This window comes from uncultured Candidatus Pelagibacter sp. (assembly GCF_943788075.1).
Taxonomy (GTDB): domain Bacteria; phylum Pseudomonadota; class Alphaproteobacteria; order Pelagibacterales; family Pelagibacteraceae; genus Pelagibacter.
On the sequence record NZ_CALSOW010000002.1, the window covers coordinates 1 to 57671 of the forward strand.

Annotated in this window: 51 protein-coding genes, 3 tRNA genes, 1 other RNA gene and 5 pseudogenes (1 of these 60 running past the window's edge); 39 read left to right on the plus strand and 21 right to left on the minus strand. The window is 27.8% G+C overall.

Going from position 1 to position 57671, the window contains the following annotated elements; all coding sequences use genetic code 11:
• Positions 1 to 48: 48 nt before the first annotated feature.
• The 3 genes and pseudogenes from Q0X98_RS02445 to uvrB all read right to left on the minus strand — a co-directional run bounded on the left by Q0X98_RS02445 (position 49) and on the right by uvrB (position 2915).
• The gene (locus Q0X98_RS02445) at positions 49 to 354 is read right to left on the minus strand and encodes an SDR family oxidoreductase (RefSeq protein ID WP_297681119.1); all 306 of its coding nucleotides are present in this window, start codon (positions 352 to 354) and stop codon (positions 49 to 51) included.
• 218 nt (positions 355 to 572) lie between these two features.
• Positions 573 to 764 carry an SDR family NAD(P)-dependent oxidoreductase gene (locus tag Q0X98_RS02450; RefSeq protein WP_297681121.1) on the minus strand — a complete coding sequence of 64 codons (192 nt, stop codon included), beginning with the start codon at positions 762 to 764 and terminating at the stop codon, positions 573 to 575.
• Positions 746 to 2915 (minus strand): annotated as a pseudogene (gene uvrB, locus Q0X98_RS07470) (excinuclease ABC subunit UvrB). The gene Q0X98_RS02450 and the pseudogene uvrB overlap by 19 nt, the downstream one beginning before the upstream one ends.
• Before the next feature lie 35 nt (positions 2916 to 2950).
• On the opposite strand from uvrB, the gene Q0X98_RS02470 reads away from it, so the two are divergent.
• Together Q0X98_RS02470 and Q0X98_RS02475 are read left to right on the plus strand one after the other, a co-directional pair.
• A complete protein-coding gene (locus tag Q0X98_RS02470; protein ID WP_297681129.1) occupies positions 2951 to 4150 on the plus strand; it encodes a pyridoxal phosphate-dependent aminotransferase in 1200 nt (399 codons plus the stop codon).
• 431 nt (positions 4151 to 4581) lie between these two features.
• Positions 4582 to 4737, plus strand: a complete 156-nt coding sequence (locus Q0X98_RS02475; RefSeq protein ID WP_297681131.1) for a hypothetical protein — start codon at positions 4582 to 4584, stop codon at positions 4735 to 4737.
• A gap of 60 nt (positions 4738 to 4797) precedes the next feature.
• On the opposite strand, the gene Q0X98_RS02480 is transcribed toward Q0X98_RS02475, so the two are convergent.
• Complete coding sequence (locus Q0X98_RS02480) at positions 4798 to 5820, minus strand: NAD-dependent epimerase/dehydratase family protein (RefSeq protein ID WP_297681133.1); 1023 nt, start codon at positions 5818 to 5820, stop codon at positions 4798 to 4800.
• Positions 5821 to 6000: 180 nt separating this feature from the next.
• On the opposite strand from Q0X98_RS02480, the gene Q0X98_RS02485 reads away from it, so the two are divergent.
• On the plus strand, positions 6001 to 6270 hold the full coding sequence (locus Q0X98_RS02485; RefSeq protein WP_271512342.1) for a hypothetical protein: 270 nt from the start codon (positions 6001 to 6003) through the stop codon (positions 6268 to 6270).
• Between the two features lie 13 nt (positions 6271 to 6283).
• Positions 6284 to 6628 (plus strand): helix-turn-helix domain-containing protein, encoded by a 345-nt coding sequence (locus tag Q0X98_RS02490; protein ID WP_297681138.1) that lies wholly within the window; start codon positions 6284 to 6286, stop codon positions 6626 to 6628.
• On the opposite strand, the gene Q0X98_RS02495 is transcribed toward Q0X98_RS02490, so the two are convergent.
• Both Q0X98_RS02495 and trxB read right to left on the minus strand, forming a co-directional pair.
• Positions 6621 to 7577 carry an ADP-ribosylglycohydrolase family protein gene (locus Q0X98_RS02495; protein WP_297681140.1) on the minus strand — a complete coding sequence of 319 codons (957 nt, stop codon included), beginning with the start codon at positions 7575 to 7577 and terminating at the stop codon, positions 6621 to 6623. The two genes, Q0X98_RS02490 and Q0X98_RS02495, sit on opposite strands and share 8 nt — an antisense overlap.
• A 3-nt stretch (positions 7578 to 7580) precedes the next feature.
• Positions 7581 to 8526: pseudogene (trxB, locus tag Q0X98_RS02500) on the minus strand (thioredoxin-disulfide reductase).
• Between the two features lie 21 nt (positions 8527 to 8547).
• On the opposite strand from trxB, the gene Q0X98_RS02505 reads away from it, so the two are divergent.
• Positions 8548 to 9492 carry a mitochondrial fission ELM1 family protein gene (locus Q0X98_RS02505; protein WP_297681142.1) on the plus strand — a complete coding sequence of 315 codons (945 nt, stop codon included), beginning with the start codon at positions 8548 to 8550 and terminating at the stop codon, positions 9490 to 9492.
• The gene (locus Q0X98_RS02510) at positions 9492 to 10154 is read left to right on the plus strand and encodes a hypothetical protein (RefSeq protein WP_297681145.1); all 663 of its coding nucleotides are present in this window, start codon (positions 9492 to 9494) and stop codon (positions 10152 to 10154) included. Before Q0X98_RS02505 ends, Q0X98_RS02510 begins: the two co-directional genes overlap by 1 nt.
• A 2-nt stretch (positions 10155 to 10156) precedes the next feature.
• Here Q0X98_RS02510 and Q0X98_RS02515 read toward each other — a convergent pair whose 3' ends face one another.
• The 4 genes from Q0X98_RS02515 to carA form a co-directional block, all read right to left on the minus strand.
• Complete coding sequence (locus Q0X98_RS02515) at positions 10157 to 10378, minus strand: DUF6552 family protein (RefSeq protein ID WP_297681147.1); 222 nt, start codon at positions 10376 to 10378, stop codon at positions 10157 to 10159.
• 2 nt (positions 10379 to 10380) lie between these two features.
• Positions 10381 to 10524 (minus strand): hypothetical protein, encoded by a 144-nt coding sequence (locus Q0X98_RS02520; RefSeq protein ID WP_297681149.1) that lies wholly within the window; start codon positions 10522 to 10524, stop codon positions 10381 to 10383.
• 228 nt (positions 10525 to 10752) lie between these two features.
• Entirely contained in the window at positions 10753 to 13605 is a 2853-nt protein-coding gene (carB, locus tag Q0X98_RS02525) for a carbamoyl-phosphate synthase large subunit (protein WP_297681150.1), read from the minus strand.
• Positions 13583 to 14776, minus strand: a complete 1194-nt coding sequence (gene carA, locus Q0X98_RS02530; protein WP_297681152.1) for a glutamine-hydrolyzing carbamoyl-phosphate synthase small subunit — start codon at positions 14774 to 14776, stop codon at positions 13583 to 13585. Before carA ends, carB begins: the two co-directional genes overlap by 23 nt.
• A gap of 127 nt (positions 14777 to 14903) precedes the next feature.
• On the opposite strand from carA, the gene Q0X98_RS02535 reads away from it, so the two are divergent.
• The 6 genes from Q0X98_RS02535 to Q0X98_RS02560 all read left to right on the plus strand — a co-directional run bounded on the left by Q0X98_RS02535 (position 14904) and on the right by Q0X98_RS02560 (position 19796).
• The gene (locus Q0X98_RS02535) at positions 14904 to 15365 is read left to right on the plus strand and encodes a GatB/YqeY domain-containing protein (protein ID WP_297681154.1); all 462 of its coding nucleotides are present in this window, start codon (positions 14904 to 14906) and stop codon (positions 15363 to 15365) included.
• Positions 15365 to 17140 carry a DNA primase gene (gene dnaG, locus Q0X98_RS02540; protein WP_297681156.1) on the plus strand — a complete coding sequence of 592 codons (1776 nt, stop codon included), beginning with the start codon at positions 15365 to 15367 and terminating at the stop codon, positions 17138 to 17140. The genes Q0X98_RS02535 and dnaG overlap by 1 nt, the downstream gene beginning before the upstream one ends.
• Positions 17141 to 17207: 67 nt before the next feature.
• A complete protein-coding gene (gene rpoD, locus Q0X98_RS02545) occupies positions 17208 to 19034 on the plus strand; it encodes an RNA polymerase sigma factor RpoD (protein WP_297681158.1) in 1827 nt (608 codons plus the stop codon).
• A gap of 7 nt (positions 19035 to 19041) precedes the next feature.
• Positions 19042 to 19116 (plus strand) — tRNA-Val (locus tag Q0X98_RS02550).
• Positions 19117 to 19175: 59 nt separating this feature from the next.
• Positions 19176 to 19252: transfer RNA gene (locus Q0X98_RS02555), tRNA-Ile, on the plus strand.
• A gap of 88 nt (positions 19253 to 19340) precedes the next feature.
• Positions 19341 to 19796 (plus strand): hypothetical protein, encoded by a 456-nt coding sequence (locus Q0X98_RS02560; protein ID WP_297681160.1) that lies wholly within the window; start codon positions 19341 to 19343, stop codon positions 19794 to 19796.
• Here the strand turns inward: Q0X98_RS02560 and Q0X98_RS02565 are convergent, their stop codons facing one another.
• Positions 19797 to 20387: an ABC transporter substrate-binding protein gene (locus tag Q0X98_RS02565; protein ID WP_297681162.1), complete on the minus strand. Its 591-nt coding sequence runs from the start codon at positions 20385 to 20387 to the stop codon at positions 19797 to 19799.
• 14 nt (positions 20388 to 20401) lie between these two features.
• Positions 20402 to 21199, minus strand: a complete 798-nt coding sequence (locus Q0X98_RS02570; RefSeq protein WP_297681164.1) for a VacJ family lipoprotein — start codon at positions 21197 to 21199, stop codon at positions 20402 to 20404.
• Between the two features lie 102 nt (positions 21200 to 21301).
• On the opposite strand from Q0X98_RS02570, the gene Q0X98_RS02575 reads away from it, so the two are divergent.
• From Q0X98_RS02575 to ligA, 22 genes and pseudogenes are all read left to right on the plus strand, one after another.
• Positions 21302 to 21445, plus strand: coding sequence for a hypothetical protein (locus Q0X98_RS02575; RefSeq protein ID WP_297681166.1), 144 nt, complete (start codon positions 21302 to 21304; stop codon positions 21443 to 21445).
• Positions 21446 to 21486: 41 nt separating this feature from the next.
• A complete protein-coding gene (locus Q0X98_RS02580; RefSeq protein ID WP_297681168.1) occupies positions 21487 to 22032 on the plus strand; it encodes an N-acetylmuramoyl-L-alanine amidase in 546 nt (181 codons plus the stop codon).
• Between the two features lie 41 nt (positions 22033 to 22073).
• An RNA gene (gene rnpB, locus Q0X98_RS02585) (RNase P RNA component class A) lies at positions 22074 to 22428 on the plus strand.
• Between the two features lie 253 nt (positions 22429 to 22681).
• Positions 22682 to 23149, plus strand: coding sequence for a division/cell wall cluster transcriptional repressor MraZ (gene mraZ, locus Q0X98_RS02590; RefSeq protein ID WP_297681170.1), 468 nt, complete (start codon positions 22682 to 22684; stop codon positions 23147 to 23149).
• A 3-nt stretch (positions 23150 to 23152) separates the two neighbouring features.
• Positions 23153 to 24631 (plus strand): cell division protein FtsZ, encoded by a 1479-nt coding sequence (ftsZ, locus tag Q0X98_RS02595; RefSeq protein WP_297681172.1) that lies wholly within the window; start codon positions 23153 to 23155, stop codon positions 24629 to 24631.
• A gap of 18 nt (positions 24632 to 24649) precedes the next feature.
• Positions 24650 to 25660 carry a 16S rRNA (cytosine(1402)-N(4))-methyltransferase RsmH gene (rsmH, locus tag Q0X98_RS02600; RefSeq protein WP_297681174.1) on the plus strand — a complete coding sequence of 337 codons (1011 nt, stop codon included), beginning with the start codon at positions 24650 to 24652 and terminating at the stop codon, positions 25658 to 25660.
• Positions 25657 to 25962: a cell division protein FtsL gene (locus Q0X98_RS02605; protein ID WP_297681176.1), complete on the plus strand. Its 306-nt coding sequence runs from the start codon at positions 25657 to 25659 to the stop codon at positions 25960 to 25962. The genes rsmH and Q0X98_RS02605 overlap by 4 nt, the downstream gene beginning before the upstream one ends.
• The gene (locus tag Q0X98_RS02610) at positions 25962 to 27650 is read left to right on the plus strand and encodes a penicillin-binding protein 2 (protein ID WP_297681178.1); all 1689 of its coding nucleotides are present in this window, start codon (positions 25962 to 25964) and stop codon (positions 27648 to 27650) included. Before Q0X98_RS02605 ends, Q0X98_RS02610 begins: the two co-directional genes overlap by 1 nt.
• 2 nt (positions 27651 to 27652) lie before the next feature.
• Positions 27653 to 28018 carry a Mur ligase domain-containing protein gene (locus Q0X98_RS02615; RefSeq protein WP_297681180.1) on the plus strand — a complete coding sequence of 122 codons (366 nt, stop codon included), beginning with the start codon at positions 27653 to 27655 and terminating at the stop codon, positions 28016 to 28018.
• On the plus strand, positions 27985 to 30495 hold the full coding sequence (murE, locus tag Q0X98_RS02620) for a UDP-N-acetylmuramyl-tripeptide synthetase (RefSeq protein ID WP_297681524.1): 2511 nt from the start codon (positions 27985 to 27987) through the stop codon (positions 30493 to 30495). Before Q0X98_RS02615 ends, murE begins: the two co-directional genes overlap by 34 nt.
• Positions 30495 to 31580 (plus strand): phospho-N-acetylmuramoyl-pentapeptide-transferase, encoded by a 1086-nt coding sequence (gene mraY, locus Q0X98_RS02625; protein WP_297681182.1) that lies wholly within the window; start codon positions 30495 to 30497, stop codon positions 31578 to 31580. Before murE ends, mraY begins: the two co-directional genes overlap by 1 nt.
• On the plus strand, positions 31580 to 32881 hold the full coding sequence (gene murD / locus Q0X98_RS02630) for a UDP-N-acetylmuramoyl-L-alanine--D-glutamate ligase (RefSeq protein ID WP_297681184.1): 1302 nt from the start codon (positions 31580 to 31582) through the stop codon (positions 32879 to 32881). Before mraY ends, murD begins: the two co-directional genes overlap by 1 nt.
• A complete protein-coding gene (locus tag Q0X98_RS02635) occupies positions 32871 to 33998 on the plus strand; it encodes an FtsW/RodA/SpoVE family cell cycle protein (RefSeq protein WP_297681186.1) in 1128 nt (375 codons plus the stop codon). Before murD ends, Q0X98_RS02635 begins: the two co-directional genes overlap by 11 nt.
• A gap of 1 nt (position 33999) precedes the next feature.
• Positions 34000 to 35067: a UDP-N-acetylglucosamine--N-acetylmuramyl-(pentapeptide) pyrophosphoryl-undecaprenol N-acetylglucosamine transferase gene (locus Q0X98_RS02640; RefSeq protein ID WP_297681188.1), complete on the plus strand. Its 1068-nt coding sequence runs from the start codon at positions 34000 to 34002 to the stop codon at positions 35065 to 35067.
• Positions 35068 to 35137: 70 nt separating this feature from the next.
• Positions 35138 to 36450 (plus strand): annotated as a pseudogene (murC, locus tag Q0X98_RS02650) (UDP-N-acetylmuramate--L-alanine ligase).
• Positions 36450 to 37355 carry a UDP-N-acetylmuramate dehydrogenase gene (gene murB, locus Q0X98_RS02655; protein WP_297681191.1) on the plus strand — a complete coding sequence of 302 codons (906 nt, stop codon included), beginning with the start codon at positions 36450 to 36452 and terminating at the stop codon, positions 37353 to 37355. The pseudogene murC and the gene murB overlap by 1 nt, the downstream one beginning before the upstream one ends.
• Before the next feature lies 1 nt (position 37356).
• Positions 37357 to 38271: a D-alanine--D-alanine ligase gene (locus tag Q0X98_RS02660; RefSeq protein WP_297681193.1), complete on the plus strand. Its 915-nt coding sequence runs from the start codon at positions 37357 to 37359 to the stop codon at positions 38269 to 38271.
• Complete coding sequence (locus Q0X98_RS02665) at positions 38252 to 38920, plus strand: cell division protein FtsQ/DivIB (protein WP_297681195.1); 669 nt, start codon at positions 38252 to 38254, stop codon at positions 38918 to 38920. Before Q0X98_RS02660 ends, Q0X98_RS02665 begins: the two co-directional genes overlap by 20 nt.
• Complete coding sequence (locus Q0X98_RS02670) at positions 38913 to 39602, plus strand: hypothetical protein (RefSeq protein WP_297681196.1); 690 nt, start codon at positions 38913 to 38915, stop codon at positions 39600 to 39602. Before Q0X98_RS02665 ends, Q0X98_RS02670 begins: the two co-directional genes overlap by 8 nt.
• Before the next feature lie 64 nt (positions 39603 to 39666).
• Positions 39667 to 40587, plus strand: a complete 921-nt coding sequence (lpxC, locus tag Q0X98_RS02675; protein ID WP_297681197.1) for a UDP-3-O-acyl-N-acetylglucosamine deacetylase — start codon at positions 39667 to 39669, stop codon at positions 40585 to 40587.
• A gap of 46 nt (positions 40588 to 40633) precedes the next feature.
• Positions 40634 to 41473 carry an outer membrane protein assembly factor BamD gene (locus tag Q0X98_RS02680; protein WP_297681199.1) on the plus strand — a complete coding sequence of 280 codons (840 nt, stop codon included), beginning with the start codon at positions 40634 to 40636 and terminating at the stop codon, positions 41471 to 41473.
• 1 nt (position 41474) lies between these two features.
• Positions 41475 to 43505 (plus strand): NAD-dependent DNA ligase LigA, encoded by a 2031-nt coding sequence (gene ligA / locus Q0X98_RS02685; protein ID WP_297681201.1) that lies wholly within the window; start codon positions 41475 to 41477, stop codon positions 43503 to 43505.
• Here ligA and Q0X98_RS02690 read toward each other — a convergent pair.
• Both Q0X98_RS02690 and Q0X98_RS02695 read right to left on the minus strand, forming a co-directional pair.
• A complete protein-coding gene (locus Q0X98_RS02690) occupies positions 43488 to 45182 on the minus strand; it encodes an aminopeptidase P family protein (protein WP_297681203.1) in 1695 nt (564 codons plus the stop codon). The genes ligA and Q0X98_RS02690 overlap by 18 nt on opposite strands.
• Positions 45179 to 47215 (minus strand): UvrD-helicase domain-containing protein, encoded by a 2037-nt coding sequence (locus Q0X98_RS02695; protein WP_297681205.1) that lies wholly within the window; start codon positions 47213 to 47215, stop codon positions 45179 to 45181. The genes Q0X98_RS02690 and Q0X98_RS02695 overlap by 4 nt, the downstream gene beginning before the upstream one ends.
• Before the next feature lie 32 nt (positions 47216 to 47247).
• On the opposite strand from Q0X98_RS02695, the gene Q0X98_RS02700 reads away from it, so the two are divergent.
• Positions 47248 to 48786 (plus strand): hypothetical protein, encoded by a 1539-nt coding sequence (locus tag Q0X98_RS02700; RefSeq protein WP_297681207.1) that lies wholly within the window; start codon positions 47248 to 47250, stop codon positions 48784 to 48786.
• On the opposite strand, the pseudogene fumC reads toward Q0X98_RS02700, so the two are convergent.
• Positions 48774 to 50163, minus strand: a pseudogene (fumC, locus tag Q0X98_RS07435) (class II fumarate hydratase). The gene Q0X98_RS02700 and the pseudogene fumC overlap by 13 nt on opposite strands.
• 66 nt (positions 50164 to 50229) lie before the next feature.
• On the opposite strand from fumC, the gene Q0X98_RS02715 reads away from it, so the two are divergent.
• A complete protein-coding gene (locus tag Q0X98_RS02715) occupies positions 50230 to 50601 on the plus strand; it encodes a nucleoside triphosphate pyrophosphohydrolase family protein (protein WP_297681213.1) in 372 nt (123 codons plus the stop codon).
• Here Q0X98_RS02715 and nadC read toward each other — a convergent pair.
• Together nadC and nadA are read right to left on the minus strand one after the other, a co-directional pair.
• Positions 50598 to 51431: a carboxylating nicotinate-nucleotide diphosphorylase gene (gene nadC / locus Q0X98_RS02720; protein ID WP_297681215.1), complete on the minus strand. Its 834-nt coding sequence runs from the start codon at positions 51429 to 51431 to the stop codon at positions 50598 to 50600. The two genes, Q0X98_RS02715 and nadC, sit on opposite strands and share 4 nt — an antisense overlap.
• Positions 51432 to 51435: 4 nt before the next feature.
• Positions 51436 to 52425: a quinolinate synthase NadA gene (nadA, locus tag Q0X98_RS02725; RefSeq protein ID WP_297681216.1), complete on the minus strand. Its 990-nt coding sequence runs from the start codon at positions 52423 to 52425 to the stop codon at positions 51436 to 51438.
• Positions 52426 to 52480: 55 nt separating this feature from the next.
• Between nadA and Q0X98_RS02730 the strand changes: the two genes are divergently transcribed.
• Positions 52481 to 52566 (plus strand) — tRNA-Leu (locus Q0X98_RS02730).
• Positions 52567 to 52758: 192 nt separating this feature from the next.
• On the opposite strand, the gene Q0X98_RS02735 is transcribed toward Q0X98_RS02730, so the two are convergent.
• Positions 52759 to 53151 carry a folate-binding protein YgfZ gene (locus tag Q0X98_RS02735; protein WP_297681218.1) on the minus strand — a complete coding sequence of 131 codons (393 nt, stop codon included), beginning with the start codon at positions 53149 to 53151 and terminating at the stop codon, positions 52759 to 52761.
• Positions 53132 to 53650, minus strand: a complete 519-nt coding sequence (locus Q0X98_RS02740) for a hypothetical protein (RefSeq protein WP_297681219.1) — start codon at positions 53648 to 53650, stop codon at positions 53132 to 53134. Before Q0X98_RS02740 ends, Q0X98_RS02735 begins: the two co-directional genes overlap by 20 nt.
• A 43-nt stretch (positions 53651 to 53693) precedes the next feature.
• Here Q0X98_RS02740 and Q0X98_RS02745 point away from each other — a divergent pair, with 43 nt between their 5' ends.
• Positions 53694 to 55001 (plus strand): dihydroorotase, encoded by a 1308-nt coding sequence (locus tag Q0X98_RS02745; protein WP_297681221.1) that lies wholly within the window; start codon positions 53694 to 53696, stop codon positions 54999 to 55001.
• On the opposite strand, the gene Q0X98_RS02750 is transcribed toward Q0X98_RS02745, so the two are convergent.
• The gene (locus Q0X98_RS02750; protein WP_297681223.1) at positions 54994 to 55326 is read right to left on the minus strand and encodes a multidrug efflux SMR transporter; all 333 of its coding nucleotides are present in this window, start codon (positions 55324 to 55326) and stop codon (positions 54994 to 54996) included. The two genes, Q0X98_RS02745 and Q0X98_RS02750, sit on opposite strands and share 8 nt — an antisense overlap.
• Positions 55319 to 57221, minus strand: a pseudogene (locus tag Q0X98_RS07440) (propionyl-CoA synthetase). Before Q0X98_RS07440 ends, Q0X98_RS02750 begins: the two are co-directional and overlap by 8 nt.
• A 216-nt stretch (positions 57222 to 57437) precedes the next feature.
• On the opposite strand from Q0X98_RS07440, the gene Q0X98_RS02765 reads away from it, so the two are divergent.
• Positions 57438 to 57671 carry the start of a bacteriorhodopsin gene (locus tag Q0X98_RS02765; RefSeq protein ID WP_023648072.1) on the plus strand. Its footprint extends 534 nt past the window's final position, so 234 of the gene's 768 nt are visible here — the first part of the coding sequence; its start codon is at positions 57438 to 57440; the stop codon falls past the right edge of the window.

The window sequence follows — 57671 nt, forward strand, 5'->3', positions numbered from 1 at the left end:
AAATTATTTTTTTTCATTCTTTTCCTATTACATCTGGTGTTTGCCAATTTAAATTTTGACCACTATCAATGCTAAAACTTGTCCTGTAATAGAGCTGTTTTTAATAAAAAAGTCAACAGCATTACAAATTTCATTTACATCTACTTGTTTTTTTAAAGGTGTTGCTAAATATTGTTTTTTAAAGTGTTTATCAGTTTGTCTTTTATTTTTAATTGTTGGACCTGGAGCAATTCCATTAACTCTTATATTTGGAGCAAAGCTCATAGCACTTGTTTTGGTTAAAGTATAAAGACCAGTTTTACTTATTGTATAAGAAAAGAAATAAGGAGTTAAGTTTAAATACTCTTTGATCAATAATATTTATAATATTGTTATTTTTACCTTTAATATTTTTAGCAAATTCTTTAGATAATAAGCAGGTGTTCTTAAATTTGTTCTTAAATGTTTCCCCAACTATCAGTGTAAAATTTTCTAATTTATCATTTTCAAATAAGAGAGCATTGTTAATTAAGCAATCAAAATATTTTAATTTTGATTTTGCAAATTTAACTATTTTATTTACATCCGTTTCTTTACTTAAGATCTCCTTTAACCAAATAAATTTTAGTACCATTTTTCTCTAATTCTTTTTTTAAGCTTTCAGCTTTTGATTTTGATTTATTATAATGGATTAATATTTCTTTTTTTGGACCAGATAATTTTCTTGCAATAGCAGCACCAATTCTGGTTGCTCCACCAGTAATAATTATTTTGTTTGCTTCCATTTTTTCTTACCTTTTTGTGCTCTTGTACCTGGAAGACCCATTGTTGATCTACCTTTTGGATACATTTTATTTTTGAACTATATTTTTTTACCTTAGGATTTAAAGTAATTTCTAGTTCAGATGCTTCAAGTTTTCTAATTTCATCTCTAATTTTAGCAGCTTCTTCAAATTCAAGGTTAGTTGCAGATTCTTTCATTCTTTTATTAAGGCTTTTAGATGTTTTTTAAGATTGCCACCAATATTCTCATCTGTTCCAACTTTTACATAATCTTTTTCATAAACACTCTCAAGAACATCCCCAATTTCTTTTTTATACTTGTTGCAGCTGATGTTATGTTTTTTATTATAAGCTACTTGAATAGTTCTTCTTCTATCTGTTTCTTTAATTGCATTTTTGATACTTTTTGTTTCTTTATCAGCATAAAGAATAACTTTACCTTCAAGATTTCTTGCAGCTCTTCCAATAGTTTGAACTAAAGAAGTTTCAGATCTTAAAAAACCTTCTTTATCTGCATCTAAAATTCCAACCAAAGCACATTCTGGAATATCAAGTCCTTCTCTAAGAAGTTAATTCCAACTAAAACATCAAACACTCCAAGTCTTAGATCTCTCATGATTTCAATTCGTTCTAAAGTATCAATATCAGAGTGCATATATCTAACTTTGATACCATTTTCATGAAGATATTCAGTTAGATCTTCAGCCATTTTTTTTGTTAAAGTAGTAACTAATACTCTAAAGTTATTGTTAATTACTTTTACACATTCATGCATTAAATCATCTACTTGGTTTTTAGCAGGTCTAATTTCAACTGGTGGATCAATTAATCCTGTAGGTCTAATGATTTGTTCTACAAATTTATTTTTTGTTTGTTTTAATTCCCAAGGCCCAGGTGTTGCTGATACAAAAACTGTTTGAGTTCTCATTGCATCCCATTCTTCAAATTTAAGAGGTCGGTTATCCATACAAGAAGGCAATCTAAAACCATATTCTGCAAGATTACTTTTTCTAGATCTATCACCTTTGTACATTCCATTTAATTGAGGAACTGTTACATGACATTCATCAACAAAAATTAAAGTATTATCTGGAAAATATTCAAATAAGGTAGGAGGTGGTTCTCCTGGTTTTCTGCCTGATAAAAATCTAGAGTAGTTTTCAATACCAGCACAAGATCCAGTTGCTTCAATCATTTCTAAATCAAATTTAGTTCTTTCTTCTAATCTTTGTGCTTCAAGTAATTTATTTTGTTCTTTAAATTTTTTTAATGTTGCTTCTAACTCTCTTTTAATTTTAATTATTGCTTGCTCAATTGTTGGCTTTGGAGTGATGTAGTGACTATTTGCATAAACTTTAATTACATCAAGTTCATTAACTAAATCTCCTGTTAATGGATCAAACTCTTCTATTTTTTCTAATTTATCTCCAAATAAACTTAATCTCCAAGCACGGTCTTCTAAGTGAGATGGAAAAATTTCAAGATATTCACCTCTAGCTCTAAAAGTTCCTCGATAAAAATTTTGATCATTTCTTTTGTACTGAAGTGCAACTAAAGATTTTATTAATTCTTCTCTGTTATAATCATAATTAGTCTTTAAGCTTAAAGTCATCTTACTGTAAGCTTCAACAGAACCTAATCCATAGATACAAGAAACACTTGATACAATAATAACATCATCTCGTTCTAAGAAGTGATCTTGTTGCTGAGTGACGCATTCGATCTATTTGTTCATTAATTGATGCTTCTTTTTCAATATAAGTGTCTGATCGTGGAACGTATGCTTCAGGAGTATAATAGTCATAGTAGGATACAAAATATTCAACAGCATTATCAGGAAAGAAAGATTTCATTTCTCCATAAAGTTGAGCTGCTAATGTTTTGTTGGGTGCAAGAATTAAGGCTGGTCTATTTGTTTTTTCAATAACTTTAGCCATTGTAAAAGTTTTTCCAGATCCAGTTACACCAAGTAAAACTTGGCTAAGTTGATCTTTATTAGCACCATTTACCAATTGTTTTATAGCCTCAGGTTGATCACCTGCAGGCTTAAAATCAGTTTTCATCTGAAACTTTTTTCCACCCTCTAGTTTAGGGCTTATTGCAGGATTTTTATTCTGCACAGCTGTAATTAGATCTTGATAAGTGTTCTGCATTATTTATAAAACTATTAGATTAAAATTATATTTCAATGAGCATAATATCAGACAGTTTAAAAAAAATTAAACCATCACCAACGATTGCTGTAACTCAAAAAGCAAGAGAATTAAAGGCTGCTGGTAAAGATGTAATAGGTCTTGGTGCAGGAGAGCCTGATTTTGATACACCAGATAATATCAAACAAGCTGCAATTAAAGCCATTAATGATGGAGACACTAAATATACAGCAGTTGATGGAACACCAGCTTTAAAACAAGCAATCGTAGAAAAATTTAAAAAAGAAAATAATTTAGATTACACAACTGATCAAGTTACAGTTGGAGCAGGAGGAAAGCATGTAATCTATAATGCAATGATGGCAACTCTTAATGAAGGAGATGAGGTTATTGTTCCAGCTCCTTATTGGGTTTCTTATCCTGATATGGTTTTGTTAGCAGGTGGAACTCCAATTATTTTAGAGTGTAATGAAAAACAAGGATTTAAAATTAATCCAGCTGAATTAGAAAAATCTATAACTCCAAAAACTAAATGGATTATATTAAACTCACCTTCAAATCCAACTGGTGCTTGTTATACAGAAGAAGATATTAGAGAGATTGCAAAAATTTTAGAAAAACATCCACATGTTTATATTTTAAGTGATGATATTTATGAGCACGTAACTTATGAAGGTTTTAAATTTTTCACCATCGCTCAAATTGATAGTTTAAAAGATAGAGTGCTTACTATGAATGGTGTAAGTAAAGCTTATTCAATGACTGGTTGGAGAATAGGATATGCAGCTGGTCCAAAAGATATCATTAAAGCAATTGCAAAAATTCAATCACAATCAACAACTAACCCATCTTCAATTAGCCAAGCAGCTGCAGTTGAAGCATTGAGTGGAACACAAGATTTTATAAAAGAAAGAGCAACTTCTTTTCAAGAAAGAAGAGACTTTGTTGTTAAAGCATTAAATGAAATTGATGGAATTGAATGTTTAAATCCAGATGGTGCATTTTATGTTTTTCCAAGCTGCAAAGGTTTAATGGGTAAAAAAGATTCAAATGGAAATGAATTAAAAACAGATACTGATTTTGTTCAATCTTTATTAGAGAACAGTGGTATAGCAGTTGTTCAAGGTTCTGCGTTTGGCTTAGAAGGTTTTTTTAGAATTTCTTATGCAACTTCAATGGAAAACCTTAAAAAAGCTTTAGAAAAAATATCTACTTTTTGTAAAAGTTTAAGTTAATGAAAACAGCCTTAGTTTTTGGTTCATCCGGTTTGATTGGTGGACATCTTCTTAATCAATTAATTAAAATATGATTATTACATAAAATAAAGATTATTTGTTCGTCAGAGCCTGAAATTAATGATCCAAAAGTTGAAATTATTAAAACTGATTTTAATAATTTAGAAAATCACAAAGAAGATATCAAAGGAGATGATTGCTTCTTTTGTATTGGTACAACAAAGCAAAATTCACCTGATAAAAATGAATATCGAAGAGTAGAACTTGATGTTCCAAAAGAAATTGCTCAAATTGCAAAATCAAACTCAGTAAATTCATTTGTTTTTGTCTCATCTGGTTATGCAGATCCAAAAAGCTCAGGAGATTATTTAAAGTTTAAAGGAGAAGTCGAAGAGGAATTAAAAAGACTTAATTTTCCAAAGCTTGGAATTATGAGACCTTCTTTCTTATTGGGTGATAGAAAAGAAAAGAGAGTAGGCGAGAAAATAGGAATTTTTGTATTTAAATTATTATCTCCTTTATTTTTAGGGCCTTTAAAGAAAATGAAACCTATTCATTCAGCAACTGTTGCTAAAGCAATGATCTAGTACTGCAAATGAAAGACTTCGACAAAAATTTTTGAGTCGAATGAAATAGCTGAATTAGTTTTAAACTAACCCTAATCTCACAACAGATTTAGCAGTTTCAGATATACATCCTTTTGCAGGATTAAATTTTAATCCCAATAATTCTTCAGCATAACTTGTGTCAGTTTGCATTGTGATCTCAAGGTCTGGAATCATTGTTTTTGCACTTGAGTCCAAGTAGCTAAATAATTTAACCATAAAATTTGGAAGATGTTTTTTTGGAAGTTTTTTTGCATATTCAGGCATTGCTTCAGCCATTATTTGAGAGAGTTCAATAAGTGTTTTTACTTCTTTACCAACAATTAATCTTCTTCCACCGACATTATTATTACCAATACAAGCAACGTGAGCTTTTGCTACATCTTTGACATCAGAAATTAAAACTCCCCATTTAGGTGCTGCTGGAAATTTGCCTTTAAGAAACTGTCTAACATATTCAATTGAAGTTCCTCCTTTTTTATCGAGTGCATCACCAAATACTCCACCAGGACAAATAGTAGTAAGTTTATTTTTTAATCCTTTGCTTTCCATTAATTCCCAAGCAAGTCTTTCAGCTTTTGTTTTTGATAAAAAGTAGTCAGTTACTCCCTTAGTCCAATTTTCATCTGTCCAATCATTTTCTCCAAACGTGTAAGGGTTGCTTCTGTTTGGTTTTCTAAACATTGCAACAATCGAAGAAGTTTTAATTATCTGTTCTACATTTGCATTAATACCAGCATTTAAAACTCTCAAAGTTCCATCAACAGCAGGTGCTAATAAACTATCTCTATTATTTGAAACTTTGTAAGGGAAAGGGGAAGCGATGTGCATTACATATTTGCACCCTTGAGCTGCTTCATTCCATCCATCATCTTTTAAAAGATCTAATTCAACAAATGATAAATTATCGATTGGAGCGTGTTTACTTATCGTTTCTTTAGTTTGTTCAATTAAACTATCATTTCTAACAGTTCCTAAAACTTCATAGCCTGAATTTAATAATTCTATTGCAGTATGTTTTGCTATCCATCCACTTATTCCAGTTAATAATACTTTATTTGTCATTTTGTTGTTCCTTTTTAATTAAATTTTTATTTTGATACATATGGACATAAATAATCTTTTATCAACTAATTTTAAGCTTACTAGTCACTTCAAAGTTACTTAAATCATGACTGGTCATTTTTTGTTATTACCTTACTAAAGTGATAAAAAAAATATATATTTGATTAAAAAAGGAGAAATATGAAACTTATATTAAATATGGAAGTAGAAAATTGGGATACATTTAATAAAGTATATATCTTAGGTGATAACTCAAACAGAGAAAACGCTGGTATAAAAAAAATCTTTATCGGACATGAGGAAGATAAACCAACAAAAGTTCATGCTATTTTTGATATACCCCACACAAATGCTATGCGTGAATACATGGATAATCCAGAGGCTAAAAAAATGGCACAAGAATCTGGAATTAAATTTGAAACTTTATTCGGAGTAACTTGTAAAGATTAACAATAACAAAAAAATGGAAAAATTTAATCAAAAACAATCCTGTCCTTATTCAAATGCTATGGAATTGATTGGGGGAAAGTGGAAGATACTTATTATTGGAAGAATCTATGAAAATAAAAAAATAAGATTTAATGAGCTTAAAAAAACAGTAACTAATATCAGCTCCCAGGTTTTGGTAAGAAAACTTGATGAAATGAGAAAAGATGGTTTGGTTGTAAAAATTATTAATAAATCTCAAAACGTAGAATATAAATTAAGTGAATTTGGAAACTCAGCAATACCAATAATATCTGCTTTAAAAAAATGGAGCTTAGGTAGAAAAAAAGAAATTTCAAAAATAGTTCAATTAACTAAGTAATATTATTTCGATTTAAAATTTTTTTAGCTGGATCCGTTTGTTTTATCCAAGATTTTGGAATTGAATTAATACCTTTTAAAGCAGCAAAATAAGCACCAATAAAATTAACTCTAGAACAGTTACAGCCACCAGCTTTAATAGTTCTCAAAATAGCTCCTTTATAATTTGTTGAATTAATAATTGAGTGAATTGAACTATTAAATGTTCCAGGATAACTACATGCCATTCCTAATTTTTTAACCACTATTGGGTGAGGTTTTGATTTTAATCTTTTTACTTTTTTAATGCCTTCAACAACAATTTTAAAATATGAATTTTTTTTAAATTTTTTAGTGAATTCATTTATGGGATCTTTGGCACCTTTTAGAGCTAAATCTATTAGATGAAACTTAGCTAAAGCATACTTGAGGCTTATTTTTGAAACTGTAACTGTGGAGATAATTTTTTTTAAGCTATTAAAATCATAACCATATAAAAAATAGGGTAGGGCAGCACAATATCCATCAGACTCATTTACTTTAGCGCCACCTGTTAATTTCTTTTTAGCTTTAATATTTTTAACTGTTTCAATGATATTTTGATGTATCCAAGGTCCTTTAATTATACCTCGCCAATCTTTGACTTTTCTATATTTGGCTCTTAGATTAAGGTTCTCCCAATACTTACTCCCTGGACCAAAGTTTTTAGTAATATTTTTTTTAAACCTTTCTTCTATATTTTCATGTCCTTCAACTAATGTTTTGAACATGACTTGCCCAACATCATTGTAGCCTGAAACTTTTCCAGTTTTAATATTATAAAAAGGGCTTTTATTTTTTTTTAAGAAAGTGAAATCTTTCTTTCCTTTGATATAAGTTGTTAGTTTTTTTTGATTATAAACCCAGTGTAATGGTCTAGCCGCAGCATCAGCTACAGTTGCTCCCAAGAAAACATGTAGATTATTTTTCAATGATTAATGTGATAAATGTTTTTCAGCTTCTAATGCTGCCATACAACCCATTCCTGCAGCTGTAACGGCTTGTCTAAAAGTTTTGTCTTTAACATCACCTGCAGCATAAACTCCAGGGATATTAGTTTCAGTAGAATCTGGTTTAGTTAATAAATAACCTTCTTTATCCATATCTAATTGTTCTTTAAATAATGCTGTTGCTGGATCATGACCAATTGCAATAAATAAACCATCAATTTTCATTTCTTCTACATTATTAGTCTTTAGATTTTTAACTTTGATACCTGTAACATTTTTAGGTTCACCGTCCCCAATTACTTCATCTACAGCACTATCCCAAATAATTTCAATTTTTTTATTTTCCATTAATTTCTTTTGAAGCATCTTTTCAGCTCTTAATTCATCTCTTCTATGGATAAGTTTTACCTTTGATGCAAATTTTGTAAGAAACATTGCCTCTTCAACTGCAGCATTACCACCACCCACAACTGCCACAACTTTTCTCTTTAAAGAAAAAACCATCACATGTTGCACAAGCAGAAACACCAAAACCTCTAAATTTTTGCTCAGATTCTAAATTCAACCATCTTGCTTGAGCACCAGTTGAAATAATTATACTATCTGCAGTATATTTTTGGCCACTATCACCTATAGCTTCAAAGGGTGTAGATTTTAAATTTACTGATGAGATGTGATCCTCAATCATTTCTGTTCCAACAGCTTTTGCCTGATCTCTCATTTGATCCATTAACCATGGACCCTGAATTACATCTGAAAAGCCTGGATAATTTTCAACATCAGTAGTTGTAGTTAATTGTCCACCAGGTGCAGACCCATAAACTAAAACAGGATTTAACATTGCTCGAGCTGCATAAACAGCTGCAGTGTATCCGGCTGGACCGGATCCAATTATTAACACTTTTGTGTGTTTTGTTGGATTATCACTCATACAAAAGTTATATAAGGATAAATGGCAAAATTAAAAGGGATATTATTGACCGAAGGTATGCATGGCATGATTAGCCAAGTGGAAGGTTTGGCTAAAGCCTTAGATATAGATTTTACACACCACAAGGTTGAACTAAACCATTTATGGAAATTCATTCCACCAAATCTTAGTCCAGTTTCACAAAATGTATTTAAAAAAATTGATCATGATGATTTTGATGTGATTATCTCATGTGGGCGTAAAAGTGTTATTCCTTCTATTCATTTAAAAAATACAGCTAATAAAAAAGTATTTAATATTCACATTCAAGATCCAAAAGTAGATTTAAATCATTTTGATTTTATTGTTGCCCCAGAACATGATGCAATACAAGGTCAAAATGTTATTAGCACAAAGGGCGCTATTCATTATCTTACTGAAAACGAGATTAGTGAAAATAAAGATTATTTGAATTCATTTATAATAAAGGATGAAAGAAAGATCTGGACTTTAATATTAGGTGGTCCAACAAAGTACTATGATTACTCAACAAAAAATATGAAACATATTTTTACATCTCTATACAAATTATTAAAAAAACATGATTTTCAGCTTGTGGTAATTCCATCGATGAGAACACCAATAAATACTATTCATTATGCTAGAGAATTCTTTGGAGATAATCACACAATTATAATGGATGTTGATAAAAAAGCCTATCTATCAGCTTTAGCAATATCTGAAAATATTATCGTTACATGCGACTCTAGTTCAATGATTTCTGAAGCGGCCTTAACTGGTAAACCAATTTATATAGCAAGTATTTTGCCTAGAAAAAATGACAAAAGATTTCAAAGGTTTAGAAATTTATTTAGAGAATTAAATATAATTAGAAATTTAGGTGAAGAAATAGAAAAATGGAACTATCAAAAATTAGATGAAACAAATAGAGTAGCAAATATTATCAAACAAAAAATTAATTCTTAATGTCATTTTTAAATACAATTCAAAATCAATCTAAAAAACATGAATTTCCTTTTGACCATTGGGAGTATAACAATGCTTTGAGTGATGGCTCTATAGAAGAAATTATTAAAGCAGATATTCCTGATGTTAGTAAACATAATCTTAATTATGATGGAACGAGAGCAATCGATGGGGGTGCAGCTGAATTTAGAGAGGGGATAGCCTCAGGTGGTGAAGCAATTAAATTTAGATGTTTTGTAACTAAAGAAAATGAAAAACAATTTCCAAATTTGGTAAAATTTATTAACGAACTTCAATCTAGAGAAGTTCATGAAACTATTTCAAAAATGATCAATAGAGATTTATCAAACTCTTATGTTAGAGTTGAAGTTATCTGTGATCGAGAGGGTTTTTGGCTAAAACCTCATTGTGATATTAAAGAAAAGTTAATGTCAGGATTAATATTCGTTAATAATGCTAATGAATCTGAGGACCTAGGTACAGATTTTTATAATGAAAAATTAGAAAAAGTTAAAACAGTTCCTTACAAAAATAACTATGGATATATGTTTACCAGTGGTCCAAATACTTGGCATGGAATGGAAAAGAAGACGATTGTTAAAGAAAGAAGATGTATTCAAATAAACTATGTAACTTTTAAAACTGACTGGAAAGTTGATTAATTTCAATTACTAGAAAAAAATAATCCACTTAATATTGAAATTAAAGCTCCAACATGCACAACCATGATAGCTTTATCTCTCCAAAGGTATCCTGTTACAAACCATAAAAAAATTCCAACAATAAAAAAATAAATATTTAATGGCGTTATTCCCATCCCAGTTAGACCATACCCAAACAACTGAATTACCGTTGCAACCCATTTTATAATGTTTACAGTTTTCAAATTTAAATATCCTGTAGAGAAGTAACTTCTAATTTTTTAGTTTTAAGTGATTTGATTGCTTCTAAACAAGCTTGAGCAGTAGACATGTTTGTACAATAAGGGACTTTGTTTTTTAAGTGTTGCTCTTCTAAGTGCGATTGCATCATTTAATCTGTGTTCAGAGTTTCCACCCCCGTATTAATTACTAAAGCAATTTTTTTAGAGTCTAAGACATCTACTATATGAGGAGAGCCACTACTTACTTTATTAATAATTCTGCATCTTGATTTTATGTTTTCTAAAATATTCTGCAGTTCCTTTAGTTGCACATAATGTGAAATTAAGTTTTATAAGTTCTTTTGCCAAATCTATTCCTTCATCTTTATGAGAATCTTTTAAGGATACAAAGCTAATCCTTGTTTTGGTAATGAGTTTGCGGCACCAATTTGACTTTTAGCAAATGCCATACCAAAATCTTTGTCAAATCCCATGACTTCACCAGTTGATTTCATTTCAGGCCCTAAAAGTAAATCACTGTTTGGAAATTTGTTAAAAGGAAACACAGCTTCTTTTACAGCATACATTCCTTTAGATTTATCTTTTAAATTAAACTTAGATAATTTTTCACCAGCCATTACACGTGATGCAATTTTAGCTAGAGGAAGACCTTTTGCTTTTGATACAAATGGCACTGTTCTACTAGCTCTAGGATTTACCTCAATTACATAAATTTCATCTTTTTTAATTGCAAATTGAATATTCATGAAACCTTTAACTTTTAGAGCTAAAGCTAATTTCTTAGTTTGATTTTCAATTTCTTTAATCAAATATGGTTTAATTGATATTGGAGGCAAGCTACAAGCTGAGTCTCCAGAGTGAATTCCAGCTTCTTCAATGTGTTGCATGATACCTGCCACATGAACTTGTTTTCCATCTGATATTGCATCAACATCAACTTCCATTGCATGATCAATAAATTTATCAATTAAAATTGGATTTTCTTCAGCAGCTTTAAATGCTTCTTCAACAAAGTTTTTAAGCTGACTTTTTTCATGAACAATCTCCATTGCTCTTCCACCTAATACATAAGAAGGTCTAACCATTAATGGTAAACCAATTCTCTCAGCTATTTGGATAGCTTGCTTAAACGTTTTAGCAATTCCACTTTCAGCTTGTTTTAATTTTAGCTTGTTAATAAGGTTTCTAAATAAATCTCTGTCTTCTGCTAAATCAATAGATGTGTACTGTGTTCCTAAAATTGGAAGATTGTTATCATGTAAAAATTTAGCAAGCTTAATTGGAGTTTGGCCACCAAATTGAGCAATAATCCCAATTAGGCTTCCTTTTTCTTTTTCCTTTTTAATTATATTAAAGACATATTCTTCTTTTAACGGCTCAAAATATAACCGGTCACTGGTATCGTAGTCAGTTGATACAGTTTCAGGGTTACAGTTGATCATGATGGTCTCAAAACCAGCGTCTTTCAATGCAAAACTAGCCTGACAACAGCAATAATCAAACTCTATTCCTTGTCCTATTCTATTAGGTCCGCCACCTAATATTATAATTTTTTTCTTAGCTGATGGATCAGCTTCACACTCAGAATTAATTGAAAAATTTCTTTGATACGTTGAATACATATAAGGAGTGAAAGACTTAAATTCAGCTGCACAAGTATCAACTTTCTTAAATACAGGTAATATTTTAAGTGCTGTTCTCTTTCGTCTAACAGCATCTTCAGAAGTTTTCGTTAACTCTGATAGTTTTTTATCAGAAAAACCAATTGATTTAATTCGGTTAAACTCATTAAAATCTTTAGGTAATCCTTTATTCTTAATCTTAGTTTCATTGTCTACAATTTCTTTAATTTGTTCTAAGAACCATGGATCAATCTTAGATAAAGTAAATATTCTTTTTAAATCAATCTTTTTTCTAATCGCTTCTGCAACAAGTAAAATTTTATTTGGAATACTTTCTTTAAGTTTCTTTTCAATTTGTTTTTTATTTAGATCAAATATTCTATCTAATCCTGAAAAACCTGTTTCAAGTGACACCAAAGCTTTTTGAAGCGACTCTTTAAAATTTCTACCAATTGCCATAGCTTCACCAACTGACTTCATGGAAGTACCCAATGTCGCAGGAGAAGTTGAAAATTTTTCAAATGTAAATCTTGGAATCTTAGTTACAACGTAATCAATACTAGGTTCAAATGATGCAGGGGTTACTTTTGTAATTTCATTCTTTAATTCATCTAAAGTGTAGCCAACAGCAAGTTTTGCAGCAACTTTTGCAATTGGAAAACCAGTTGCTTTTGATGCAAGTGCAGATGAACGAGATACTCTTGGGTTCATTTCAATTACAACCATTCGACCATTTTTTGGATTAATTGCAAATTGAACATTTGATCCACCTGTTTCAACTCCAATTTTTCTAAGACATGCAATCGATGCATTTCTCATTACTTGGTATTCTTTATCAGTTAAGGTGAGAGCAGGAGCGACAGTCACGGAGTCTCCTGTATGTATTCCCATTGGATCAATATTTTCTATTGAACAGATAATGATACAGTTATCTTTTTTATCTCTTACAACCTCCATCTCAAATTCTTTCCAACCTTCTAAGCACTCTTCAACTAATACTTGGCTTACAGGAGATTCGTGTAATCCACTTTTAATAATTTTTTGATATTCTTTTTCATTTTTAGCAATACCTCCTCCAAGACCTCCAAGAGTAAAAGCAGGCCTTATGATTGCTGGTAATCCAATTTTCTTTAAAACTTTGGATGCTTGATTAATATTATTTACGATCTCAGATTTAGGTAAATCTAAACCGATATCAATCATGTTTTTTCTAAATTTTTTTCTATCCTCTGCATTTGAAATTGCTTTAGAGTTTGCGCCAATTAGTTCTATTTTGTATTTTTTAAGAATTCCTTTTTTCTCGGCTTCCATTGCAAGGTTAAGGGCTGTTTGGCCACCCATTGTTGGAAGAATTGCATCTGGCTTTTCTTTTTTAAGAATTTTTTCTAAGATCTCTAAAGTAATAGGCTCAATATAAGTTTTATCTGCAACATCAGGATCAGTCATTATCGTTGCAGGATTTGAGTTAATTAAGACAACTTTATAACCCTCATCTCTTAAAGCTTTGCAAGCTTGTGTTCCTGAATAATCAAATTCACAAGCCTGACCAATAATAATTGGGCCAGCTCCAACAACTAATATTTTTTTAAGATCTTTTCTTTTTGGCATTTTTTTTCATGTTGTTAATAAATTCTTGAAATAAATAAATACTGTCTTGTGGCCCTGGGTTTGACTCAGGGTGATACTGAACAGAAAATACTGGTTTGTTTTTTAATTTGATACCCTCAATACTGTTATCAAATAGAGATTTATGTGTAACTTGAATATTTTTTGGTAAATTTTCTTTGATTACTTCAAAGCCATGGTTTTGACTGGTAATTTCTACGTTATCATGGATTAAATTTTTAACTGGATGGTTCGCACCTCTATGTCCAAGCTTCATTTTTTTTGTTTTACCACCTAATGTTAATGCAAGTATTTGATGACCTAAACAAATACCAAAAATAGGTAAGTTTTGATTAATTAAATCCCTAACTATTTTGATTGCATATTTTCCAGTTGCTGATGGATCTCCAGGACCATTAGATAAAAATATACCATTTGGTTTCAGTGCTAGAATTTTATCAGCTGATGTTTTGCATGAAACAACAGTTACTTTACAATTAAAGTCTGAAAAATATCTTAAAATATTTTTCTTTATTCCATAATCGATCGCAACCACATGAAATATATTTTTCTTATTTTTAATGAAACCAGTCTCTTTTTTCCAAGTTTTAAGACCTTTCCAAGTATAGTTTTTTGATGTTGTTACTTTTTCTGCAAGATCAAGGTTTTTTAAACCACCCCATTTAATGGTTGAGTTAGTTAGTTTGCTAATATTAAATTTACCAGTTTTTGAATAAGAAATAGTTCCTTTCGGAGCACCTTTGTCTCTTATAAAATTTGTTAAACTTCTGGTATCTAATCCAGTAATCCCAACAATTTTATTCTTTTTTAGCCAGGAATCTAAATGAAGAAAAGACCTATAATTTGATGGAGACGTTATTTCAGAATTAAATATTACCCCTTTTGTCCAAATCTTATCTGATTCGTAATCTTCATTATTTGTTCCAACATTTCCTATATGAGGGAACGTAAAGTTAATAATTTGTCCAGCATAGGATGGATCAGATATAATTTCTTGGTAGCCAGTTAACGATGTATTAAAGCAAACTTCCCCAGTAGCATTACCTTGGTATCCAATTCCAATTCCTTTAAAGATCTTCTTGTTTTCAAGAACTAAAATACCTGTGCTGATTTGTGAATTATTTGAGTTTGATTTTTTTGCTTTTTTGATCAATTACAACTCTTGAGTTAGAGGTTAATACAATAATTGTATTATTATCGCAACAGAGATGTATTATAAAATTGTAAAAAAACAATTTTTCTTTTGAAGAATTTTATCTTTCAAGTAAATTAAAAAAATTATGACATTGAAAGAAACTATCGAGACGGAATACAAAAACGCTTTAAAAGCTAAAGATAAAAATAAAATATCAACCTACAGGTTAATTTTATCATCGATTAAAGATTTAGATATTGTGAACAGGTCAGGTCCCAACAAAAAAGATACTGATGATGAAGATATCAAGAAACTTTTAAAAAAAATGGTTAAGCAAAGAGCCGAATCGATAGATATTTATAAAAAAAATAACAGAACAGATCTTTTAGAAGTTGAACAAAATGAACTTGATATTTTAGCGGGTTTTTTACCGAAGCAACTTGGCGAAGAAGAGACAAAAAAAATATGCGCTGATGTTATATTAAAACTTGGGGCAAGTTCAGTGAAAGATATGGGCAAGGTAATGGGAGAGCTAAAAAAAACACACGCTGATGAAATTGATTTTGCAAAAGCAGGTCCTCTAATTAAGGAATTATTAAATAATTAATGAAATACCCAAAAGAGTATCTTGATGAAATTAAAACAAGGCTCAAAGTTTCAACAGTTGTATCTAAGTCTGTAGCTTTAAAAAAAAGAGGCAAAGAATATGTTGGTCTCTCTCCTTTTAAAACTGAAAAAACTCCTTCTTTTACCGTCAATGATGAAAAAGAATTTTACCATTGTTTTGCAACCTCAGAGCATGGAAACATCTTTGACTTTGTAATGAAAACTCAAAATTTTAAATTTGGTGAAGCTGTTAAACACTTAGCTCAACTAGCAGGTATGCAGCCATATATGTTTTCAAAACAAGATGAGGAAAGAGAAAAAAAATGGAAAGAGTATCTATCGATTTATAGTCAGTACGTTGATTTTTATCACAGTGAACTATTAAAAAATGAAAGCTATTCAAATGCTAGGGATTATTTAAAAAATAGATCTTTAGGTAAAGAAGAAGTTAAAAAATTTAAAATTGGTTATATTGAAAAAAATCCAAACTTTTTTGAAAAATTAAAAAATGAATTTAGTGAACAAACTTTAGTTGATAGTGGCTTATTTTATTTAGATGAAAAAAAGAAAACATATGTTGAAAGGTTTAGAGGTCGATTAATTTTTCCAATAAATAATATTTCTGGTCAACCTATTGCTTTGGGTGGAAGAATAATAGAAAACTTAGATTACTTAGCAAAATACATCAATTCACCAGAAACTAATTTTTTTAAAAAAGGTTCAAATTTATATAATTTGGATTCAGCTAGAAAATTATCTAACAAATTAGATCACATTTATTTAGTTGAAGGATATATGGATGTTGTTGGTTTAAGTAAAAATGGAATTGAAAATGTTGTTGCAAATTTAGGTACATCATTAACAGATAAACAAATTTTAACTCTAAATCAGTTCTTTGATGACATCATAATTTGTTTTGATGGAGATGAAAGTGGCTATAAAGCTGCTGTTAGAGCTGCAGAAAATTCTATAAAGGAATTGAGACCTGAAAAACAAATATCTTTTTTGTTTTTACCAGATAAAGAAGATCCTGATAGCTATGTAAACAAACATGGTAAAAACTATTTTGTTGATTTTACCAGACAAAGTAAACTTTCCATACATCAGTTTATTTTCAGCCATTATAAAAAACAAACTGAAAACAACCCTTCATCAATGGCAATATTTGAAAAAAAACTTAGATTTATTGCAAATACTATTAAAGATGATTTTATTAAAAAGTATGTTCTTGAATATTTTTTAGAAAAAATAGCAGAATTAACACCGCACTCAAATCAAAATAAGAAAAAGTTTTTTGTAAAGAAAACTAAATCCTTAGAGACTACCAAAAAATATTTTAATGAAAGTCAATCTGTGAGTGGGGTAGAGCTAAAAGAATTTTCTTTACTATACTTAATTTTAAATAATTTATCTCTATTTCAAGCCAATATTCATTTAATAGAAAATATTAAGTTATTTACTGAGATAAATAAGCAGATATTTATTTCTATTATTGAAAGATTAAAGTCAGGTGAACAAATAAACATTGAAGATTTAAATTTAGATAAACAATTACTGGATAAGATTAATAAGTTCGCACCCATTAAACATATTTTAAAAAATAAACCTGATGATGATAATCAAGTGATAGAATTGCTAGATGATATTTCAAAAGATCTATTCAATTATGATTTAGAGTTCAGAATCCAAGAATTAGAATCGAGGTTTTCAAAAGATATGAGTGAAACAACATTTAATGAGCTAAAAGAGCTTAAAAACGAGAGAAAAATCAATTAATCTGAATAAATTAGCAATGGATTTTTGTTAATTTGATATTATATAAGTCTTTCAAACTTATATTGTCGTGGAAAGAATAATTACTAAATCATTTGCTAGATTGATGGGTCGTGGAACCCATAGGGGCTTCATAACTTACGAAGAATTAAATAAATCACTAGGTAAAAGAAATCTATCTGATGAAAATTTATCACAGGCATTCATTCATATCTTAGATGAAGGTGTTGCATTAGTTGAAAAAAAATCTGATTTCAAAGTTTTAAGAAAAAAAGAAGGATCGTCTAAAGAAGAAGGTAAGACGATGGAGAAAAGTGATGATCCTATCAGAATGTATTTACGAGAAATGGGAGGTGTGGAGCTACTTTCAAGAGAAGGTGAAATTGCAATTGCAAAAAGAATTGAAGCTGGGAAAGATGTAATGTTGATTGCGTTATCTCAAAGTCCAATGACTGCTCAACAGTTTTATGAGTGGAATGATCAATTACAGAAAGATGAAATTTTAGTAAGAGAAATTATTGATATTGACACTAATTATATGGAAGACGAGTCGACAGGACCTAGCGCAAAACAAAAAAATGCAGGCGAAACTGACAAAGATGAAAACTCTAGTGATGGTGATGATGACGATTTTAATCCAACACTTGCTGCAATGGAGACTGAAATTAAACCAAAAGTTTTAAAAACAGTTAATACACTAACTAAAGAATATACAAAATTAATAAAATACCAAAAAGAAAAACTAGATTGTGTTTTAAATTCTCAAAATTTTTCTCCTGCGAAAGAGAAAGGATATCAAAAAATTGTTGATGATATTTTAGAAAATATAAAATCACTTCAATTATCGCCTTCAGTTTTAGAAGAGTTAGTTCAAAAACACTATGGTGAAAATAAAAAAATTATATCTTTAGAAGGAAACCTTTTAAGATTAGCAATGGATCACAATATTCCAAGAAATGAATTTATAAAGTTTTATATTGGTAATGAAATAAACCCAAATCTAAAAAAGTTTTTAGATACTAATTCAATTTGGAAGCAATTTTTTGCAAAAAATAAGGAAGAATTTAAAAATATTAGAGAAAGATTAATTGAGATTAGTCATAAATTAGGAATATCTGTAACAGATTTTAAAAAATTAGTTAGTAGAGTTCAAAAAGGTGAAAAAGAGTCAAGAATTGCTAAAAAAGAAATGGTTGAAGCTAATTTAAGATTAGTAATATCAATTGCTAAAAAATATACGAATAGAGGTCTTCAGTTTTTAGATTTAATTCAAGAGGGTAATATTGGTTTGATGAAAGCTGTTGATAAATTTGAGTACAGAAGAGGATATAAGTTTTCTACGTATGCCACTTGGTGGATTAGACAAGCTATTACAAGATCAATTGCTGATCAGGCTAGAACTATAAGAATTCCAGTTCATATGATTGAAACAATCAATAAGATTGTAAGAACCCAAAGATTAATCTTAAGTGAGTTTGGAAGAGAAGCAACCCCTGAAGAATTAGCACAAAAACTTAGAATGCCACTTGATAAAGTTAGAAAAGTTTTAAAAATTTCAAAAGAACCCGTCTCCCTTGAAAAACCAGTGGGTGATGAAGAGGATAGTAGTCTAGGAGATTTCATAGAAGATACAAAAGCGTTAGCACCACTTGAACAAGCTATTAAATCTAATCTTGGAGAAGCAACAACTAAAATTTTATCCACATTAACTCCAAGAGAAGAAAGAGTTTTGAGAATGAGATTTGGAGTTGGAATGAATACTGATCACACTTTAGAGGAAGTTGGTCTTCAGTTCTCTGTAACTAGAGAAAGAATTAGACAAATTGAAGCAAAAGCTCTTAGAAAACTGAAACATCCTAGCAGATCTAAACAGTTAAAAAGTTTCTTAGAAAGTTAATCTTACTGGGCCGTTAGCTCAATAGTAGAGTACTGCATTGACATTGCAGGGGTAGTTGGAGCGTAACCAACACGGCCCACCATTTTATAATTATCTATAATTGATAACCTAACAAAAATGGTATAGTTAAAAGTAAATTTTGGGCCTGTAGCTCAGTTGGTTAGAGCAGTACACTCATAATGTATTGGTCCCAGGTTCGAGTCCTGGCGGGCCCACCAAAAATTTAAAAATACAACTAGAGGTTTATCAATAATTTATATTTAACAATGTAATAAAATCATTTATTTTGCTAAGAAAATTTTTCAAATGAATATCAATTTAAAAATACTACCAAAATATGCTTATTTAGTTTCATCTCTAATTGCTTTAATTATTTTTTTTTATTTTTCATATAAAGGAGTTGTTACTTATTTAATCCATAAAGAGCTTTATGGAGATGGCATGGATGTTTTAGTATCCCTAAGAGCAGCGCTAGCTGGTGTAATGCTTTTGTTAATTGTGCTTTTTTTTCAATTTATAAAAATTAAAGATCTTATAAGTCAGAGGACAATTATAAGAGGTATTTTCATTGGATGGTCTAGTTTGTTTATTATATTAATAATTGTAAATCCAAGTTTAATTTCATTTATAGTTTTGAGTGGAATTGCAGGAATAGTCAATTTGATGGCATTATTTAGCCTAGTTGATTTAATTAAAGAGGATAGAAATTCTCTTACTGATAAAGAAATTTTTCTTTTACAGCAATTAGCTAACAAAAAATAATTATTTAATTATAAATTCTTCCAATACTTTAAATAAAGAATTTATATCTCCATTATTTGAATTTAGAATAGACGCAAACTCCTCTTTTTGAGTTCTTACTAAACTAAGTCCTTCAATAATCAAATCTCTAATTAATGGATTCTCAGGATTTTTTGTGTAAATTCTCCAATCGATTTTAACTTCTGGTCTTTCAGATGTTCCAACCAGCAAACTATTAACTATAGTGTAGTTCTTACTTAAAACTTTTTTATCTTGGACCTCAATTTTTGGATTAGTGTACTCAGATAATCTACTTGAAAAACTTTTTAAAAAATAGTCCTCAAATAAATTTAAATACTCATTTTTTTGGTTTTCACTTAAATTTTTTCTAAAGGATCCAAGTGTATAATATCCAATACCTCTTATATCAACGGTATCTTTAGCTATTAATTTTAACTCATTAATTTTATCCTCTTTAGAAATGTTTTTTGCAAGGACATCTGAAGCTCTGTTTACTGTAGATTGAACAAATACATCTGGCTCAACAGATTGAGCATAAACACAATTTAAATTTAACAATAGTAATAAGATAAAAATTTTTTTAATATTCATTGATTATCCAGAGTTTATTGATTATCTAATTCTTCCCAACCATCTTCATCTTTATAAAGTATTTCTAAATTTCCTTGTTGATTATTTTTAATTTTATTTTCTCTATCTTGCAAATACAAACTCCTTATAGAAGCATAAAAATCTAAAGAATTATTTTCAAGGTTATCAAATGACTCAATGTTATTTGCTCTAAAATCAATACCACTAACAACTTTAGAGCCCATGTATAATCCTTCACTTAAAAATTCATTATTTCCATGAGCTGATGCATTATACCAAGGGTCTCCACCCACTACATTTACAAAAGATCCAGCAGTATCTCTAATTGTTGATGGACCTAAGACTGGAAGGACAAAATAACAACCAGGTCCAAAACCCCAAGTACCTAGAGTTTGACCGTAATCTTCTTTCTCATATTTTGGAAAACCTAATTTGTTTGCAACATCGATGGTACCAAAAAGTCCTAGAGTTGAGTTAACAGCTAGTCTTGCAGTATTTATAATTGCCGTACGCATGTCTCCTTGCAAAATGTTATTAGGTATTGTTATTAGATTGGATAAGTTCGTAACAGCATTACCAGCACTTTTCTGGATTGGATCAGGTAAATTTCTATAACTTTTAGCGACTGGTTTAATTATTGATTTGTCAATTTTTTGATTAAATGAAAATGTAACTCTGTTAAGTTTTTCAAAGCAGTCTTTTATTTTTTCAGGTTGCTCTTTGTTAAAAGTTAATTCTCCGTCCGAACCCGCATAGGCATTGATGGACACTAAAGAAATAGTTATTATTACTAGAATTAAATTTTTAAACATTAGTCTATTATATTATATTAAGCTTAATTGTTAAATATTTTTAATTATGAATGATGTCATTAAAGTGTTGATAAAAAGTCAAAATTGTACCTCTACGCAAATATGAAAACTAAAATAAAATATTCACCTAATTTTGATCCAAAAAAAAGGAAGTCAAACAATATCAAATTTATAATTTTTCATTATACAGGAATGAAAAAAGAAATTGATGCAATTAATAAATTAACAAATGAAAGTCAAAAGTAAGTAGTCATTATTTTATAAAAAAGAATGGAGAAATATTAACCTTGGTTCCTGATCCATATATTTCTTGGCATGCTGGAATCTCTAGATGGAAAAAATTTAAATCTATAAACAAATATTCTATTGGTGTTGAGGTCAGTAATATGGGTCATGATTATGATTATAAAGATTTTAATAAAAAACAAATAAAATCAATTGTAAGATTGAGTAATTTTTTAATAAGAAAATATAAAATAAAATCTAAGTTTATTTTAGGACATTCAGATATTTCTCCAAATAGAAAGGTAGATCCTGGAGAAAAATTTCCTTGGAAATATTTAGCAAAAAAAAAAATTGGTATATGGCATGATTTGGATCATAAAAAAATTAAAGAAGAAAGAATGAAAAATATAAGAGAATTGGATAAAAAAAATTTTATTAGTTATTTATATAAAATAGGGTATCCAAGAAATATTAAAATTTCCAAAACTAGATACGCTAAAATTTTAACAGAAGCTTTTCAAAGACGGTTTAGACAAGAGTTAATAAATGGTATTATTGATAAAGAATGTTTATTAATAAGCCAAAATCTTATAAAAAAATTTAATTAAATTTTCTTGAAATTTTTAGCTTTAGTAATATGTTTTACTTGCCAGATAAATGATTTATCGCTTTAAGATATTAAAGAGGAAAGTCCGGGCTCCACAAGGATACAGTGCCAGATAATACCTGGCGGGGGTAACCCTAGGGATAGTGCCACAGAAAATAAACCGCCATAACATGGCAAGGGTGAAAAGGTGTGGTAAGAGCACACCGGTTCTATTGGTAACAATGAACGCTGGAAAACCCCACTGGGAGCAAGACTAAGTAGAGATGACATTGTTGCAAAACTAAAAGCCATCCTTGGCTAGTCATCAGGGTTAGTTGCTTGAGCTTAAGAGCGATCTTAAGCCTAGACAAATGATAGGTTTAAATGACAGAACCCGGCTTATAGTTTATCTGGCAAAAGTCCCTAAAGATAATTTTCAACATAATCAAATGTTCTTGTTTTGATTCATTATTGAGTCAGCTTTGTTCTTATTTATTTTTTTTATCATTTGTAATCTGCCATATTAATTTGACCTTTATTATACGTTTGATATCAAAAAAAAATTACAAATAACTGTCAAAAATCAATAATAATCAGTATTTGACACGATATTAAATAACCCATATATTCCCATATATTCCCAATTATGGAATTTTATAATTATAAAATATATGTTTTTATCAACTTACGAGAACAAATTAGACAAAAAGGGGAGAGTTTCTGTGCCTGCTAGTTTTAGATCTCATTTGTCTAATTTAGGATACAATGGAGTTATTTGTTATCCATCATTTAATAATTCATCAATTGAAGCATGTTCTCAAGATAGAATTGAAAAAATTTCATCAGCGATAGAATCTTTAAATCCATTTGAAGAAAAAAGAGATTTTTTTGCTACATCTATTTTAGCTGAGAGTACCAATTTACAATTTGATAGTGAAGGAAGAATTTTAATTTCATCAAAATTATTAAAACATGCAAAAATAAAAAATAGCATGTTATTTGTTGGCCAAGGCCAAACCTTTCAAATTTGGGAGCCAGCATCATTTGAAAAATTTAAGGTAACAGCAAGAAAAAAAGCAAATTTAAACAGAGCAAACCTTAAATGGGAAAAACATTTAAACAATAACGAGGGGAAATAACAGATGACAATTAACTTTAAAGCACCAGAAATTAAGGAGCTGCAGCCACGACTTTTAGTAATGGGAGTTGGTGGAGCAGGTGGAAACGCGATTAATGAAATGATTGAAAGTAATCTACAAGGTGTAGAGTTTATTGCGGTCAATACTGATGCGCAAGATTTAAAGTTAAGTAAAGCCAAAACAAGAATTCAAATTGGGTTAAATTTAACTAAAGGTTTAGGAGCTGGTGCAAAACTAGATATTGGTCAAGCAGCGGCAGATGAGTCATTGAACGAAATTATAAATACTTTGCAAGGTGCAAACATGGTTTTTATCGCAGCTGGTATGGGTGGTGGAACGGGCACTGGTGCTGCTCATGTAATCGCTAGAGCTGCAAAAGAACTAAATATTTTAACTGTAGGTGTTGTGACACTTCCATTCTTATATGAAGGCCCCTCTAGAATGAGAAGAGCACAGCAAGGTTTGGAAGAATTAAGAAAGCATGTTGATACAATTATAGTAATTCCAAATCAAAACTTATTTAAAATTGCTAATGAACAAACAACATTTGAAGACTCATTCAATCTTTCAAATAATGTTTTGATGCATGGTGTTCAAAGTATAACTGATCTAATGGTGAGACCAGGTTTAATCAATCTTGATTTTGCTGATGTAGAAACTGTTATGGCTTCAATGGGTAAAGCAATGATGGGAACTGGTGAAGCAGAAGGAGAAGGTAGAGCACTAAAAGCAGCAGAGATGGCGGTGAGCAACCCACTAATTGATGATTATACTCTTAAGGGAGCAAAAGGATTATTAGTTAATATTACTGGTGGTAAAGATCTTAAACTTTTTGAAGTTGATGAAGCAGTTAATAAGGTTAGAGCTGAAGTTGATCCAGAAGCAGAATTAATTATTGGAGCAATTACTGACGCTGAATTAGATGGAAAAATGAGAGTTTCGATTGTTGCTACATCTTTAGATGGCCAACAACCAGAAACCAAATCTGTGATAAACATGGTGCACCGTATTCAAAATAGAAACCCTGGTTATTCAGATTTTTCAAATCTTGGATCGTCTGCATCTTTCAACTTTTCAAATTCAATTTCAAATCCTGTTTCACATGGAGCTAACGCGCTCAAATTAGAGAATGAGGTTGTTCAAGAGCAAAATCAAGATCATTTTAGTTCAAACGTTTCATCTGAAGAGGCAATACATAACAATAATCTTGAAACAGAAAGTGTCGTTGAAGATAGTTCTGTAAATGAAATGGAAAAATCTTTTACACAAGAAGCTGTAGAAATACCTCAAGAACAAATGGTTGAAGAGAGTGTAGAAGAAGATGTTTCAAATGATCTAAAAGAGTTTGGTGTAGATTCAGATGCACCAGATTTATTTAGTTCAGAAACTGAAAATTCAAGCTCAGATGATTTATTATCCTCAAGTGATGAGGAAGATGATGATCTTGAGATACCGGCATTTTTAAGAAGACAAAAAAATTAATGGTCTTTAAAGAAATAAATGGACGCCACCATAGTACCGGAAGTACAAAAGCATTATCCGGTATTGCTAAAAGAAATTATTAGCATTATTTCCCCTCAATATGGTGGCACATTTATTGACTGTACATTTGGCCAAGGCGGTTATTCAAAAAAAATCCTAGATTTTGAAAATACTAAAGTAATTGCTTTAGATAGAGATATTGAAAGCAAGTCAAAAGCCAATCAAATTAAAAATCAATTTGAAGATAGATTTTTATTTAAAAATATTAAATTTAGTCAGCTAAATAATCTAAAACTTAAAAATGAGAATGTTAAAGGAGTAATATTTGATCTTGGTTATTCTTATGTTCAAATAAAAGATCCTAAAAAAGGACTATCTTTTGAATCTAAAGGAAATTTAAATATGCAAATGGGTTTAAATAATTATTCTGCTGAAGATGTAATTAATAAACTGGAAGAAAAAGAACTTGATAAAATATTCAAGTTTTTTGGCGAAGAAAAAGAAAGTAAATTTATAGCTAGAAATATTATTAAAGAAAGATCTAAGAGAAAGATAAACACTCAAACACTTGTTGAGATCGTTGAAAATACAAAAAGAAAAAAAAACTTCAAAGTTCACAGTGCTACTAAAGTTTTTCAAGCTTTAAGAATTTTAGTTAATAGAGAAATAAGTGAATTAATTATTGGTCTCATTAATGCAACTAAGGTTTTAAAAAAAGATGGTGTTCTAGCAGTAGTTACATTCCATTCATTAGAAGATAAAATTGTCAAATATTTTTTCAAAAGTTTATCTGAGAAAAAAAGCATATCAAGATACGCTCCTATTATTGAGCAACCTGAGACATTACTTAAATTAATCCAAAAAAAAGCAATCGTACCATCTGATGATGAAATCAAGGAAAATTCACCTTCAAGATCTGCTAAACTTAGATATGCGATTAAAAAAAAGGACTTTTATGATTTTGAAACTGACATTCTAGATCAATTTAGAAATTTGATTGAGATAGAAAATTTTGGGAATAAACTATGAAAAAAATCGTCTTAGTATTTGTCATTTTTTCATTAATTTTATCAACAGCTATTATTAAGAATTCTGCAAAAAAAAATGAAGATAAAATTTTTACGGTAAAGGAAAACATTAGAGTTTTAAATTCAGAATTTGAGAAAATCAAACTAGAATTTGATTATTTAAGCTCTTCAGATAAATTGCTAGAATTTCAATCATTATATTTTGAAAATGATTTAGTACAAAAAAAAATTGAAAATATAAAAGTTTTCGAAATCACAAAAAAAGATAAAAAAATTAAAAATTTAAAAATAATTAAAGATTAATGGAAGAATCAAGATCAAAAATTATTATTGAAGACTATAAAAATAATTTTGATTATAAAAAAAATGATACTAATTTGAATATAGAATTTAATAGAGTAGCGTTTATATTTTTCTTTTTTTTTATTATTTATCTAATTTATACTATTCATTTAATTCATCTTGGATCACGAAAATCAAATGTAGAAATTAAAGATACTTTTCCCACATATAGTAATAAACTTTATAGAGCAGATATAATTGATATAGACGGAAATTATTTAGCTAAAACAGTTAAATCTATTGATATAGGTATTAAGACATCAGATATAATAGATAAGAAAAAACTTTTATTAAGTTTAAATATTATATTTCCAAATAAAGATTTTAAAAAAATTAATAAACAGCTTGATACAAAAAAGTTTTTTTGGTTAGAAAAAAAAGTTTCAGAAGAAAATTATGAAAAATTAATGAAACTTGGAGATAAATCTATCAAACCTGAGGAAAAGGTATTAAGAATTTATCCCCAAAAAAATCTTTTTAGTCATATTATTGGTCAAATAGATGATGACAACACTGGAATTTCAGGTTTAGAAAAATCATTTAATGAAGCCCTTAGAAATTCAAAAAATCCCATCAAACTTACAGTCGATAAAGATATACAGTTTTTAATTCGAAAAACGTTAATCAAATATCAAGAAATTTTTAAAAGTAAGGGTAGCGCTGCTTTATTAATGGATATTAATAATGGAAATATACTTTCACTAATTTCATTACCTGATTTTAATCCTAATGAAAGACAAAATATAACTGATGTTAATTTTATAAATAGAGTAACCAAGGGAACTTATGAGCTTGGCTCAGTTTTCAAACCATTTACATTTGCAAGTGCCTTAAATGAAGAATTAATAAAACCTGAAACTGAATTTTTAGATTTACCAAAATCTATTCGTTGTGATAAACACCGAATTGGAGAATATGATAATAAAATTCCATCTGATTTAACAGCAGAACAGATCTTAATTAGATCAGGAAATATTGGTTCGGTAAGAATTGCTCAATTAGTTGGACCAGAAAAACATAAGTCTTTTTTAAAAAAAGTTGGTGTATTGAGCTCAATTGATTTTGACATTGATGAAGTTGCTCCTCAGAAGGATTATAATTTTGGGAAATGTAAATTAGCTACATCTTCCTTTGGCCATGGTATCGCAACTACAATCTTACAGTTAGCAAGAGGTTATGCGGTAATATCTAATGGAGGTTATGAAGTTAAACCAACTTTAATTGATAAAAAAATTGAAAATGAAAAAAAGAATAGACTAATTAATAAAGATGTTTCCAACCAAGTTGTTAAAGCTTTAAGAAAAATTGTTAGCACAGACGAAGGAACAGCAAAATTTGCTGATGTTTTAAACTACGAAATTGGTGGCAAAACAGGGACTGCAGACCAACCAAAAGAAGGCTCTTATTCTGAAGCAAAGATAAATACGTTTGCTTCAATATTTCCAACATCAAATCCACAATTTGTATTTATTGTTATGTTAGATACTCCTCAAAAGGCGAAAGATTATTATTATAAATACAGACATCAAAAGGGTGGATGGAAAGGAACTTTATACAATACAGCTGGATGGACATCAGTAGAAGTGGCTGGAAAAATAATTGATAAAATTGGGCCTATTTTAGCCACAAAATATCTAGAAATTAAATAACTATGTTTCTAGGGAATTACTTCAACAATATTCAAAAAAAATATAAGCAAATTTATTTTTCAGGAATTTCATTTAACAGTAATCAGGTAAAAAAAGATAATATTTTTTTTGCAATCAAAGGAAATAGGATAGATGGTAATAATTTTATATTATCAGCAATCTCCAATGGTGCAAAAATAATTATAACTGAAAAAAAAATTAATGAACTAAGAAATGGTATTTTATTTATTCAAACAAAAAATATCAGAAAGTTATTAGCTGAAATATCGTTTAAAATTGTTAAAAAATTCCAAATAATATTATTGCTGTTACTGGTACAAATGGAAAATCATCTATTGCAGATTTTTATTATCAAATATCAGACTTGAATAATAAAAAAGTTGCATCTATTGGAACATTGGGAATTAAATCAAAAAATTTTAAAAAGAGTTTATCAAATACGACTATAGATCCAATTCAATTAAGTAAAATTTTAAGTAATCTAAAAAAACAAAATATCAATAATGTTATTATGGAGGCATCTAGTCATGGTTTGAGTCAAAACAGACTGGATGGCTTAACCTTTAACACAGGAATATTTACAAATTTATCTCAAGACCATTTAGATTATCATAAAAATAAAACAAATTACTTAAAAGCTAAACTTTATTTATTTGAAAAATTAATAAAAAAAGATGGAAATATAATAACTGATGAAAAAATACCAGAATTCAAAAAAATTAAAAATATAGCATCTAATAAAAACCTTAATCTTTTTTCATTATTGAAAAAAAATAATAATTTTCAATTTTTATCACATCAATATGAAGGTGAGTCTCAATTATTAGAGATTAAATATAATGATTCAACACACAAAATTAAACTTAATTTGATAGGAAAAGTTCAATTAAAAAATATATTAATGGCAATTATTGCGTCAATCAAAAGTAATATCAATATTAAAGACATACTTAATGTAATACCGAAAATAAAATCTGTAGAGGGAAGGTTTGAGCGAGTTGGCAAAATTAAAAATAACTCAAAAGTAATTATAGATTACGCACACACACCTGATGCATTAAAAACTTGTCTTAAAAATATAAAAGAGCAATTTGTAGGTCACAAAATTAAATTAGTGTTTGGTTGTGGAGGGAATAGAGATCAAAATAAAAGAGCAAAAATGGGTAAAATTGCTGACCTTTTTTCAGACAAAATATATCTTACTGACGATAATCCAAGATTAGAACAGGCTAGCAAAATAAGAAAAGACATAAAAAAAGGAATAAAAAAACAAAAAGTGTTAGAGTTTCCAAATAGGGCGAAGGCTATATCAGAAGCGATAAAGCACTTAAAAATAGGTGAAATTTTAATAGTTGCTGGTAAAGGCCATGAAAAAGTCCAAGAAATAGGAAAAAAAAAAATTTTTTTCTCAGATAAAAAAATTATTCTTGATGCAATAAAAATTAAAAATTTCACTTTATCAAATAATTTAAAGGTCAATATATTTAATGAACTTAGTGGAAAAAAAAAATTATCTAGCAAAATTATTTTCAAAAAAGCTAGAATTAACTCTAAAGAGATAAAAAAAAATGATGTTTTTTTTGCTATTAAGGGAAAAAAAAATGATGGTAATCAATTTATAAGTGAAGCTTTCAAAAAAAATGCATCAATTGCAGTAGTTAATAAAATTGAAAAAGAAATAAATATCTCTCGTCAAATAAAAGTTAAAAATTCACTCAAATTTTTAACCAAAAGTTCAGAGCTGTATAGAAAAAATATAAAAACAAAAATTATTGCTATAACGGGAAGTTGTGGAAAAACCACATTAAAAGAATTATTGGGCAACTCATTTAAACAAATATCAAAAGTAGGTATTTCACCTAAATCTTATAATAATAAGTATGGAGTACCTTTAAGTCTTTTTAATTTAGATCAAAAAAATAATTATGGTGTTTTGGAAATTGGAATGGATAAAAAAGGTGAAATTGATTATCTCTCTAAAATTGTTAAACCAGACGTTAGTGTGATTACCAACATCAATTATGCTCATGCTAAAAATTTTAAGAATCTAAGACAAATTGCTCTAGCTAAATCGGAAATAATCAATAATACAGAAGTTAATGGTTCAATTGTTCTTAATGCTGATGATACTTTTTTTGCTTTACATAAAAAAATTGCTAATAAAAGAAAGCTTAAAATTTTATCATTTGGCATTAATAATCAGAATGCAAATATAAAACTTATAAGTATCAAAAAAATTACTAACAAGTTTAAAGTAACTATTATGATAAATAATTTTAAAACCTATTTTTTTATTTCCAGCAATTTTCAAAATCATATCTTAAATATTTTAGCTGCATTAACTGTGATGAGTGTTTTTTTAGATATATCTAAATTGAATAAAAATATTTTTATGAGCTTTAAAACACCTAATGGGCGAGGAGATATTACTAAAATTAAGATTAATAATAAAAATTTAAACTTGATAGATGAAAGTTATAATTCAAATCCATTGTCGCTTAAATCCGCAATTTTAAATTTCGATAAAATAAAAATTGATAATGGAAAAAAATATTTACTATTAGGTGATATGTTAGAACTTGGTAAGCATTCAAAAAAACTTCATCAATCTATTGGAAAAATAATTAATAATACAAAAATTGACAAAATCTTTGTTAAAGGAAGTAAAATATTGTTTACATACAATTCTATTTCAAAAAAGAAAAAAGGTAGAGTATTAAACAAAAACTCACAAATTATTGATTTGATTAAAAATCATTTAAATAATAATGATTATCTTATGGTGAAGGCATCAAATGCGACGGGATTTAATAAGATAATCAATAATTTTAAAGGTTCAAAATAATGCTTTATCAATTTTTACTTAATTTCGTTGATATCTTTGGATTTTTAAACGTTTTTAAATACATCACTTTTAGAACAGGATTATCCTTATTTACATCATTAATTGTAGTTTTGTTAATTGGAGGACCATTTATTAGTTTTTTTTCAAATAGAAAAATTGTAAATCCTATACGTGATGATGGTCCACAAGATCATATTGTAAAGAAAATTGGTACTCCAACAATGGGGGGAGTAATAATTTTGTTTGGATTACTATTTTCTGTTTTATGTTGGGGGGATCTATCCAACACTAGTGTTTTATTTTGTGTCTATATCACTATTTCATTTGGTTTACTTGGAGCATTTGATGATTATAAAAAAATAAAACAAAATAATTCTTCAGGTATTTCATCTAAATTTAAAATAATATCACAAGTCTTATTAGCTACGATAGGTATTAGCTTATTTCTTTATTTTGTTGATTATAAAGAAATTACAAATTTATATTTTCCTTTTTTTAAAAATTTAATAATTAATCTTGGATGGTTTTTTATTCCTTTTTCAATATTTGTTATTGTTGGTTCTTCAAATGCAGTCAATTTAACAGATGGACTTGATGGATTGGCTACTGTCCCAGTAATTTTAGTTGCAGGTTGTTTTGCTTTTATAAGTTATGTAACTGGTAATATTGTTTTTTCTGATTATTTGCAAATCCCGTACATTGAGGGTACTGGTGAAGTTTCTATTTTTTGTGGTGCAATAATAGGATCATGTTTAGGGTTCTTGTGGTTTAATGCACCACCCGCAAAAATTTTTATGGGTGACACAGGTTCTTTAGCACTTGGAGGCTCTTTAGGAGCAGTTGGAATAATAACAAAACACGAAATAGTATTAGCAATTACAGGTGGGCTATTTGTCCTTGAGGCTGTTTCTGTAATGATACAAGTAATTTCTTTTAAATTAACTGGAAAAAGAATTTTTAGAATGGCACCAATACATCATCATTTCGAAAAAAAAGGATGGCCCGAGTCAACAGTCGTAATTAGATTTTGGATCATTTCAATTATTTTAGCAATGATAGGCCTGGCTACTTTAAAATTAAGATAATGATAGATAATAGAAATATTTTTTTGAAAAAAAAAATATTAATTTATGGCCTGGGTAAAAGTGGAATTTCATCATATAAATTTTTAAATAATAAAGCCAGGGTTTATTTATTTGATGATTTTTCAAAAAAAAAATTTATTCATCAACAAAATCAAAAGATAAGAAATATTAAAGAAATATCCAAAATTAAGTTTGATAGAATTATTATTAGTCCTGGAATTGATGTTTTAAATTGTAAACTATCTAAATTTCTAAAAAAAAATGACTCTAAAATTTATACAGATTTAGATATATTCTACTCATTTTATAAAAATACAAGCATCACCATTACGGGAACTAACGGAAAATCAACTACATCTAAAATATTGCATGAGGTTTTATTAGATCAAAACTATGACTGTAGGTTGATTGGTAATATTGGTAATCCAGCATTATCTGAAAAAAAAATTACTAAGAACACTATATTCGTTATCGAAGCCTCGTCATACCAATTAGATTATAGTAAATTATTTACTTCAAAGTACTCAGCAATACTAAATATTAGCCCAGATCATATAGAGAGACATAAAAGTTTAAAAAATTATGTTAACGCTAAATTTAAATTATTAAATTATCAGTCTAAGGAATCCATATCATTTGTAAAAAAAGACGATTTACTAATAAATAAAAAATTAAAAAGTAAAAAATATAATCCAAAAATTATCAAAGTTGATTTAAAAAAAGCAAATAAAGTAATTAAACATTTAAAAAACAAGTATTTTGTGTCAGCAGGAAACTTAGAAAATTTGTCATTTGTTCTAAAGATTTCTGAAACTTTAAATTTAAATAGTAAAAAATTAATCAAAACTTTAAATAGATTTAAAGGATTAAAATATCGACAGCAAATTATCTATGAAAATAAAAATTTAATAATAATTAATGACTCAAAGTCAACAAGTTTTGCTTCATCAGAAAATCTGTTAAAAAACTTAAAGAATGTTTATTGGATTTTAGGTGGCATTCCCAAAAAAGGTGATCAGTTAAATTTGTCCAAGAAAAATTGTAATAATTTTAAAACATTTATTTTTGGTAATTATTATAAAGAATTTAAAAAAAACATTAAAAATAAAATCACAGTAAAGCATTTAAAATATTTGAAAGACATATTAAAAGAAATTTTTTTTGATTTAAAAGATAAGAAAATAAAAAAAAGTATTATTTTCTTTAGTCCAGCAGGTGCATCATTTGATAGCTTTAAAAATTTTGAAGATAGGGGTAAATATTTTAATCAATTAATTAAAAAATTTATTAATGCAAAATAATAACTATCTATATAAATTTTATTATCAGTGGTGGAAGAATATAGATAAGTCAATTTTATTACTAATCAGTTTGTTATTTGCAATTGGACTTTTTTTTTCATTGGTTTCAACTTCATTAATTGCTTCAGATAAATTGAATACAAATAGCTATTTCTTTTTTTTTAAGCATTTGATTTATATTTTTATTGGAATAATTATAATTTTTATTTTTTCTTCTTTGAAAACTAATCAATTATTTTATTACTCTTATTTCTTTTTTTTTATTGCTTTAATTTCTTTATTTTTAGTTCCTATTATAGGTGTTGAAGTGAAAGGATCAAAAAGATGGATAGATTTATTTTTTTTGCCAAGATTTCAACCAATTGAATTATTGAAGCCCTTTTTAATTATTACAATATCAAGCATCCTTTGTAGTGCTAGAAGTTCAAACCTTTATTTAAAATATTTATTATCAATTATGATAGTTTCAGTAATTTCCTTGTTGCTTATAATGCAACCAGATATTGGTCAAACCCTTCTTATTATTTTTTCTTGGGCTGTTTTAATTTTTACCTCTGGAATCAATATCTTTTTTCTTATTGGTCTTTCTATATTTGCTTTTGTTTCACTTGCTTACTTGATTATATATGTGCCTAAGTTTGATTATATCCAAAGTAGGATTTTTTCATTTTTTAATAGAGATACAGGAACACATAATTTTCAATCTGATAAAGCTATCGAGTCCATTACAAGTGGTGGTTTTTTTGGAAAAGGAATTGGTGAAGGAACCCTTAAAAATCGAGTGCCAGAAGCACATACCGATTATATTATATCTGTAATTTCAGAAGAGTTTGGTGTTGTTGCCATAATATTAATATTATTATTATTTTTAATATTTATTCACATGGTTTTTAAAAAAATAAATTATGAAAAAAATGACAAAATTAAACTTGTTTTGATTGGATGTGTGAGCTTAATTTTAATGCAAGCGACCATTCATATAGGTGTGAATATCAGGTTATTTCCTACCACAGGTATGACATTACCTTTTTTGAGTTATGGAGGTTCTTCTATAGTAAGTATCTCAATACTATCAGGAATAGTCTTAAATTTAACTAAAAGAAAAATAGAAAATTAAAATGAAACGAAAGATTCTAATTTCTACAGGTGGATCTGGTGGACATGTTATTCCCGCAATTACAATACATGATCACCTAAAAGAAAATTTTGATATATTAATTTCAAGTGACATTAGAGGTCTTAAATATCTTGATGAAAAATTTTATAATATCATGGTTATTGATACACCCAAGTTGAATAATCTAGTTTTATTGCCTTTATCAATTTTAAAAGTATTTTTTTTAACATTAAGATCTTTAATATTATTAAAAAAAAAAGAAATTCAAATTCTTATTTCTACAGGTGGATATATGTCATTACCATTATGTATTGCCGCAAGAATATTAAACATTAAAGTTTATTTGTTAGAACCAAACATGGTAATTGGAAGAGCAAATAAATTTTTTCTCAAATTTTGCAAAAAAATCATATGTTATTCAGAGAATATTATTGGTTTTCCAAAAAAGTACAAAAATAAATTAACAATCACAAATCCACTTATAAGAAAGAAGTATTATAAAAAGAAATTAAAAGAAAATGATAATGAAAAATTTACTTTAATAATAATTGGTGGAAGTCAAGGGGCACAAATTTTTGATGAAATTTTACATGAGTCAATTATTGAAGTTTCAAAAATAAAACTTATAAAAGTAATTCATCAAACAAATAAAAAAAATATAGATGTTCTCAAAAATCTATATTTAGAAAATAAGATTGATAATACTGTTTTCAGTTTCGATCAAAATCTTAATTCATTAATAGATCAAGCGGATTTATGCATAACAAGAGCCGGTGCCTCTAGCTTGGCTGAAATTTCTCTATCTAAAAAACCATTTATTGCCATTCCATTACCAACTTCTAAGGATAATCATCAACTAGAAAATGCTAATTACTATAAAAATAAAGGTTGTTGTTGGGTTGTGGATCAAATTGATTTTGATAAAAAAAAATTTGAAGATTTACTATTAAATATATTACTAAATAAAGACGAAATACTTTTAAAAAAAAATAATTTAGAAAAATTAAATTATCAAAATACGTGGAATAATGTTAATCAAAAATTATTAAATATTATTAATGAAAATTAAATTAGCAAAATCTGAGATTATTCACTTTATTGGTATTGGTGGAATAGGTATGAGTGGACTATCCCTTATAATGAAGGGCAAAGGGTTTAGAGTTCAAGGTAGTGATATAGCTAACAATAAGAATATTGAAAGATTAAAAAAAGAGAAAATCAAGATTATAATTGGTCAAAAAAAACAAAATATAATAAAGCTACCATCATTGTAATTTCTTCAGCAATTAAAAAAAATAATCCAGAATTATTAGAGGCAAAAAAAAAACAATTACCAATTTATAAAAGAGGAGAAATGCTAGCAAATATTGTTTCTCTAACAAAAAATATCGTAGTTGTTGGCTCTCATGGAAAAACAACAACTACATCATTAATAGCTTCCATCTTCCAAGAAACCAAAATAGATCCAACTATTATTAATGGAGGTGTAATAAATTCCATCAACAATTCTGCTAAACTAGGAAAAAGTGATTGGTCGATCCTAGAAGCTGATGAGTCTGATGGTAGCTTTGTCTATATTCCACCCACATACTCAATAATAACCAATATAGATAGAGAACATATGGATTTTTATAGTTCCATGGATGATTTGAATAAATATTTTATAAAGTTTGTAAATAAAGTCCCATCATTTGGAAAATCTTTTATTTGTATAGATGATAAGAATAATAAAAATTTGATTAAGAAACTAAGTAACAAAAATTTTTATACATATGGAATTGAAAAAAAATCAAATTTTTGTATTAAAAATATTAGACAATCAAAAGACTATTCTGAATTTGATTTAAAGATTATTTTGCCAAATAAAAAAGATAGATTAATTAAAAAAATTAAAATTCCATTATTAGGATTGCATAATATTAGAAATTCAGTAGCTGCATCTGCTTTGGCCATTACTATTGGACTGACTGTTTCAAATATTAAAAAGGGTTTGAAAAACTTTAAGGGAGTTCAAAGAAGATTTAATAAAATTTTTACATACAATAAAGTTGATTTTTTTGATGATTATGCTCATCACCCAACAGAAATCAAAGTTGTATTAGACGGAGTAAATAATGTTTATAAGGGTTATGAAAAAGTATGTATTTTCCAACCACACAGAATATCAAGATTGAAAGATTTAAAAAAAGAATTCACTTATGCCTTCAAAAATGCAGATAAAGTAATTTTACTACCCATTTATACTGCAGGTGAAAAAATATCATTAGGGTTTAAATATGAAAACTTTGCAAGAGAAATAATCAAAAACTCAAAAGTAAAACTATTTTTAGTAGATGATAAATTTCAATTATCAAAATATATTAAAAATAATATTTATGGAAAAAAAATAGTTATTGGAATGGGTGCTGGAACTATCTCAACATGGATGAGAGAAATTCCAAGATATTTATAATGAGCATAAACCAAGAAGATCTATTGTTAGAATTTAATGAAAATATAAAATTTAATTATAATTTAAAAAAAAAAAATTGGTTTAATATTGGCGGTAATACTAAGATTTTTTATAAAGCAGAAAATTTAAAAGAATTAATAAAATTTTTAAAAATAATTGGAAATGAAGAAAGATTATTTGTTTTAGGCGGAGGATCAAACACTCTGATTACAGATAAAATTTACGATGGTGTTGTTATTAAACTATCTAATAATTTTAATAATATTACACTTTTATCAGAAGATATAATTATTGCTGGAAGTGCTGTCAGTGATAAATCACTTTCAGAATTTGCAATGGATAATAGTTTAGGTGGATTTGAATTTCTATCTTGCATACCCGGAACAATTGGAGGAGGAATAAGAATGAATGCAGGCTGTTTTGATAGAGAATTTAAAGATATTCTGATTTCAGTACAAGCTATCAGTAAATCAGGGCAGGTTATTACTATTCCAGCAAAAGAAATTAATTTTAAATATAGAGATAGCGGTCTATCAAATGATTTAATTTTTTTAAGTGCATCTTTTAAGGGTTTTAAAAAAAAATCAAATTTAATTAAAAAAGAAATGATAAAATTAAAAGAAAAAAAAGAAAAAGCACAGCCCACAAGAATTAAAACTAGCGGAAGTACATTTAGAAATCCACTAGGCCAATCGAATAAAAAAGTTTGGCAACTAATAAAAGAGTCGGTCCCTTTAGAAAAATCATTTGGAGACGCATGTATTTCAGAAAAACATTGTAATTTTTTTGTAAACAAAGGTAATGCCAAGTTCGATGATATGAAAAAATTAATAGAATTTGTATCTGAAAGTGTTTTGAAAAAAACTGGCGTAAAGATAGAAACAGAAATAAAAATTTTAGAATAAATTGAAAAAAAAAATATTAATACTTGCTGGTGGAGTTTCGAAAGAAAGATTAATTAGTCTAGATACGGGTGCACAAGTTGCAAAAGAGTTAAAAAAAAATCACTATAAAGTAAAAATTTGTGAACCTAATATAAATTTGTCTAAAAATATTAGTCAATTTAAGCCTAACATTATATTTAATGCGTTACATGGACAGTTTGGTGAAGATGGTTATATACAAACTATTTTAGAAGGATTTAAAATACCATACACTCATTCAGGAGTAATTGCTTCTTCATTAGCAATGGATAAAGCGATATCAAAAAAAATTTTTATAAAAAATAGAATTAATACTCCAAAATATATTCAGTATTCTTATAAAGAAAATATTTTTGAGTTAATAAAAAATATCGAAAAAAAGTTAAAATTTCCAGTTGTAATAAAACCAATTAACGAAGGCTCAAGTGTAAATGTGTTTATTTGTACAAAAAAAAATATTTCAAGAATCTTAAGTTCAATGAAAATCTATAAAGAGATAATGATAGAAGAGTTTATTGGTGGAAGAGAAATTCAAGTCGCAATTATGGGGAACAAAAAATTAGGAGCGATAGAGCTTAAACCAAAAAGAAAATTTTATGATTACAAAGCTAAATACAATGCTAATGCAAAAACAGAACACATAATTCCAGTTGAGCTTTCAAAAAATAAATTAAATGAAGTGATGAATCTGTCACTAAAGGCACACAAAATTATTGGATGTAAGGGAATTACAAGATCAGATTTTAAATTTTATGAAAATAAATTTTATTTACTAGAAATTAATACTCAACCAGGTATGACAAAACTATCTCTTGTTCCAGAAATAGCAAAATATAATGGAATATCTTTCATAAAATTAATTGAGTGGATTTTAAAAGATGCAACAACGAAAAAGTAAAAAAATTTTAAAATATTTTTTTTTACTGCTCTTAGTTGGTTCAATTAATAATATTAATCTTAATGAATTAAAATTACATAATATTCACAATGTCAATATTACTGGAATAGATATTGAAGATAAAAGAAATTTACTTAATAAAATAGACTTTAATTTGTACAATGTTTTTTCAATTAATAAAGATGATCTAATAAAAGAAATGGAGTCAAATGTTTTAGTAGAAAATTATTTTATTCTTAAAAAATACCCATCTTCATTAAATATAAATATTGAGAAAACTAAATTTTTAGCAAAAATAAACAAAAATAAACAAATTTTTTATTTAGGTTCAAATGGAAAATTTATAAAAAATGATTTTTCAAAAAAAAAATTGCCTTTTATTTTTGGAAATCCGGATGTAATTGAATTTTTCAATATTAAAGAAATTATTGATAAGTCTAAAATTTCATACAAAGAAATTAAAAATTTATATTTTTTCCCATCTAGAAGATGGGATTTAGAATTGAGGGACAATACTATTATAAAATTACCAAATGATAATGCTCATCTTGCGCTCAATTTAGCAATAGAATTTTTGTATGATAGAAAATTTAAAGATAATAAAATAATCGATGCAAGAATTGAAAATCAAATTATTTTGAATGACTGAAGAAACTCACTTTAAAACATTTTTTTATATTTCTAAAAATAAATATCAAATTTTTGTTTATGATAAAAATGTTTTAAAAAATTTATACAATGAAGAAATAAAAATTAATAATGAAATGGAACTTTATAATCTTTCAAAATTTCTTGATGAAAATATTTATAAAATTGAAAAAATGATAAACAGCTTTATTAGAAATATAATTTTAATAATAGAGGACGATAATATTCTAAGTGTAGACATATCAATAAAAAAAAAAAATTATGAAAGCAATATTAATCAAAAATATTTAGAAACAAATTTAACAGAAGTAAAAGATATATTTAGAGAAAATTATCAGGATCAAAATATTATGCATATGGTTATTAACAATAAAGATAAAAATGATTTACCTTCAAATAATTATAACATTAATGATGATTATCTTTATTTAGAAGTTAATTTTATTTCTATTCAAGATACCTTTACTTCTATTTATGATAAATTGTTTGAAAGACATCACATCAATATTGAACAATATATGTCAGGTGCTTATATCAAAAGTTTTTTAAGTGAAAATGAAAATGAATTCACAATAATGGCAAATCAAATAAATAATGGTTTTAATAAAAATGAAGTTAAATTTGTTTCAAAAAATACAAAAAATAGGGGTTTTTTTGAAAAATTTTTTCAACTATTTAGCTGAAATTGTTTTTTCTGGTAATAATTGTTGTTTTCAAAATTTATCCAAAGCAAATTAAAAGTTTCTAATGTCTTATCTGACTCAAAAAACAATTAAAAGCAAAGTACTCTTCAGCGGGATAGCGCTGCACAGTGGGTTAAAAGTAAACCTTTGTATTAAGCCAGCTGAGCCTAATTTTGGAATAGTTTTTAAAAGAACCGATTATAAAGACAATAATCTAATTTACCCAAATTTTTTGAATGTCACAAATACAATGCTGAATACAACAATTGAAAATGAATTTGGTGTTAAAGTTTCAACTATTGAACATTTGATGGGAGCATTATTTGGTCTAGGCATTGATAATGCGTTAATAGAAATTGATAATGAAGAAGTTCCAATTTTAGATGGATCTGCAAAAGAATTTATTGAAAAAATTATTAATTGTGGACTTGAAGTAAGTGAAGCTCCTATTAAGGTAATTAAAATCAATAAAGAAGTTAAATTTTCAGATGGTAATCGATTTATTACGATAGAGCCCTCTACTTTAAGTTTAGATATAGATTTTGAATTAAAATATGAAAATCAAATTATAGGAAATCAAAGAAACAAAGTTAAAGTTTTTGAAGATGATCTAACTAATGTTTTTAATTCAAGAACATTTTGTTTATTTGAAGATGTAGAATTAATTAGAAAAAAAGGACTAGGAAAAGGTGGAAGTTTAGATAACGCAATAGTAGTAAATGATAATAAAGTTTTAAATCAAGAGGGTTTAAGAAATGATAAAGAATTTGTTAATCATAAAATACTCGATTGTATTGGTGACCTTTTTACTTCAGGTTATAGAATAATTGCTAAAATTAAATGTTCTCAAGGTGGCCACTATCTTACCAATCAATTATTGAGAAAAGTATTTGAAAACAAAGAAAATTTTTCTATTCTTGAAATAAAAGAAAAAAACCTTCCTCATACTTTGATTAATAGAAAATTATTAAAATCAATAGCCTAAGCTAAACATATATTTTCAAAGATATAAATTAAAGGTATAACTAGTTATGATCTATCGTAATTATTTTTATTTTTTTATAATTATTTTGTTTTGTTTTTCTTGTTCAAAAAAAGAAATTGAAAAATCTAATATTAATGAAGTAAATTTAGAGTCTCAAATGATAGAAGCATACGAGGAAGGATTGAAGGAATTAGAAGCTGGTGATGTACTGTTTGCAGCAAAAAAATTTAACGAGGCAGAAACTTTATTTCCACAATCAGAGTATGCTCCAAAATCTGCATTGATGGCAGCCTATTCATATTATTCTCAAAATTATTATGGAGATGCAATGGCTGAATTAATAAGATTTTTGAGAATTTATCCTAACCATAAAGATATTGCTTATGCAGAATATTTATTAGGATTGTGTTATTATGAACAGATTATTGATGCAAAAAAAGATCTTCAATCCATTGTAAATGCAAAAGCAACTTTTGAAAGTCTTATATCAAAGTATCCTGATACAGAATTTGCAACTGATGCAATATTTAAAATTGATCTTATTAATGAAATTCTTGCCGGTAAAGAAATGTTTATAGGAAGATACTATTTTGATAAAAAAAAATGGATTTCAGCAATAAACAGATTTAGAGTTGTTGTTGATGAATATGAGACCACTATATATGTGGAGGAAGCCATCCATAGATTGGTTGAAATCTATTATACCCTAGGAATCGAAACAGAAGCAAAAAAATATGCTAATTTATTAGGATATAATTACCAGTCATCCGAGTGGTATGAAAAATCTTTTAGTGTATTTAACAGAAATTATAAAAAGAATACAATAAAAGATATCAAAAAAGAAAATAATTCTATAATAGAAAAATTTAAGTCTCTATTCAGCTGAGATGAATAAAAAAAAAATAGAATCTGAGTATAAAAAAAAAATAAATTTATTAACTACTTATAATAAAAATTATTATGATGCTAGTAAACCATTAGTATCAGATAAAAAATATGATGAATTAAAAAATAGTATTTTAATTTTAGAAAGTAAATATTCTTTTCTTAATTCTGAAACATCACCGTCAAAAGTTGTTGGATTTAAACCATCTAAAAATTTCCAAAAGATAGCTCATAGAGCCCCAATGTTATCTTTGGCAAATGCTTTTGAAAGAGAAGATTTAATTAATTTTGAAAAAAAAATATTAAATTTTCTGTCTAAAAATAAGGATTACCAGCTTTCTTATAGTGCAGAGCCAAAGATAGACGGAATATCAGCCTCATTAATATACAAAAATGGTGAGTTTAAAATTGGATTATCAAGAGGTGATGGAAAAGAAGGTGAGGACATAACAGCTAATCTTGCAACTATAAAAGATATTCCAAAAAAAATTCAGTCTAAAGATTTTCCTGAGGAAATTGATATTAGGGGCGAAGTATTTATACAAAATAGTGATTTTAAAAATTTAAAAGAAAAATTTGCAAATCCAAGAAATGCTGCATCAGGATCATTACGACAAAAAAATCCTGATGAAACAAAAAAAATTCCCTTAAAATTTATTGCCTATACATTTGGTTATGAAAAAGGTCTTAAAGCAAAAAATCAGAAAGATTTTTTAAAAAATTTAGATGATTGGGGTTTTAAAACAAATCCTTTAAATAGACTATTTGTAGGTGTTGATAATTTATTGATTAATTATTCCAGGATAGAAAAGGACAGGACAAAAATTGATTTTGATATTGATGGTATAGTTTATAAAATTAATAACTTTGAACTTCAAAAAAGACTTGGGAACGTTGCAAATTCACCAAGGTGGGCTATTGCTCATAAATTTGCTTCTAACAAAGCAATATCTAAAATTCTTAATATTGAAATTCAAATTGGAAGAACTGGAGCTTTGACACCAGTTGCAAAAATCAAACCAATTAATATAGGAGGGGTTATTGTATCTAATGCAACTCTGCATAATGAAGACGAAATTGATAGAAAAGATATCAGAATTGGTGATTTAGCAACCATAGAAAGAGCAGGGGATGTAATACCCCACATACTTTCAGTTGATAAAATCAAGAGAGATAAAAAATTAACAAAATTTATTTTTCCACAAAAATGCCCATCGTGTGGTTCAAAAACAATCAAAGAATTTAATAATATTACTAAAAAAGAAGATGCAGTGAGAAGGTGTTCTAGCGAGGGATATGATTGTGAGAAAATTGCAATAGAAAAATTAAAACATTTTGTCTCAAAAGATGCATTTAATATTGATGGATTTGGAAAAAAAATTGTAGAGAACTTTTGGAGCCTCAATTTAATAAAATTACCACACGATATATTTAATTTAGATTTTACAAAGATAGAAAATCTTGAAGGTTGGGGCAGACAATCAATGGAAAATTTAAAATATTCAATTAATCAAAGAAAAAATATTTCTTTAGAAAGATTAATCTACTCATTAGGTATTAGACATATTGGTTTAGAAAATGCAAAAATTTTGTCAAAATATTTTAAATCATTTTCAAAGTTTATTAGTTTTTCAAATGGAGCAATTTTAGATGATATACTTAATATTGATGGGATTGGAGAAACTCAGTTGAAGTCGGTTAAAAATTTTTTTGATAATAAAACTAATATAGATATTTTGAAAAAATTACAAAAAATTTTAAAAGTAAAAGATGCTGCAAATAAAGATAAAAATGGACTATTAAATGAAAAAACATTTATGGTAACTGGAAAGCTAAATGGCATCAGTAGAGCAGAGGTAAAATCTTTAATAGAAGAAAACTCTGGCACTTCAGTGAGTACTGTAACTAAAAAATTAAATTATTTAATTATTGGTGAAAAACCAACTAAAAAAAAAATTGATAAAGCTAAAGAATTTAATGTTACAATATTAAATCAAAGTGGATTTTTAAAAATGTTAAATATAACTAGCTAACCATTTTCTCTCATTTAGAGAAAGATATTTTGAAAGTTTTGAATAAACATCTAAATGATATTTGAAAAGATAATTTTTTTCTGATTTTGATAAAAGATCATAATTAATTAAATCTTTTTCTATTGGAGCAAGAGTTAAATTTTCAAAAAAAATTTTTTTCTTAATTTTTTTAACAAAAACAAGGTTTTCTATTCTTATACCATACGAACCTTTTTTATAATAACCCGGTTCATTACTTAAAATCATACCTTCTTGAATTTTGACTTTATTTAGTTTGGAGATTGATTGAGGTCCTTCATGTACATTTAAAAAGAAACCAACACCATGCCCTGTACCATGAGCGTAATCTAATTTACTTTCATTCAAATATTTTCTGGCTCTTTTATCTATTTTTAGTCCTGTATTATCCAATCTTAAATCAGTATTTGCTACAGCTATATGTCCCTTTAATACTTTAGTGTAAATATTCTTGATACTCGGTTTTGGTTTTGTAAAACAGATAGTTCTAGTGACATCAGTGGTGCCATAATTATATTGACCACCAGAGTCACATAAAAAAATATCATTTTTTCTTATTATTCTACAACTTCCTTTTTTGGCTCTATAATGAACAATGGCACCATTTTCCCCAGCTCCTGCAATTGTTTCAAAACTTGGATATAAATATTTGTTACTTTTTTTTCTAAATTTTTCTAATTTTATCTGAGCATCAACTTCTGTAATTTTTTTTTTATTAACTTTTTTAATCCAATAAATAAATTTTGTTAGTGCTACACCATCTATAACATGAGATTTAATCATATTATTAATTTCAGTATTATTTTTTATAGCTTTTAAAATATAAGTTGGATCTTCTCTTTTTATAATCTTAAATTTAGATTTGATAATATTTTCATAAAAAATAGAACAAGATTTATTATCAATTATGAAGTTTTTACCACTTAAAGTTATAATTTTTTTTGGTAAATCATTTGTGATCATTAATTGAGTCTTATTAATTATTTTTTCCTTAATTAGTTTTTTAGCTTTTTGTGTTTCTGTTATTAAAAAGATTTTTTTTGACTTGTTAATGATTAATCTTGAATTTGGTACAGGACTATTTGGACCATCACCACCTCTAATGTTTAAAATCCAAGCCACATTTTCTGGGGCAGATACAAATAGATTATCTGCTTTATTTTTTTTTAAGTAATTTATAATTTTATTTATTTTTGATTTACTATTTTCTCCAATAATTTCATCTTTGAGTGAAAAAAAAGGAATATTTTTTGTTATTCTAGGGTTTTTTATTTCATCAATTAAGTTATTCGTCAAAAACTTAATTTTGTTATGTTTTAAAAAATAATTATTTATTTGGTGATGTGTAAATAGTTTTGGGTCTATCCCTAGTTTTAGATTTTTAAACAAATCACAATTAATTATTTTTTCGTAGCTAATAATTTTAAAATATTTTCCACTCTCTTTTTCGCTTTGAATGGTGTATCGACCATCTGTAAACAAATAGTTCTTATTTTTTAAAACAATAGCCAAACCAGCAGAGCCAGTAAAATTTGATATAATTTTTAATCTATTTATTTTTGAATATTCTGTAAAATAATCATCATTTTTTGGTATAATATATCCATCGATACCGTATTTTTTAAATTTTTTTCTTAACTCTTTTACTTCTTTGTTCATTTAATTCTCTTTTGATATCTTATCCATCCAGGGCTTCTTGTGCCTTCTTCAATTTCAAAATCTTGATTAAAATCAAAATCTTGATCATCGTCAACCTCTTCATCAAAAAAAGAATTTTTTTCTAAATGTTTTTCTGGCAATTCTTCTATAAATCTTGAGGCCATGCTATCAATCCAATCACCTTGGTAAAACCTATTCATTGAAAATGAAATTATAGCTTTTTTTTTTGCTCTTGTAATTCCAACATAAGCTAAACGACGTTCTTCTTCTAAACCATTTTGGCCTTTTTCCTCAATTGATTTTTGATGAGGAAATAAACCTTCTTCCCAACCAGGAAGAAAAACTACATCAAATTCAAGTCCTTTTGCTGCATGCATGGTCATCATATTAATCTTTTCCCCATCCCATTCTTGATCAATTGAAGTTGCAAGGGAAACGTGTTCTAAAAAGCTTTCTAGATTGTCAAATTCTTTCATTGCACTTAATAATTCTTTAATATTTTCCAATCTATTCTCATTATCTAAATCTTTTTTATTTTTAAGCATTGCCGAGTAACCAGACTCGTCCAAAACTATTTGTAGCAATTTTATATGATTAATTTTTTTTATATTAAGGTCATTTCTCCATTTATTTAATGCATTAAGAAAAAAACTAAGACCTATTTTTGTTTTTGGTTTAATCAAATTTTGCTCAATCATTTTATTTGCTGCAGACTCTAAACTTAAATTATTATCTTTTCCAAACTCATGAACACTTTTTAAGGTAGTATCCCCGATGGATCTTTTGGGATTATTGACAATTCTTTCAAAAGCAAGGTCATCTTTTTCTTGATGAATTAATCTTAAATAGGCAACACAATCTTTAATTTCAGCCCTTTCATAAAATTTTGTTCCTCCCAAAATTCTGTAAGGCATACCAATTTTAAGAAATCTTTCTTCAAATTCTCTTGTTTGAAATATAGCTCTAACTAAAATGGCCATTTCATTAAATGAATATTTCTTTTTTAATTTTTTTTCTATTTCATCTGAAATTCCAATTGCTTCATCTTTTCCATTTTTAAAACAATTTAGTTTGACTAAATCTCCTTCTTCCATAGTAGTGGTAAGCGTTTTGCCGACTCTATTTTGATTATTTGAGATTAGATTTGAAGCAACTGATAAAATATTCTGGGAAGATCTATAATTTTGTTCAAGCCTAATTACTTTCGTGTTTTCGTATACTTGATCAAATTCTAAAAAATTTTTAATTTCCGCACCCCTCCAACTATAAATAGATTGATCATCATCTCCTACACAACATAAATTTTTGGTTTTTTCAGATAATAAGCTTAACCATTTGCTTTGAATAAAATTAGTATCTTGATATTCATCAACTAAAATATATTTAAAGTTTGTTGTATAGATTTGTCTTATATCAGGATAATTTTCTAAAATTTTTACAGTATGTAAAATTAAGTCACCAAAATCACATGAATTTAAATCTATTAATTTTTGTTGATAAATTTTATACAAGGGAAGTATAGTTTTTTCATAAACATCTTTATTGTTTACTATAACTTCAGATGGGTAATATCCTTTATTTTTCCATCTATCAATTATTGCTAATATAAATCTAGGTGCTAATTGCTTGATATCAATATTTTCACTTTTACATATATTTTTAATAAGTCTTGTTTGGTCATCAGTATCTATAATGGTAAAATTTGAATTTAGATTTACAGCGGTTGCGTGTTTTCTCAATATTTTTGCACAAATTGAATGAAATGTTCCAAGCCAAGAAAGACCAGTTGCGGCTGAACCAAGCATCTTACTCACTCTTGTTTGCATTTCTTTTGCAGCTTTGTTTGTAAAAGTTACTGACAAGATTTGATTAGGAAATGCCTTCTTTTCTCTAATTATATGAGCAATTCTTGAAGTCAGAACCTTTGTTTTTCCAGATCCTGCACCTGCAACTATTAATAAAGGCCCATCTAAATATAAAACAGCTTCTTTTTGAGCATTATTTAGATTTTCTAAATAATCAGAGTTTATCATTTAAAATATTTCATTATAAGTTTCATAGTTTTATGAATAATCATAATTATTTTGTTAAAAATTTAGCTAAGTTAAACATCTTTCTAAATACTCAATTAAAGAAAAATTTAAACAAATTTAACAACTTTATAAATAGTCAATTAGAAAAAAATTTAAACAAATTAAATTTTATTTTTAAAAAAGACAAGTTGTTAGCTTTATTAAGCTTAAAAAGAATTTTTCTCTTTAATCTGGTCTTATTTGTCTCTTTTTCTTCATATTTATCTATACCCCATTTATATGATAATAAAAAAATAGTTGCCAATGTTAAGAATCAGTTATCTGAAAATTTAAATTTAGATTTTAATTTATCAAATAATTATAAATATAATTTATTTCCTAGACCTAATTTTGAATTTAAAGCTGGTTCATTTCTAAACCAAGTAGAAAGTTCTGGAGAGGTTAAAATCTATATTTCTCCTAAATACTTATTATTTCCAAACAAAATTAAAATATTAGATGTTATCCTTAATAAAACAAATTTTAATTTGAATAAAAAAAATTATAATTTTTTTACTAAACTTTTAAATAGCAATTTTTCTAATTTTAATCTTAAAATCAAGGATAGTAATATCTTTTATAAAAATATTGTAAATGATGTTTTGTTTATAAATAGAATTAAAGATTTAAAATATTTTTATGACATTAAAAATTTAGAAAACGTTTTATTATCCAAGAATGAAATTTTTAATATATTTTATGAAATTAAAGTCACAGATGACCCAATCAATGAGAAGATTATAAGTAAAGTAAATTTTAAATTTATTAATCTTCAGATTGAAAATAGTTATAATTATTCATCTTATAAAAAAAATGGATTAATAGAATTAATTTATAATAAAAATAAGAGTGAAGGAGTTTACAACCTTGAAAAAAATACTTTTAATTTTAATTATTTAGATAAATCAAAAAATCAAAATTATAAATATAATGGCTCTATAAGTTTAAAACCATTTTTTTCAGAATTTTCTGGTGAACTTAATGAGCTAAGTTCAGATATATTATTAAATTCAAATTCAATTTTGGTTCAATTACTAAAGACAGGGATACTCAATAATGATAATTTAAATATAAATACAAAAATTAATGCAAAACAAATCTCTTCTTTTAGAGATGTAACTAATTTGTTATTGAGTGCTAAAATAAGTGAAGGTTTGGTAGACATAAATGAAACTCAGCTTGAATTAAAAAACTATGCTGATTTTAAAATAACTGATAGTTTGATTTATACGGATAATAATAATTTAATTTTAGATGCTTTAATCTCAATAAACATTAAAGATTCTAACGAGGTTTATAAGATTTTTCAAACTCCACTTAAAAATAGAAAAAAAATTACAAAAATTCAATTCAATTTAATTTATAACTTTGATCAGCAGACTGCTAATTTAAATTCAATTAAAGTTAATGATGTTATTAATAAGAATGTAAATGAAACTTTAAATCAACTTATTTTTAAAGGTACCAAGCTTCAAAATAGAATTTATATAAAAAATCTAGCAAACAAAGCTATTGAAGGTTATTCAGGATAGATCATTTTTTTAGGATCTACTATTTTATCATAGTCCTTTTCACTTATAAGACCTGTCTTTAATGTTTCAAATTTTAGTGTGGTGTCATTCTTAAGAGCCGTCTTTGCAATTCTTGCTGCATTATCATAGCCAATTTTAGGAGCCAAAGCCGTAACAAGCATTAGTGAATTATCTAAATGTTCTTGGATTTTTTTTTTATTAGCTTTTATTCCTTTTACACAATATAGGGCAAAATTTTTAGTACTGTCAGCTATTAAGTCAATAGATTGTAAAATGTTATGTGCGATCAAAGGCTTAAAAACATTTAGTTCAAAATGCCCATGTGATCCTGCAATAGTGATACCATTATGATTACCAATTACTTTGACACAAACCATAGTGACTGCTTCACACTGAGTAGGATTAACTTTTCCTGGCATAATTGAAGAACCTGGTTCATTTTCAGGCAATATAAGTTCACCATATCCAGCTCTAGGACCAGATCCTAAAAATCTAATATCATTGGAAATTTTCATTAAAGCTACAGCACATGTATTTAACGTTCCTGAAAAATTCACAATTGAATCATGAGCTGCAAGTTCAGCAAATTTATTTGCACTAGGTTTAAAGGGAATTTTTGTAAATTTAGCAATTTCTTTAACTATCTTCTTATCAAAATTTTTTCTTGAATTTATGCCGGTACCAACAGCTGTACCACCTTGTGCAAGATATAAAATTTCTTTTAATGCATGCTCTATTCTTTCAATACTTTTTTTAACTTGTGTATGATAGCCAGAAAATTCTTGTCCAAGTGACAAGGGTGTAGCATCTTGTAAATGAGTTCTTCCAATTTTCACTATATTTTTAAACTCGCTTGATTTTTTTCTTTAGTTCTTTTTCTAAAATTTTTAAATTTGGTAATAATTTTTTTAAAGTTTCTTCTGCTACAGAAATATGCATTGCAGTTGGGAAAACATCATTTGTTGATTGAGATTTATTTACATGATCGTTAGGGTGAACTGGTTTTTTAGTTCCTTTTTTACCACCTAGAATTTCTATTGCCCTGTTAGCTATTACCTCATTAACATTCATGTTTGTTTGAGTTCCTGAGCCTGTTTGCCATACTTTAAGAGGAAAATTTTCATCTAATTTTCCTTTTATCACTTCATCAGAGGCTTTAATAATTACTTTAGAAATTTTATTTGAAATTAACTTATCTTTAGAATGAACGATTGCAGCCGACCTTTTAATTATAGCTATAGATTTAATTATTGAAATATTTACTAGTATTTTGCCAATATTGAAAAATTTGTTAGATCGTTGTGTTGATGCTCCCCAATATTTATTATTAGGAACATTTACACTTCCAATACTATCGAATTCTTTTCTTAATTTCATTGATTAATTTATAAGTAATAAATAATTATAACATACAATAATTTTAAAAAAACTTACAGGAGCAAAATGTCAAATTTTAATAAAGTTGGAACTTTTATGAAAACTTTTGGTCAAGAGGTCAAAATGAAACCTTCATTTAGTAGTGAAAAAATTAATAAATTAAGAATAGATCTTATAAAAGAGGAATTAGATGAACTTCAAGAAGCAATGAAAAACAGTGATTTATTAGAAGTTGCTGATGCACTTACAGATATTTTGTATGTAACCTATGGGGCAGGTCATGCCTTTGGAATTGATTTAGATAAATGTTTTGATGAGGTTCAAAATTCTAACATGAGTAAACTGGGCGAAAATGGTGAGCCAATTTATAATGAGTCAGGAAAAGTAATGAAAGGCCCAAATTATTTTAAACCTAATTTATCAAAATTTGTATCTTAGATTTCTAATTTAAAATCAATAGCTGCAGCACTATGAGTTATACTTCCAATAGAAATTCTATTTACACCTGTTTTAGCAACTCTTTTAACTGTTTTTAAATTGATGTTTCCTGAAGCTTCAGTTTCGTAATATTTTTTTACAATTTTAATACCTGCTTTTAGATTTTTAACTGACATATTATCAAACAAAACAGTATTAAATTTTAGACCCATTATTTCATTGAGTTGTTTTAAATTATCAACTTCAACTGTTATTTTTCGTCCTTTTTTATTTTTAATAGCCAATAAAACTAAGTTTTTAACATTTGATGAAGCAATATGATTATCTTTAATTAAAAATTCATCACTTAGATTAAAACGATGATTAGTGCCTCCACCTAACTTGACAGCATACTTTTGAATAACCCTCGTATTTGGAATAGTTTTACGAGTACAACAAATTTTACATTTCTTTCCAGCAAGTTTGACAAATTTATTTGTTTTTGTAGCAATACCTGAAATATGAGATAAAAAATTTAGAGCAATTCTTTCAGCAATTAAAATATTTCTGGCATTTCCTTCAATAGTAGCAATTAAAGAACCTTTTTTTACATTAGATCCATCTTGTTTTTTAATTTGAAATTTAATTTTATTATCAACTAAATTGAAAGCTTGTTTTGCAAACAACAAACCACCAACAATTGCATTTTCATTTGAAATAATTTTTACTTTAATAATTTTATTATTTTTTACTAAACTTGATGTGATGTCTCCAGAGGGATAGAGATCTTCATTCAGTGCCCTCTTAACTGTGTTACGAATAAAATCTTTGCTGAGTTTTATTTTTGACACTTAGTTATCTGCCAATAGCTGCCATTTTTTCAACTGAGACTCTGGCTTTTTCAATTGTATTTTTATCCATAATTATTTCACCAGTTTCGTTTTCAAGGCAATCTAATATTTTGGGAAGTGTAATTTTTTTCATGTGAGGACACATGTTACATGGTTTTACAAATTCTACGTTTGGATTTTCAATTTGTATGTTATCACTCATAGAGCACTCTGTAACCATCATGACCTTTTTAGGTTGGTTATCTTCTACATATTTAATCATTCCAGAAGTGGATCCAGCAAAGTCACTTGCTTTGATTACATCTGGAGGACATTCGGGATGTGCTATTATTTTAATACCTGGATTATTTTTTCTTATATCGTGAATTTCTTTTTCATTGAATTGGTCATGCACAATACAGATGCCTTTCCAGGATATGATTTCTACATCTGTTTGAGAAGCAACGTATTTTGCAAGATAATCATCTGGTAAAAAAATCACTTTTTTAGTACCTAATGATTTTACAATTTTAACAGCATTAGCAGATGTACAACACACATCTGTTTCGGCTTTTACCTCTGCTGATGTATTGACATAAGATACAACAGGAACCCCTGGGTATTTTTCTTTTAATAGCCGAACGTCTTTTCCTGTAATTGAAGATGATAGTGAACAACCTGCATCCATATCTGGTAAAATAACTTTTTTGTCTGGGCTCATTAGTTTTGCTGTTTCTGCCATAAAATGAACTCCAGCCATTAAAATAATATCTGCAGATGTTTTAGAAGCCTCAATAGCTAATGCTAAAGAGTCAGCAGCAAAGTCTGCAACACCATGATAAATTTCTGGAGTTTGGTAGTTATGAGCAAGTATTACTGCATTCTTTTTCTTTTTAAGTTCATTAATTTTGTAAATGTATGGGGCATGAACAGACCATTCAATGTCTGGCATTACTTTAGAAATTTTTTGATAAATAGGATCTGTAGCTTTTTGCACTTCTTGTGTAAATTCCATAATATTATTTACCAATTTGAAAGATAGTTGTCATTCATTTATTATGACACATGTTGCGGTCGTGCTGAAATTGGTAGACAGGCACGGTTGAGGGCCGTGTGGACCTAGTCCATGAGAGTTCGATTCTCTCCGACCGCACCAATGCAAAAATTTTATAGGAGTTTTTAATGGATAAATTACTTTCAGTCATATTTATGGTTGGAATTTTACTTTTAGTTTTTCCAGGTTTTTTACAATCAAATTCTAAACTAAAGCAATTTCTAAAAAATTTAACTATTTGGATTATTATAATCCTTATAATTCTAGTAATTGTTTATTTTTTTAAATAATAAATTAGTTTTTAATCCAATCAGGCATTTCAATTTTTATTGATGCTTCTTTTGTATTGAAGTCAGATTTTCCATTAAAATTTTCATCTAGATATTTAATTAAAGCAAACGGATATTCTTTATCTATTAATACTTTTCCTATTTCATTATCATTATAATAAATACTTTCACCTTCAGTTAATTTTCCATCAATCATACTTATTGGTAGTAATCTTTTTGAAAGTTTATTTTTAAGTTTAATTCTAGCTGTATTTTCTTGCCCAACATAACAACCCTTTTTAAAATCTATTCCATTTAATTCTTCATAATTACACTCAATACCAAATAATTTATTTTGTAATTTATTTAGATTTTTTGGAACTATCCCAAGTTTGTGGCTATGATGAATAATATTCACTCAGTTTTGAATCATGTAAGTCTAGTTTTTTAAGTGATAAATAAAGTTTTTCTAAATTAATGATTAATCTTGCTCCTAATTGTTTTTTTCTTGGATCTAGAAAAATAGGATCTTCTCTATACTTTAGAGTAAATCCAGAAACATCTTGAGCTTCTTCAAAAGTAAGAAATTTTTCTTGGCTAAATGTAGCAACAACAAATTCATTGGTAAGGTTTAGAATTTCTACTTTGGATCTTAATTTATAAATACTTAATTGTTTATATAACCCGTCAGCTTGAGACTTTTCACAATCAATCAAATAACCAGATTTATGTTTAATTATAATAAACTCATATAAAAATTTACCTTGAGGAGTTAGCAATGACGTGAAACAACTATTTATATCACTTACTTTATTTATGTCGTTACTGATAAGATTTTGAAGAAATTCTTTTGCGTCTTCTCCATTAATATAAAGAGTTGATCTATCATCTAAAATGTAAACATTTTTAATATTCATAATTGATTAATTATAGAATGTAATATAATAACATTTTCTTAAAATGTTAGATCTTATAATTAAAAATGGACAATGCTACATCGATGGTGAATTAAAAGATGCTGATGTTGCTGTTAAAGATGGCAAAATTCATAAAATTGGTGAGATATCTGAGGATGCTAAGGAGGTTATAAACGCCGAAGGCCAAACAGTTTTACCTGGATGCATAGATACACAAACTCATTTTAGAGAACCAGGATCAACAGATACAGAAGATTTACACTCAGGAAGTAGAGCTGCAATTGCTGGAGGAATTACAAGTGTATTTGAAATGCCCAACACTAATCCACCAACTTCTAATATGAAGGAGTTTCAAAGAAAATTAGATCTCGCTAAAAACAGAATGTATTGCAATTATGCTTTTTATTTTGGAGCAACAGCTGATAACTCAAGTGATCTTGCAAGTCTAAAGGGGCTTGAAGGGTGTTGTGGCATAAAACTTTTTGCTGGATCATCGACTGGAAATTTATTAGTTGCTGAAGAAGATGATATAGATAAAGTTTTTCAAAATGCATCAAAAGTCGTTGCTGTTCACTCTGAAGATGAGGCAATTTTAAATGTTAATAAAAAGTTGATTAAAGATGACGATGTTCATTCTCACCCAGTTTGGAGAAGTGCAGAGTGCGCAATATCATCTACCAGAAGAATTGTTCGAATAGCGAATAGACATAAGAAAAAAGCTCATGTTCTTCATATAACAACAAAAGAAGAAATTGATTTTTTATCTCAACATAAAGGCAACATTACTTTTGAGATAACTCCTCAGCATTTAACAATATATGCACCAGATTGTTATGAAAAACTTGGAACTTATGCTCAGATGAACCCTCCTTTAAGAGATAAATCTCATTATGATAGATTATGGTATGGGGTAAGAAATAATTTGAATGACACAATAGGTTCAGATCACGCTCCACATTTAAAAGAAAATAAAGAAAAAAGTTATCCTAATTCACCCTCAGGTATGCCTGGTGTTCAAACTTTGATGCCAGTTATGCTTAATCACGTTAACGATGGAAAACTTACACTTAACCAATTAATGAATCTTGTGTGTGAAAACCCAGTTAAGATTTTTGGAATCCAAAACAAAGGATTTATTAAAGAAGGTTTTGATGCTGATTTTACAATTGTTGATATGAATAAGACAATTGAAATTAAAAATGAAAATATTGAAAGTAAATGTGGATGGACTCCTTTTAATGGAGATAAATTTAAGGGGACACCAACGCATACAATAATCGCTGGAAATATTAAAATGCAAGATGGTAAAATTTTAGGTGATCCAGATGGAACACCTTTAAAATTTAGTTAAGCTTTATTGTAAAACTATTTACAAGAACAACTCCAACAACAATAAGGAACAAACCAGCAATTGCTTGCCAAGCCAAGGTTTGTTTAAAAAAGAAATACCCAAGTATTGCTATTGTAAAAATACCCAGTCCACTCCATGTTGCATATACAATTGCAATCGGAAGTTTATCCATTACAAAAGTCATCAAATAGAATGAAGTGAGATAAAATATTGCAAGACAAATAGTCGGTATAATTTTTGTAAAATTTTGTGATACTGGTAATAACATTGTCCCAGCTACCTCACAAAAAATAGCGATGGTTAAAAAAAAATATGTTTTAACCATTACTCAGAATTTTGTTATTAATTAAGTCTTGTTTTATCTCATCAAGGATTGATGGATCATCAATTGTTGGTGGTATTTTATATTCAACATTGTCAGCAATTTTTCTAATCGTTCCTCTTAAAATTTTTCCAGATCTTGTTTTTGGTAATCTTTTTATAACAATTACTACTTTAAATGCAGCAACAGGCCCGATTTTATCTCTAACCATTTGTAATCATTCTTTTGAAATTGTTTCATCATCTTTGTCTACTCCAGATTTTAAAACTACAAGCCCAATTGGAAGCTGTCCTTTTAATTTATCAGCAATACCAAGGACCGCACATTCTGCAACTGATTGGTGTTCAGATAATACTTCTTCAATTGCACCTGTTGACAGTCTATGACCTGCAACATTTATAATGTCATCTGTTCTAGACATAATCCAAATATAACCATCATCATCAATGTGCCCCGCATCATAAGTTTGGTAATAACCTTCATAATTAGTCATATAATTCTCTTTATATCTCTGATCTGCATTCCATAACGTTGGAAAAGTTCCAGGAGGAAGTGGGAGTTTCACAACAATGTCTCCCATTTCGTTTGGTTTTGCCAATGTTTGATCAGGTTTGATAATTTTTACATCATAACCAGGCACAGCTTTGCAAGCAGACCCATATTTAGTTTTCATCATTTCTATTCCTGTACAATTTGAGCTGATCGCCCAACTAGTTTCCGTCTGCCACCAGTGATCAATTACTGGAACCTTAAGTAAATTTTCAGCCCATTTAATAGTATCTGGATCTGCTCTTTCTCCTGCAAGGAATAAGCTCTCAAAACTACTTAAATCATACTTTGAAAAAAATTTACCTTCAGGGTCTTCTTTCTTAATAGCTCTGAAAGCAGTAGGGGCTGTGAATAGAGATTTTACTTTATAGTCAGATATGATTTTCCAGAAAGCTCCTGCATCAGGGGTGCCAACTGGTTTTCCCTCAAATAGAACAGTAGTGCACCCTTTGAATAATGGAGCGTAGACAATATAAGAATGTCCAACGATCCAACCAATATCACTAGCTGACCACCAAATATCATCAGTCATCAATATTGTAAATATTTTTCATAGTCCATTTCAGAGCAACTATATGCCCCCCGATATCTCTGACTATCCCTTTAGGGGTTCCAGTTGTGCCAGATGTATATAAGATATAAGCAAGTTCATTAGAATTCATCTCAACACAATCAGCATCAGATGCATTTGAGACAACTTCATCCCAACTAACTTCTATTGGTGTGTTCAATTTTACTTCATGACCACGTCTTTGAAATAAAATCATTTTACTGATTTTATGATTAGCTAGTTTAATAGCTTCATCGACAAGAGGCTTATATTCTACAGTTCTTCCCGGTTCAAAACCACAAGAGGCAGTAACTAATAATTTAGCTTTACTGTCATCTATTCTGCTTGCAAGTTCGTTCGATGCAAAGCCACCAAAGACCACTGAATGGATTGCCCCAATTCTAGCACAAGCTAGCATTGCAATAACTGCCTCTGGGATCATTGGCATATAGATGATTACTCTATCTCCTTTAAGAACACCCTGATTTTTAAGGGCTCCAGCAAATATTGAAACTTTAGATCTTAGTTCCTCGTAACTAAAATGACTTTTGTTACCTGTAATAGGACTATCATAAATTAAAGCGGTCTTTTTTCCTCTACCTTGATCGATATGGATGTCTAATGCATTATAACAAGTATTGGTTACCCCATCCTCGAACCATTTATAAAATGGTGGATTAGATTTATTTAAAATTTTAGTTGGTTTTTTAAACCAAAATATATCATTCGATGCTTCTTGCCAAAATTTTTCGGGATTATTAATAGATTGATCATAAATTTCTTGAAATTTTTCTGACATAGAATTTTGATTCGATTTATTAAAATAAGTTGGTTTTTAACTTTAAAATTGCATTTAATTTTAAAAAATAAGTAAAATCAATGTTTATTAGTGATAATTAACTCTTCATTAATCTTAATTTATTTGTTATTTAACGCCCTATCTTGGTTAGGGGAAACCTTAGCCTAGTTTATATAAACTAAATAAATAAAAACTAACTAAAGAGGGAGTTTTTTTATGAAAAAACTTAAATTGTTTGCTCTTACAGCTGTAGCCCTAATGGGTGTTACAGGTGTAGCAAACGCAGAGACAGTGATGTTAGCTCAGGATGATTTCGTAGGTATTTCATTTTGGTTAGTATCAATGGCTTGTTTAGCTGCTACTGTATTCTTTTTCTTAGAAAGAAGTTCAGTTCCAGCTGGTTGGAGAGTTTCAATGACAGTTGCTGGTCTAGTAACTGGTATTGCATTC

Excerpts from the sequence above, each read along its gene's own strand:
- Q0X98_RS02450 (WP_297681121.1), bottom strand. The coding sequence starts at position 764 with ATGGAAGCAAACAAAATAATTATTACTGGTGGAGCAACCAGAATTGGT.
- Q0X98_RS02470 (WP_297681129.1), top strand. The coding sequence starts at position 2,951 with ATGAGCATAATATCAGACAGTTTAAAAAAAATTAAACCATCACCAACG.
- Q0X98_RS02475 (WP_297681131.1), top strand. The coding sequence starts at position 4,582 with ATGAGACCTTCTTTCTTATTGGGTGATAGAAAAGAAAAGAGAGTAGGC.
- Q0X98_RS02480 (WP_297681133.1), bottom strand. The coding sequence starts at position 5,820 with ATGACAAATAAAGTATTATTAACTGGAATAAGTGGATGGATAGCAAAA.
- Q0X98_RS02485 (WP_271512342.1), top strand. The coding sequence starts at position 6,001 with ATGAAACTTATATTAAATATGGAAGTAGAAAATTGGGATACATTTAAT.
- Q0X98_RS02490 (WP_297681138.1), top strand. The coding sequence starts at position 6,284 with ATGGAAAAATTTAATCAAAAACAATCCTGTCCTTATTCAAATGCTATG.
- Q0X98_RS02505 (WP_297681142.1), top strand. The coding sequence starts at position 8,548 with ATGGCAAAATTAAAAGGGATATTATTGACCGAAGGTATGCATGGCATG.
- Q0X98_RS02510 (WP_297681145.1), top strand. The coding sequence starts at position 9,492 with ATGTCATTTTTAAATACAATTCAAAATCAATCTAAAAAACATGAATTT.
- Q0X98_RS02520 (WP_297681149.1), bottom strand. The coding sequence starts at position 10,524 with ATGATGCAATCGCACTTAGAAGAGCAACACTTAAAAAACAAAGTCCCT.
- carB (WP_297681150.1), bottom strand. The coding sequence starts at position 13,605 with ATGCCAAAAAGAAAAGATCTTAAAAAAATATTAGTTGTTGGAGCTGGC.
- Q0X98_RS02535 (WP_297681154.1), top strand. The coding sequence starts at position 14,904 with ATGACATTGAAAGAAACTATCGAGACGGAATACAAAAACGCTTTAAAA.
- dnaG (WP_297681156.1), top strand. The coding sequence starts at position 15,365 with ATGAAATACCCAAAAGAGTATCTTGATGAAATTAAAACAAGGCTCAAA.
- Q0X98_RS02560 (WP_297681160.1), top strand. The coding sequence starts at position 19,341 with ATGAATATCAATTTAAAAATACTACCAAAATATGCTTATTTAGTTTCA.
- Q0X98_RS02565 (WP_297681162.1), bottom strand. The coding sequence starts at position 20,387 with ATGAATATTAAAAAAATTTTTATCTTATTACTATTGTTAAATTTAAAT.
- Q0X98_RS02570 (WP_297681164.1), bottom strand. The coding sequence starts at position 21,199 with ATGTTTAAAAATTTAATTCTAGTAATAATAACTATTTCTTTAGTGTCC.
- Q0X98_RS02575 (WP_297681166.1), top strand. The coding sequence starts at position 21,302 with ATGAAAACTAAAATAAAATATTCACCTAATTTTGATCCAAAAAAAAGG.
- mraZ (WP_297681170.1), top strand. The coding sequence starts at position 22,682 with ATGTTTTTATCAACTTACGAGAACAAATTAGACAAAAAGGGGAGAGTT.
- ftsZ (WP_297681172.1), top strand. The coding sequence starts at position 23,153 with ATGACAATTAACTTTAAAGCACCAGAAATTAAGGAGCTGCAGCCACGA.
- rsmH (WP_297681174.1), top strand. The coding sequence starts at position 24,650 with ATGGACGCCACCATAGTACCGGAAGTACAAAAGCATTATCCGGTATTG.
- Q0X98_RS02605 (WP_297681176.1), top strand. The coding sequence starts at position 25,657 with ATGAAAAAAATCGTCTTAGTATTTGTCATTTTTTCATTAATTTTATCA.
- Q0X98_RS02610 (WP_297681178.1), top strand. The coding sequence starts at position 25,962 with ATGGAAGAATCAAGATCAAAAATTATTATTGAAGACTATAAAAATAAT.
- Q0X98_RS02615 (WP_297681180.1), top strand. The coding sequence starts at position 27,653 with ATGTTTCTAGGGAATTACTTCAACAATATTCAAAAAAAATATAAGCAA.
- mraY (WP_297681182.1), top strand. The coding sequence starts at position 30,495 with ATGCTTTATCAATTTTTACTTAATTTCGTTGATATCTTTGGATTTTTA.
- murD (WP_297681184.1), top strand. The coding sequence starts at position 31,580 with ATGATAGATAATAGAAATATTTTTTTGAAAAAAAAAATATTAATTTAT.
- Q0X98_RS02635 (WP_297681186.1), top strand. The coding sequence starts at position 32,871 with ATGCAAAATAATAACTATCTATATAAATTTTATTATCAGTGGTGGAAG.
- Q0X98_RS02640 (WP_297681188.1), top strand. The coding sequence starts at position 34,000 with ATGAAACGAAAGATTCTAATTTCTACAGGTGGATCTGGTGGACATGTT.
- murB (WP_297681191.1), top strand. The coding sequence starts at position 36,450 with ATGAGCATAAACCAAGAAGATCTATTGTTAGAATTTAATGAAAATATA.
- Q0X98_RS02665 (WP_297681195.1), top strand. The coding sequence starts at position 38,252 with ATGCAACAACGAAAAAGTAAAAAAATTTTAAAATATTTTTTTTTACTG.
- Q0X98_RS02670 (WP_297681196.1), top strand. The coding sequence starts at position 38,913 with ATGACTGAAGAAACTCACTTTAAAACATTTTTTTATATTTCTAAAAAT.
- lpxC (WP_297681197.1), top strand. The coding sequence starts at position 39,667 with ATGTCTTATCTGACTCAAAAAACAATTAAAAGCAAAGTACTCTTCAGC.
- Q0X98_RS02680 (WP_297681199.1), top strand. The coding sequence starts at position 40,634 with ATGATCTATCGTAATTATTTTTATTTTTTTATAATTATTTTGTTTTGT.
- ligA (WP_297681201.1), top strand. The coding sequence starts at position 41,475 with ATGAATAAAAAAAAAATAGAATCTGAGTATAAAAAAAAAATAAATTTA.
- Q0X98_RS02690 (WP_297681203.1), bottom strand. The coding sequence starts at position 45,182 with ATGAACAAAGAAGTAAAAGAGTTAAGAAAAAAATTTAAAAAATACGGT.
- Q0X98_RS02695 (WP_297681205.1), bottom strand. The coding sequence starts at position 47,215 with ATGATAAACTCTGATTATTTAGAAAATCTAAATAATGCTCAAAAAGAA.
- Q0X98_RS02700 (WP_297681207.1), top strand. The coding sequence starts at position 47,248 with ATGAATAATCATAATTATTTTGTTAAAAATTTAGCTAAGTTAAACATC.
- Q0X98_RS02715 (WP_297681213.1), top strand. The coding sequence starts at position 50,230 with ATGTCAAATTTTAATAAAGTTGGAACTTTTATGAAAACTTTTGGTCAA.
- nadA (WP_297681216.1), bottom strand. The coding sequence starts at position 52,425 with ATGGAATTTACACAAGAAGTGCAAAAAGCTACAGATCCTATTTATCAA.
- Q0X98_RS02740 (WP_297681219.1), bottom strand. The coding sequence starts at position 53,650 with ATGAATATTAAAAATGTTTACATTTTAGATGATAGATCAACTCTTTAT.
- Q0X98_RS02745 (WP_297681221.1), top strand. The coding sequence starts at position 53,694 with ATGTTAGATCTTATAATTAAAAATGGACAATGCTACATCGATGGTGAA.
- Q0X98_RS02750 (WP_297681223.1), bottom strand. The coding sequence starts at position 55,326 with ATGGTTAAAACATATTTTTTTTTAACCATCGCTATTTTTTGTGAGGTA.